The 57,671-nt window shown below is 56.6% G+C and carries 44 protein-coding genes, 1 other RNA gene and 1 pseudogene (2 of these 46 only partly in view); 24 read left to right on the top strand and 22 right to left on the bottom strand.

The genetic code is table 11. The annotated features are described in order from the left end of the window. A protein-coding gene (locus RISK_RS06880; protein WP_047813508.1) for a DUF1588 domain-containing protein crosses the window boundary here: on the bottom strand, window positions 1-447 show its beginning. It extends 1,500 nt beyond the left edge of the window; the window shows 447 of its 1,947 coding nt (coding positions 1-447); the start codon lies at window positions 445-447; the stop codon falls past the left edge of the window. A 219-nt stretch (window positions 448-666) separates the two neighbouring features. Between RISK_RS06880 and RISK_RS06875 the strand changes: the two genes are divergently transcribed. From RISK_RS06875 to RISK_RS06860, 4 genes are all read left to right on the top strand, one after another. Further along, the gene (locus RISK_RS06875) at window positions 667-1,296 is read left to right on the top strand and encodes a PH domain-containing protein (protein ID WP_047813507.1); all 630 of its coding nucleotides are present in this window, start codon (window positions 667-669) and stop codon (window positions 1,294-1,296) included. Then, the gene (locus tag RISK_RS06870; RefSeq protein ID WP_047813506.1) at window positions 1,293-2,921 is read left to right on the top strand and encodes a PH domain-containing protein; all 1,629 of its coding nucleotides are present in this window, start codon (window positions 1,293-1,295) and stop codon (window positions 2,919-2,921) included. The genes RISK_RS06875 and RISK_RS06870 overlap by 4 nt, the downstream gene beginning before the upstream one ends. Window positions 2,922-3,052: 131 nt before the next feature. Then, window positions 3,053-4,072, top strand: coding sequence for an ABC transporter ATP-binding protein (locus tag RISK_RS06865; protein WP_047813505.1), 1,020 nt, complete (start codon window positions 3,053-3,055; stop codon window positions 4,070-4,072). Next, window positions 4,069-5,946: an ATP-binding cassette domain-containing protein gene (locus RISK_RS06860; RefSeq protein ID WP_047813504.1), complete on the top strand. Its 1,878-nt coding sequence runs from the start codon at window positions 4,069-4,071 to the stop codon at window positions 5,944-5,946. The genes RISK_RS06865 and RISK_RS06860 overlap by 4 nt, the downstream gene beginning before the upstream one ends. Window positions 5,947-6,407: 461 nt before the next feature. Here the strand turns inward: RISK_RS06860 and RISK_RS06855 are convergent, their stop codons facing one another. After that, a complete protein-coding gene (locus RISK_RS06855; RefSeq protein ID WP_047813590.1) occupies window positions 6,408-7,328 on the bottom strand; it encodes a sugar phosphate isomerase/epimerase family protein in 921 nt (306 codons plus the stop codon). A gap of 210 nt (window positions 7,329-7,538) precedes the next feature. On the opposite strand from RISK_RS06855, the gene RISK_RS06850 reads away from it, so the two are divergent. Next, window positions 7,539-8,687 (top strand): NAD(P)-binding domain-containing protein, encoded by a 1,149-nt coding sequence (locus RISK_RS06850; protein WP_047813503.1) that lies wholly within the window; start codon window positions 7,539-7,541, stop codon window positions 8,685-8,687. 81 nt (window positions 8,688-8,768) lie between these two features. Here RISK_RS06850 and RISK_RS06845 read toward each other — a convergent pair whose 3' ends face one another. Further along, window positions 8,769-10,382, bottom strand: a complete 1,614-nt coding sequence (locus RISK_RS06845) for an amidophosphoribosyltransferase (RefSeq protein ID WP_047813502.1) — start codon at window positions 10,380-10,382, stop codon at window positions 8,769-8,771. Window positions 10,383-10,517: 135 nt separating this feature from the next. Further along, window positions 10,518-12,020 (bottom strand): sodium/glutamate symporter, encoded by a 1,503-nt coding sequence (locus tag RISK_RS06840; protein ID WP_047813589.1) that lies wholly within the window; start codon window positions 12,018-12,020, stop codon window positions 10,518-10,520. Between the two features lie 260 nt (window positions 12,021-12,280). Here RISK_RS06840 and RISK_RS06835 point away from each other — a divergent pair, with 260 nt between their 5' ends. Further along, window positions 12,281-13,084: an MBL fold metallo-hydrolase gene (locus RISK_RS06835; protein WP_047813588.1), complete on the top strand. Its 804-nt coding sequence runs from the start codon at window positions 12,281-12,283 to the stop codon at window positions 13,082-13,084. 51 nt (window positions 13,085-13,135) lie between these two features. Further along, a complete protein-coding gene (locus RISK_RS06830) occupies window positions 13,136-14,683 on the top strand; it encodes a GMC family oxidoreductase (protein ID WP_236696093.1) in 1,548 nt (515 codons plus the stop codon). A 40-nt stretch (window positions 14,684-14,723) separates the two neighbouring features. Here RISK_RS06830 and RISK_RS06825 read toward each other — a convergent pair whose 3' ends face one another. Next, the gene (locus tag RISK_RS06825; protein ID WP_047813501.1) at window positions 14,724-15,290 is read right to left on the bottom strand and encodes a MaoC family dehydratase; all 567 of its coding nucleotides are present in this window, start codon (window positions 15,288-15,290) and stop codon (window positions 14,724-14,726) included. Window positions 15,291-15,797: 507 nt separating this feature from the next. Here RISK_RS06825 and RISK_RS06815 point away from each other — a divergent pair. Both RISK_RS06815 and RISK_RS06810 read left to right on the top strand, forming a co-directional pair. After that, entirely contained in the window at window positions 15,798-16,574 is a 777-nt protein-coding gene (locus RISK_RS06815; RefSeq protein WP_047813499.1) for a 3-keto-disaccharide hydrolase, read from the top strand. Between the two features lie 208 nt (window positions 16,575-16,782). Next, window positions 16,783-22,242 (top strand): bifunctional serine/threonine-protein kinase/formylglycine-generating enzyme family protein, encoded by a 5,460-nt coding sequence (locus RISK_RS06810; RefSeq protein WP_047813498.1) that lies wholly within the window; start codon window positions 16,783-16,785, stop codon window positions 22,240-22,242. A gap of 79 nt (window positions 22,243-22,321) precedes the next feature. Here RISK_RS06810 and RISK_RS06805 read toward each other — a convergent pair whose 3' ends face one another. Next, entirely contained in the window at window positions 22,322-23,863 is a 1,542-nt protein-coding gene (locus RISK_RS06805) for a C1 family peptidase (protein WP_236696092.1), read from the bottom strand. A gap of 135 nt (window positions 23,864-23,998) precedes the next feature. On the opposite strand from RISK_RS06805, the gene RISK_RS06800 reads away from it, so the two are divergent. The 4 genes from RISK_RS06800 (at window position 23,999) to rimI (ending at window position 27,300) form a co-directional block, all read left to right on the top strand. Beyond that, complete coding sequence (locus RISK_RS06800; protein WP_047813496.1) at window positions 23,999-24,466, top strand: hypothetical protein; 468 nt, start codon at window positions 23,999-24,001, stop codon at window positions 24,464-24,466. A gap of 9 nt (window positions 24,467-24,475) precedes the next feature. Continuing rightward, a complete protein-coding gene (locus RISK_RS06795; RefSeq protein WP_047813495.1) occupies window positions 24,476-25,849 on the top strand; it encodes a glycosyl transferase in 1,374 nt (457 codons plus the stop codon). A gap of 7 nt (window positions 25,850-25,856) precedes the next feature. Beyond that, complete coding sequence (locus tag RISK_RS06790) at window positions 25,857-26,546, top strand: glycosyltransferase family 25 protein (protein WP_047813494.1); 690 nt, start codon at window positions 25,857-25,859, stop codon at window positions 26,544-26,546. A 277-nt stretch (window positions 26,547-26,823) separates the two neighbouring features. Then, the gene (rimI, locus tag RISK_RS06785) at window positions 26,824-27,300 is read left to right on the top strand and encodes a ribosomal protein S18-alanine N-acetyltransferase (RefSeq protein ID WP_102017535.1); all 477 of its coding nucleotides are present in this window, start codon (window positions 26,824-26,826) and stop codon (window positions 27,298-27,300) included. A 154-nt stretch (window positions 27,301-27,454) separates the two neighbouring features. Here the strand turns inward: rimI and RISK_RS06780 are convergent, their stop codons facing one another. From RISK_RS06780 to RISK_RS06760, 5 genes are all read right to left on the bottom strand, one after another. After that, entirely contained in the window at window positions 27,455-28,663 is a 1,209-nt protein-coding gene (locus tag RISK_RS06780; RefSeq protein WP_047813492.1) for a LamG domain-containing protein, read from the bottom strand. A gap of 300 nt (window positions 28,664-28,963) precedes the next feature. Then, window positions 28,964-30,160, bottom strand: a complete 1,197-nt coding sequence (locus RISK_RS06775) for a DUF1559 domain-containing protein (protein ID WP_047813491.1) — start codon at window positions 30,158-30,160, stop codon at window positions 28,964-28,966. A 368-nt stretch (window positions 30,161-30,528) separates the two neighbouring features. Further along, window positions 30,529-31,632, bottom strand: coding sequence for a cellulase family glycosylhydrolase (locus RISK_RS06770; protein ID WP_236696109.1), 1,104 nt, complete (start codon window positions 31,630-31,632; stop codon window positions 30,529-30,531). Between the two features lie 124 nt (window positions 31,633-31,756). Then, complete coding sequence (locus tag RISK_RS06765; RefSeq protein ID WP_007327264.1) at window positions 31,757-32,104, bottom strand: P-II family nitrogen regulator; 348 nt, start codon at window positions 32,102-32,104, stop codon at window positions 31,757-31,759. Between the two features lie 379 nt (window positions 32,105-32,483). Then, a complete protein-coding gene (locus RISK_RS06760; RefSeq protein ID WP_053061087.1) occupies window positions 32,484-33,884 on the bottom strand; it encodes an ammonium transporter in 1,401 nt (466 codons plus the stop codon). 1,570 nt (window positions 33,885-35,454) lie between these two features. Here RISK_RS06760 and rho point away from each other — a divergent pair. The 4 genes from rho to RISK_RS06730 all read left to right on the top strand — a co-directional run bounded on the left by rho (window position 35,455) and on the right by RISK_RS06730 (window position 39,991). Beyond that, window positions 35,455-36,873, top strand: coding sequence for a transcription termination factor Rho (rho, locus tag RISK_RS06745; protein ID WP_047813585.1), 1,419 nt, complete (start codon window positions 35,455-35,457; stop codon window positions 36,871-36,873). A gap of 58 nt (window positions 36,874-36,931) precedes the next feature. Continuing rightward, the gene (gene ribH / locus RISK_RS06740) at window positions 36,932-37,399 is read left to right on the top strand and encodes a 6,7-dimethyl-8-ribityllumazine synthase (RefSeq protein ID WP_047813487.1); all 468 of its coding nucleotides are present in this window, start codon (window positions 36,932-36,934) and stop codon (window positions 37,397-37,399) included. Between the two features lie 85 nt (window positions 37,400-37,484). After that, window positions 37,485-38,804 carry an ATP-binding protein gene (locus RISK_RS06735; protein WP_047813486.1) on the top strand — a complete coding sequence of 440 codons (1,320 nt, stop codon included), beginning with the start codon at window positions 37,485-37,487 and terminating at the stop codon, window positions 38,802-38,804. 89 nt (window positions 38,805-38,893) lie between these two features. Beyond that, entirely contained in the window at window positions 38,894-39,991 is a 1,098-nt protein-coding gene (locus RISK_RS06730; protein WP_047813485.1) for an SGNH/GDSL hydrolase family protein, read from the top strand. On the opposite strand, the gene RISK_RS06725 is transcribed toward RISK_RS06730, so the two are convergent. The 4 genes from RISK_RS06725 to RISK_RS06700 all read right to left on the bottom strand — a co-directional run bounded on the left by RISK_RS06725 (window position 39,925) and on the right by RISK_RS06700 (window position 45,310). Next, entirely contained in the window at window positions 39,925-41,265 is a 1,341-nt protein-coding gene (locus RISK_RS06725; protein ID WP_047813484.1) for a hypothetical protein, read from the bottom strand. The genes RISK_RS06730 and RISK_RS06725 overlap by 67 nt on opposite strands. Window positions 41,266-41,283: 18 nt before the next feature. Further along, window positions 41,284-41,697: a hypothetical protein gene (locus tag RISK_RS06720; protein WP_173442629.1), complete on the bottom strand. Its 414-nt coding sequence runs from the start codon at window positions 41,695-41,697 to the stop codon at window positions 41,284-41,286. Then, window positions 41,694-42,749 (bottom strand): DUF1559 family PulG-like putative transporter, encoded by a 1,056-nt coding sequence (locus RISK_RS06715; RefSeq protein WP_047813482.1) that lies wholly within the window; start codon window positions 42,747-42,749, stop codon window positions 41,694-41,696. The genes RISK_RS06720 and RISK_RS06715 overlap by 4 nt, the downstream gene beginning before the upstream one ends. Window positions 42,750-44,449: 1,700 nt before the next feature. Continuing rightward, a complete protein-coding gene (locus RISK_RS06700; protein ID WP_083434819.1) occupies window positions 44,450-45,310 on the bottom strand; it encodes an SDR family oxidoreductase in 861 nt (286 codons plus the stop codon). Between the two features lie 162 nt (window positions 45,311-45,472). Between RISK_RS06700 and RISK_RS06695 the strand changes: the two genes are divergently transcribed. Continuing rightward, a complete protein-coding gene (locus RISK_RS06695; protein WP_047813478.1) occupies window positions 45,473-45,934 on the top strand; it encodes a MarR family winged helix-turn-helix transcriptional regulator in 462 nt (153 codons plus the stop codon). A 41-nt stretch (window positions 45,935-45,975) separates the two neighbouring features. On the opposite strand, the gene RISK_RS06690 is transcribed toward RISK_RS06695, so the two are convergent. Continuing rightward, window positions 45,976-46,764, bottom strand: a complete 789-nt coding sequence (locus RISK_RS06690; protein ID WP_047813477.1) for an SDR family NAD(P)-dependent oxidoreductase — start codon at window positions 46,762-46,764, stop codon at window positions 45,976-45,978. A gap of 132 nt (window positions 46,765-46,896) precedes the next feature. Here RISK_RS06690 and RISK_RS06685 point away from each other — a divergent pair, with 132 nt between their 5' ends. Then, window positions 46,897-47,106, top strand: a complete 210-nt coding sequence (locus tag RISK_RS06685) for a 4Fe-4S dicluster domain-containing protein (RefSeq protein WP_047813584.1) — start codon at window positions 46,897-46,899, stop codon at window positions 47,104-47,106. A 429-nt stretch (window positions 47,107-47,535) separates the two neighbouring features. On the opposite strand, the gene RISK_RS06680 is transcribed toward RISK_RS06685, so the two are convergent. Next, entirely contained in the window at window positions 47,536-48,588 is a 1,053-nt protein-coding gene (locus RISK_RS06680) for an ADP-ribosylglycohydrolase family protein (RefSeq protein WP_047813583.1), read from the bottom strand. Window positions 48,589-48,819: 231 nt separating this feature from the next. Continuing rightward, a pseudogene (locus RISK_RS06675) lies at window positions 48,820-48,978 on the bottom strand (GTP-binding protein); the annotation flags it as partial. 631 nt (window positions 48,979-49,609) lie between these two features. Between RISK_RS06675 and RISK_RS06665 the strand changes: the two are divergent. From RISK_RS06665 to RISK_RS06655, 3 genes are all read left to right on the top strand, one after another. Further along, the gene (locus tag RISK_RS06665) at window positions 49,610-50,734 is read left to right on the top strand and encodes a helix-turn-helix domain-containing protein (RefSeq protein WP_083434817.1); all 1,125 of its coding nucleotides are present in this window, start codon (window positions 49,610-49,612) and stop codon (window positions 50,732-50,734) included. Beyond that, a complete protein-coding gene (locus RISK_RS06660; RefSeq protein ID WP_047813473.1) occupies window positions 50,706-51,242 on the top strand; it encodes a hypothetical protein in 537 nt (178 codons plus the stop codon). Before RISK_RS06665 ends, RISK_RS06660 begins: the two co-directional genes overlap by 29 nt. A gap of 396 nt (window positions 51,243-51,638) precedes the next feature. Beyond that, the gene (locus RISK_RS06655; RefSeq protein WP_236696090.1) at window positions 51,639-52,871 is read left to right on the top strand and encodes a putative glycoside hydrolase; all 1,233 of its coding nucleotides are present in this window, start codon (window positions 51,639-51,641) and stop codon (window positions 52,869-52,871) included. Between the two features lie 514 nt (window positions 52,872-53,385). On the opposite strand, the gene RISK_RS06645 is transcribed toward RISK_RS06655, so the two are convergent. Beyond that, on the bottom strand, window positions 53,386-54,366 hold the full coding sequence (locus RISK_RS06645; protein ID WP_047813471.1) for an alpha/beta fold hydrolase: 981 nt from the start codon (window positions 54,364-54,366) through the stop codon (window positions 53,386-53,388). Between the two features lie 134 nt (window positions 54,367-54,500). Between RISK_RS06645 and RISK_RS06640 the strand changes: the two genes are divergently transcribed. Next, window positions 54,501-55,226 (top strand): helix-turn-helix transcriptional regulator, encoded by a 726-nt coding sequence (locus RISK_RS06640; RefSeq protein WP_047813581.1) that lies wholly within the window; start codon window positions 54,501-54,503, stop codon window positions 55,224-55,226. A gap of 69 nt (window positions 55,227-55,295) precedes the next feature. Here RISK_RS06640 and ssrA read toward each other — a convergent pair. Both ssrA and RISK_RS06630 read right to left on the bottom strand, forming a co-directional pair. After that, window positions 55,296-55,689: a transfer-messenger RNA gene (ssrA, locus tag RISK_RS28590) on the bottom strand. 146 nt (window positions 55,690-55,835) lie between these two features. Further along, window positions 55,836-56,453: a hypothetical protein gene (locus RISK_RS06630; RefSeq protein ID WP_047813469.1), complete on the bottom strand. Its 618-nt coding sequence runs from the start codon at window positions 56,451-56,453 to the stop codon at window positions 55,836-55,838. A gap of 315 nt (window positions 56,454-56,768) precedes the next feature. Here RISK_RS06630 and RISK_RS06625 point away from each other — a divergent pair, with 315 nt between their 5' ends. Beyond that, window positions 56,769-57,548, top strand: coding sequence for a DUF4332 domain-containing protein (locus tag RISK_RS06625; RefSeq protein ID WP_047813468.1), 780 nt, complete (start codon window positions 56,769-56,771; stop codon window positions 57,546-57,548). Between the two features lie 45 nt (window positions 57,549-57,593). On the opposite strand, the gene RISK_RS06620 is transcribed toward RISK_RS06625, so the two are convergent. Next, a protein-coding gene (locus RISK_RS06620) for a TIGR01212 family radical SAM protein (protein ID WP_053061082.1) crosses the window boundary here: on the bottom strand, window positions 57,594-57,671 show its 3' portion. 1,101 nt of this gene lie beyond the right edge of the window; 78 of the gene's 1,179 nt are visible here — the last part of the coding sequence; its start codon lies off the right edge, out of view; the stop codon is at window positions 57,594-57,596.

Raw genomic sequence — 57,671 nt, 5'->3', positions numbered from 1 at the left:
TTCGGTTCGCGTCAAACGACGGCTCATCACGACGCCGCGGTACCAAGCCTGAGTTTCTTCGTTGGCCAACTTGGCACACTCGTTGTCATCCGGTCGCGAATCAAACCAGCGGTGAACAAGTGCCTTTTGCTGGTCGTTGAGTTGCGGGCTGCCTTCGGGCGGCATCTCATTCAGCCGAACTCGCTTGGCGACTTCTTCCCAAACCGTCGCGTTCTTCTGCAGATCTTTTGCTGCACCGAATTGATCCATGTCAAAACCTTCCGAGTCTGCGCCCCGATGGCACTCGGAACAGGCCTGATCCAAAATCGGATAGATTGCCTCTTGGTAGTGTTTTCGCCATTTGGCGAACGGATCATCGTCCGAGAACGAGAGCGTTGGCACCGAGACGACCGCGAGAAAAACGGCGCAGCACAGTGGAGTACGGAGAAGCGAGATCGCTGGGAACATCAAAGGATGCTCGAACGGCTTGAGGTGGGGAATTGCGCAGGCAAAGTGGAATTGTCCGCAGGTGGGAGCTTCAGTCTACCCAATTTGGTCCCATCCTCCAACTTGAATCAAGCCGGAACCCGCGAGAAACCGCTGAACGTTCGCTTCGACTGCAGGCCACGAAATCAATGCCTCGCATCGCTTTGAATGTGTCGCACCCCCCCGAAAGTGAATAGATTGATGAACACCGAGCCCGCACCGAATGAGAATGAAGAGGCGATCGGGGAGGTCGAACCTGTGCTGATTCCAACCGCGGATCATCAGCCTGCCAGCGAACCCGAGTTGCGATCAGGCGATGAACGGGGGTTTCAATCGTTGCCCATCGAGGCATTGCGTTTGGATCGATTCGTGGGAGGCATTTTCATTGCGATTGTTGTGGTGGTTTGTCTCATCGGGATGGTTTTTCCTTTGTTCGTCGCCGAGGCAACGCTGGAAGTTTTGGGATGGGCTGCGGCTGGTTGTCTGCTGCTTTTAGGTGCGGTCGTCTACGGCGGTTGGTTCTATCCCCAAGCGGCTCACCAGTGTGCATCTTGGCGGATCAACGAACATGGTTTGGAAATTCGCCGAGGCGTTTGGTGGCGACATCGAATCGTGATCCCACATTCGCGAATGCAGCACAGCGACATCGAGCAGGGGCCTCTGCAGAGGATGTATTCGTTGGCGACGCTGGTCATTCACACTGCGGGGACCAAGGACTCATCGATTCAGCTTGAGAATTTGAACTTCGAAACCGCCGAACAATTGCGAGATGCCTTGACGAGTGGTCGCGGGGAAATGAGTGTCGCGTCTGAACGATCGGTGACGGCATGAACTCGGAACCGAAACCGCTGCATCCGATTTCGATCGTCTTCCAAGCCTTTGCGGTTTTGAAACGCACGATCCTTCCAGTCGTCCTGGTGGCTTGGAACGCCGCCCGATCGAGTTGGCTGGGGGGCTGGGGCGCGTTTGGTTTTTTTGCGGTGATGGTCGCAGGGTTCGCGATGATCGGATTGGTTCGCTATTGGTTTTATCGCTACCAACTGGCGGACGGTGAATTGATCGTGACGTCCGGCGTGATCTTCAAGTCCCGGCGAAACGTTCCTGTCGCGCGAATTCAGAATGTGGACTTGGTTCAGAATTTGTTCCACCGGATGCTGGGGGTTGCAGAAGTTCGCGTCGAAACGGCTAGCGGCACGGAACCCGAAGCGATCCTCAAAGTGCTCTCGCTGGGGGAAGTCGAATCGCTGCGTGAGCAAATAGAATCAGCTCGGCAGCAGGAGCCTTCCCTCGGGGCGACTCGCAACCCTGTGGCGGCAGGATCGGAATCCATGGAGGCCACACGGGGTGAGACGCCATCGTTCGTGGATGCTGCCCCGGTTTCGGCGACCACGACGTTGCTGGACATTCCTTTGAAGTGGTTGGTGTTAGCGGGTTTGGCCAGCAATCGCGGTTTTGTGATGGTCGGGATTGTCATTGGGATTCTTTCGCAACTCCTTGGCCGTGGCGATGAGTTGGCTCGCCGGATCACAAAGAGTCTGATTTCAACGGGTGATCTGAGTGTCCGAAGCTCGCAGTCCAGTTGGTGGGAATCATGGCTGGTTTGGATCGGGGCACTGGTGCTCGTGTTGGTGGTGATTCGTTTGCTCGGGATCGCCTGGTACGTGCTGCGGTTTTACGGGTACCGGTTGGAACTGCGTGACCAAAACCTGCAGCTTTCCTGTGGCTTGCTCACTCGCGTGTCGGCCACGGTTCCGCGACGCCGCATTCAATGGATCAGCATTCATCGCTCACCGATGCAGCGGTGGATGAAGCTGGCGTCGATTCGAATCGAAACCGCTGGTGGGGCTGGCAAACAAAACGAGGACGCCGCGACGACGGTCACGCGTCGTTGGTTCGTTCCGATCATTCCCGAGTCACGTTTGGAAGAATTGGTCGAACATCTTCGGCCGGGTCTGGATTGGTCGGAATCGGCGTTGCCTTGGCAGTCTCTGGACAATCGGGCGCGCAAGCGGATGCGACGAAAGGCTGTGATGCGAGCCCAGGGCATCGGTCTCCTCGTCGCTGGAGCGGCTTTCCTGGTATCGGATTCTCCGTATTCCTTGGCTCTGGGATTGCTGGCTGCATTGGTTTTGATCCCATGCAACATTTGGGCCTCGCATCGCTGGCATCACCACTTTGGATTCGCGGAATTGCCTTCGGGCGAGGGGGTCGTCATTCGCGAGGGATTTTGGAACCGAAAGGTCAGTTGCACCTTCTACGACCGGATTCAATCGGTGAGCTGTTCGGAGAGTCCCTTTGATCGTCGTTGGAACATGCAGACGTTGCGAATTGACACCGCCGCGGCGGGCCCCGCCGATCACACCTATCGGCTGCCGATGCTGTCCCGACCTGTTGCCAGCGAGCTGTTTGATCGCTTGGCCAGCAAAACGTCGGGAATCGAGATGGTTTGGGATTGAATCGAGGATTTGAAATCGATTGTTGAAAGCGTGTCCGATCAGGGTGGGTGCCGCCTCGCGGGATTCCAAACTGTCCTTACAATGGACGCTTTTTACGACCGAAATCGCTCGTCTTCCTGCAAGTCCAACCCATGTCGATCATCGAAGTCCGCGATTTGACAAAGAACTACCGCGTTTATCAAAAACGCGAGGGGATCGGCGGCAGCATCCGCGGCTTGTTTCACCGTGAATTTCGCGAGGTCAACGCTGTCCGTGGAATCGATTTGCAAGTCGAGCAAGGGGAGTTTGTTGCCTTCCTCGGCCCCAATGGGGCCGGCAAAACGACGACGCTGAAATTATTGAGTGGGGTCATTCAACCGACTTCCGGCACGGCCAGTGTGATGGGGTATGTCCCCTGGGAACGCAAGGATGGGTACCGTCGCCGGTTCGCTCTGGTGATGGGGCAAAAGAATCAGCTTTGGTGGGATCTGCCCGCCCGCGAATCGTATCTCTTGCATCAACACATTTATGGGATCCCCGAAGGCGAATTCAAAGCGCGCTTGGACGAGATCAGCGATTTGCTCGACGTGACCCGTCTGCTCGATCAACCCGTTCGTGAACTCTCGCTGGGGGAACGGATGAAGATGGAATTGATTGCGGCGTTGCTACACAGCCCCGAGGTGTTGTTTCTGGACGAGCCGACGATAGGTCTGGACGTGATCGCTCAGCACAACATTCAGCAGTTCCTTCGTTACTACCAAGAAAAACGCAAGATCACGATCCTTCTGACCAGCCACTACATGAAGGACGTCGCCGCACTTTGCCGGCGTGTGGTCGTGATCGCTCAGGGCACCATTCAGTACGACGGTTCGCTGTCGGGCATTGTCGACAAATTCAGTGGCTACAAATTGGTCACGTTGCAGTTTGCCGCATCGGAGAACCTGACGCGGCCCGAGCGACTCGGCGATGTCGTGGATGAAAATTGGCCGAAGTTGACGTACCGTGTGCCACGCGCCGACGTGCCCCGATTGTTGGCTGAAACCTTGCGTGACCACGTGATCGAGGATGTGGTCGTGGAAGACCCACCTCTCGAAGACGTGATCGCTGACCTGTTCCGTGAGTCCATGACCGAATCCACCAACGACGTATCCGAAAGCACCGCGACAGTATGATTTCACTGGATGATTTGACCATCGGTTTTCGCGGGCCAGCTTTGCTGGACGGGGTCTCGGCACGCATCGAACGCGGGCAACGCATCGGGTTGCTCGGTCGCAATGGAGCGGGCAAAACAACGTTGCTCAAAATGTTGTCAGGCGATGTCACACCGGACAACGGCCAAGTGATCTTGGACCCGAATGTGCGTTTGGCACGGCTGACTCAGGATGTGCCCCAGAACGTGAGCGGCACGGTCCGCGACATCATCACGCTTCCCGCCGCGGAGTTCTCCAAGATGGGGACCACCGCCGGCTTGGGGACTGCCCTTGGGCCCACCGATCATGGGACCTGGGAAGAGTGGGAGATCGAGCAAAAGATCGAGGAGACGCTCACCCGAATGAACCTCGACCCGGAGACGGAGTTCGAGAGTCTTTCCAGTGGGATGCGACGTCGTGTGTTGTTGGCCCGGGCCATCGCCAGCGAACCGGACATGTTGCTCCTCGACGAGCCAACGAACCACCTGGACATTCAGTCGATCTTGTGGCTGGAGGATTTCCTGAGTCGTTGGTCGGGCACGTTGATGTTCATCACTCACGATCGTTCGTTTCTGCAGTCGCTCGCGAATCGGATTTGGGAAATCGACCGCGGTCGACTCTTCGATTGGACCTGCGACTACCAAACGTTTCTCAAACGCAAGGCCGCGGCATTGGATGCCGAGGAAAAGCAGAACGCGTTGTTTGACAAGCGGCTGGCGGAGGAAGAGGTCTGGATTCGACAGGGCATCAAGGCGCGGCGGACACGGAATGAAGGCCGTGTGCGAGCCCTCAAGACGATGCGCAACGAAGCCAACCAACGACGCAGTCTCGAGGGCAAGGCCAAGCTGAATCTGCAAGTCGCTGAACGTGGTGGGGCCTTGATCACAAAACTCGACAACGTTTCGTTCGCCTACCCGGGAACCGACCGCGTCATCATTCGCGACTTCACGTCGCTGATCATGCGTGGTGACAAGATCGGAATCATTGGTCCCAACGGAGCCGGGAAGTCCACGTTGCTGAAGTTGATTTTGGGCAAACTGCAACCAACCTCCGGGACGGTTCGACTGGGAACCAATCTCAAGATCGCTTACTTCGATCAATTGCGTGACACATTGGATCCAGAACTCACGGTCCAAGAAAACGTTGGCGAAGGAAGCGACAAGATCCAGGTCGGCAATGCCACCAAGCACATCATGGGGTACTTGCAGGACTACTTGTTCACTCCCGAACGAGCCCGAACGCAGGTCAAGTTTCTCTCCGGCGGTGAACGCAACCGTGCCTTGTTGGCCAAGCTGATGACCCAGCCTGCCAACGTCATCGTGCTGGACGAACCGACGAATGACTTGGATGCCGAGACGTTGGAACTGCTCGAAGAGCAACTGGTTGGCTTTGATGGCACGTTGTTGATGGTCAGTCACGACCGAACGTTCTTGAACAATGTGGTGACCAGCACATTGGTGTTCGATGACGACTCGGATCCTGGGATCGTCAACGAATACGTGGGTGGCTACGACGAATGGGAGGCGGTCGCCAAGCGGAGACGCGCTGAACAGGGGACAACCAAAACGAGTGGCAAGAAGGCCACGTCGAAGCCCCCGGCCAGCAACAGTGTTGCTGCGGATCCCTCTGTGAAAGCAGTCAAGCTTTCCTACAACGAACAACGCGAGTTGAAGCTGTTGCCAGGGAAGATTGAAAAGCTCGAAATGGAAATCGCGGCCATCCACGAAGAGATGGCCGCGCCAGAATTCTACCAATCCGGCGGCGACAAAATCGCGATCAAAAGCGATGAACTGAAGGCCAAGGAAACGGAGCTCGCCGAGTCCTACAAACGCTGGGAAGCTCTCGAAGCTCACTGAGTTCCTGCGAATCCTCCGAGCGGGGCAGTATCAGAGTAGAACAGTTGTCCCCAACTGTTCCGCCGGCCACGCTCAACCGCCGGGCCACATCGCGACCGAGTCCAGTTCCAAGCGTTCGTTTCAGGCGGCTCCACAACGCGGCATTGCCCACGACGGCCCCCTCCGGGGCGATGTGACGTGATCGCGAAGTGAGACGGGGCGATTGCAATTTGCATTGTTTAATTTGCACGCGGAAATGAGGGCCGTCAGAGTAGAACAGTTGTCCCCAACTGTTCCGTCGGGCAGCGTTCAACCGCCGGGCCTCATCGCAACCGAGTCCAGTTCCAAGCGTTCGTTTCAGGCGGCTCCACAACGCGGCATTGCCCACGACGGCCCCATCCGGGGCGACCTTTTGTTTTTCGCGATCGGTCTCGGGGTTTCCGCCCCGAGCTACGAACGACGGCCCCATCCGGGGCGACGCGTTACATCCGTGGCAGGAACATCCGCAGGTAGTCATGGCTTTGTTTGAGGGCGCGGATGCGGTTCTCGATCGAGCCTTCGTAAGCCCGGTCTTCGACTTCCACGCAAACCGGTCCGCTGTATCCCGTGTCAGTCAGGATCGAAAAGAACTGGCCCCAGTCGACTTGCCCGAGTCCGGGCAATTTGGGGGTGTGCCATTCGTTTGGGTTGGCAAACACGCCGACCTGATCCAGCATCACTTGATCCACACGAACGTCTTTCGCGTGAATGTGCACCAATCGATCTGCAAACGCACGCATCGGTGTCAGGTAATCCATGTGCATGAACACCGGATGGGACGGGTCGTAGTTCAGTCCAAAGTGTTCGCTCGGAAACGTTTCGAACATCCGCCGCCAGATCGCGGGGCTGGTCGCCAGGTTCTTTCCGCCCGGCCATTCGTCGTCCGTGAAAAGCATGGGGCAGTTTTCGATGCCGATTCGAACATCGGCTTTCTCTGCGGCCTCGATGATCGGGCCCCACACGGTTTCGAAGCGAGGCCAGTTGTCGTCAACGGTTTTGTTCCAGTCGCGTCCCACAAACGTGGTGACTCGGCCGATGCCAAGCTTGGAAGACGCATTGATCAATTGAATCAGGTGTTCCGATGCCAGCTTGGATTCGGCCTCGTCCGGTGAAAGTGGATTGGGGTAGTAGCCGAGGGAGCTGATCGCGACGTCGTATCGTTGGCACAGCGATTGAATCTGGTCGATGCGTTCATCGGACAGGTCCGTGACATCGATGTGAGTCGTGCCGGCGTAGCGACGTTCGGCTTTCCCCGGCGGCCAGCACATGACTTCCACGCATTCATAGCCACACTGGCCAGCGACGGCAAAGACTTCTTCCAGGTTGTACTCTGGCAAGATGGCACTGACAAAACCTAGTTGCATCATGAAATTTGCTCTCGCAGGTGGCTGACGGTTGAAACAAGCGGGAATCCGAAAAATGATTCGAACCAACCCGAATTTTGCTAGACTATAGCGTGTTTGTAGGTCGCTGGATCAGTCGCAATTCAGTCGGTTGCCACCTCGCAAAGATGGCTGAGTTCGCGGATCCGATCCACTTGATCCCATTTCAATCGTTCCACCACAGACTGACTCGTGAAACCAACTGAATCCAGCCTCGCCGTGTCTCATGAGCCCAATCGCGTTTGCGACGTGGTGGTGGTCGGTGGCGGGCCCATTGGGATTGAAACAGCAATTGAACTGCGACGAAATGGCATCGACGCGATCGTGTTCGAAGCCGGTCCACTCGGGCATACCATTTCATGGTGGGCCCCCCAAACGCGATGGTTCAGCAGCAACGATCGAATCTCAATCGCGGGGGTGCCGTTGAACACGGTCGATCAATCCAAAGCGAGTCGCGAAGAGTACCTCAATTATTTGCGTTGCGTTGTGGACCAGTTTTGCGTTCCCGTGGAAACGTTTTCAAAGGTCGACAACATCAAAGCTTGTCCGGACCAGCCTCGTCGTTGGCAGGTGCAAGTCGGTTCGAAGTGCATCGAAGCGTCGGCGGTTGTCTTGGCAATTGGTGGAACGGATCATCCCAATCGACTGAACGTTCCCGGTGAAGACCTGCCGCATGTCGACGGTTACCTGCGTGAGGCTCACCATTACCACGGTCGTCGAGTTTTGATCGTGGGTGGTCGTAACAGCGCGGTCGAAGCCGCAATTCGCCTGCACCGAGTTGGTGCGAAGGTCACGTTGAGTTATCACCGAGACGAATTGCCATCGACCAGCATCAAGTACTGGCTGCGTCCTGAGATCGATGGGCTGATTCGCAGCAAAGCGGTCGAGGCGTTGTTCCAAAGTCGCGTGACTGCGATCACGCCGGAACGAGTTGACTTGGAGCAAACGCTACCGGATGGTCGCCATCACACCTTGCACATGCATTTCGATGACGTGTTGACGTTGATTGGCTACGACCAGGACAAAACGCTGTTCAAGCAACTCGGCATTCCGATGGAAGACCCGGGCCAAAAGCCTGTGTACGACGAAGCCACGATGGAAACCAAGCTGCCTGGGATTTACCTCGCGGGAACGGCCGTGGGTGGAACTCAAAGCAGCAAGTACCAAGTGTTCTTGGAGAACTGCCACGTGCACGCAACGAAAATCACCCAGCACCTGCTGGAAAACGGAATGGGACGGTCGTTGTCCGATGAAGACGGGCAATCCACCCCGGGAATCAAGCCTGGCGGAACTCCCGCAGAAGCACTCACGCGTCAGATCGAGATGAATCCCGAGAGCTGATCACTCTCGAGAAAACTCATGCACTTTCGGGACGCTTGGTGTTCCGGGGCAGTTCAGATACCGTTCGGCAATCGACCTCGCTCATTCACCCGCAACGGCCGCTGCGAGTTGCTCGTAGGTGCGTTGGTTGTTGATTCGACTCCCACGATTATCGCAAGCGATTTGGTACAGGTGCTGGCCGATCGGAGTCGGGTACTTGCCCGTCACGCAGGCCTGGCAGAGGTGATCTTCGGGCAAGTCGATCGCCCGGGCGATGGCCGAAACGGGCAGGTACCGCAGCGAGTCCGCGCCAAGATCATCTGCCATCCGTTGCTGGGACTCTTCGTCCAACTCGCCGGTTAGCGAAAAGTACTTGGGCGCGATCAATTGATCGATGGTGCTCATGTCGATGCCATAGAAACACGGTGCAACGATCGGTGGGCAGGCCACCCGAACGTGAATTTCCTTGGCACCGCCAACATCACGAATTCGGTCGAGCAAGGCATTCATGGTCGTGCTTCGAACAATCGAATCTTCCACCAGGATGACACGTTTGCCCTGCAGGACTTCCCGCAGTGGCGTGTACTTGGCGGCCGCTTTGGCCTTTCGAGCTCGTCCGCCTTCGATGAACGTGCGTCCCGCGTATCGGTTGCGGATCAAACCTTCGCGGCAGGGAATTGACAGCTCATACGCCATCGAATCCGCGGCGGCTTTGCTGGTGTCCGGAACCGGGACGATGATCGTGTCGGGGTCGTCCAATGGGACACGACCGAACTCTCGCTCAGCATCCGCCAGTTCACGACCCAGGTTCGTGCGGGAAAGGTAGACGCTGCGATCGTCCAGCGTGCTGGCGACGTTGGCGAAATAAATCCACTCGAAGAAGCAATGCTTGGGAGCTTCCGGTTCAGCGAACCGCTCCATCCGAAAACCTTCCTCGGGATCGATCAGAATCGCATGGCCAGGTGGCAACGAATGAATTTGGTCCGGTTCAAACCCAAGGTTCAACAACGCCACACTCTCGCTGGCACAGGCAAACAATGGGCCCTCGTGGATGTAGCACATGGGTTTGATACCCAGCGGGTCGCGAGCGACCAACATTTCGCCTTCCGCGGTCAGCAATGCCATCGAGTAGGCACCGTCGAAACCAGCCGTGACTTGCCTCAAAACATCGATCCAGTCGAGTCGTTCCTGCGACTGCGACAGCAGTCGAGCGATCTCGTGAAGAAAGATTTCTGTGTCGGTGTCGAGCGCCAAGTGGTGGTCACCATCGGCGAGCAAGCGTTGTTTCAGCAGCGTGTAATTAGCCAATTGGCCGTTGAAGCAGAAACTGAACCATTTGCGTTTGTGGATGTGACGACGCTCGAACGGTTGAGCGTAATTCCGGTCGTCGGCCCCGCAGGTGGCGTAGCGAACGTGCCCGATTGCGGCTCGCCCGGCCAATGACTTCATCAGCGATTCGGCCTTGGCACGGTGATTCAGACGGAAGACTTCCGTCACCGTTCCAACGTCTCGTCGCGTTTTCAAGAGCGCAGGACGATCGGGGTCAAAGGTCGTCATCCCAGCGGCAAGTTGCCCTCGATTTTGAATGTCGAGCAACATGCGGGGCAACAGACGCGAAATTTGTCGCGGCCCGTCGTCCGTGCACACGGGGCTGCGCCCGCGACCAGAGAGATGGTAAATCGCGGCAACGCCGCATTCGTGATTCAATTCAGCCATGAAATCTGCAATGAGGTGATCGCTGGGGCGAGGAAGCTACAGTCTACCGATGCCAGGCAATAACGCAATTCGCTGAACTACCTGGTTTGCCAAACCCACCGCCATTCGGGCGGGGAAAAGGACGGTTTCGAAGGGTCAATGGGATCGTCTCGATCGAACCCCCAGCACGATCAACACCATCAGCAAAGTCGCCAGCAACAGGGCTGGCCAAGCAATCGAAACTCGTGAAAGCACGACCAAAGGCATCGCAACGGTGATCATGCCACCCCCAATGAACGGTGCTGACAGGGGAGCCGCCAACGCGTAATCCTCTGCCGCCCCCGACTTCAGTTCCGGGTCGACGACCCGTAGCAATACAAACCCCGTCGCCGTGGTGCCAGTTGACATCCCAAAATTGATCAAACCCAGCGGGAACCATTTTTCAGGCGGCAAAATCCTGCGAGATAAAAACAGCAGACAAAATGTGGACCAGATCGATCCGGCCAACAGGAGAATGGCCAAAGGCACCCACAAAGACGCCACCGCCGCCAAATTTAGGGTCGCGACCGCGGCAACGACCAGCAAATCCATCGAGGTTCCCGAAAGTCGATGGATGGTTTGCTCGTCGATCAAGTGGACCTGGCCAATCGCTCGCAGCAGCATTCGCACGATTGCGCCACCGAAAAGCGTGTAAATGAACAACGGGAACGATCCAACGATGCTGGCCAGCGTCAATCGCGATTGCAGTTGGGATTCACCGGCGTCGGGGGATCCAGCATCATCGGACGTTTGGCTGGGCCCCACCGCAGCCACTTCAACGGATTCGGCGCTGGCGTTTGTTCCCATGGCTTCCGCGACCCAGCCCACGCCGCCTTGCATGGCGACGCCGATGCCCATCGCGAGCGCCAACCAGATCGCTTGCAACAACAACGGATCGAGCACGCTTCCGTCCATGCGTGCGCTGCCGAGGGAGGCCGCATTGAAATTTCGTTCCGGTTTCGCTGCTGATTTCGTTGGGGTCGGTTCAGGCTGATCGGACGCCGGATCCTCAGCGGACTCAGTGACCTGAATCCAGTTCCGCCGAAGCGCCAGCTGTATCCAGAGAATGCCGGAGACCAGGCCGTAAACCAATCCACCGGTTGCCATCATGACGCCCAGGTCAAAGCCTTCTTCCCAGCCGATCGAAGCGTGCTTGAAGACGTCTCCCATCGCCGCGGCGGTTCCGTGCCCGCCAGCAAACCCGGTTTCGATCAACATTCCGGCCGAGGAAGGCAATTCGAACTGCGGTCCGATCCACCACCACGTGACCCAGAGCCCAACCACGGTTTGGCCCAGCACGATGATCCAAACCATCAGACCCTGCTGCATGACGTCTCGGACCAAATGCTGGCTCGACGAAGAACGATCTTGTTTGCTTTTGCCCAACAACATGGCCGCGAAAACGACGGCGATCAAAGTCGACGGCCATGGACCGAGGGCGGACACAATCGGTTCCAGCGTGTCGCGTCCGTTCCAGCGAAACCACTGAACCACCGCCAGCCCCAGGAATCCTGCGATCAACGAAGCAGGGATCAACCCCTTTCGAAACCATGCGACTTGTTGACGCAACCCAACGCCAAGCAGCAACAGAGCACAAACAAAAACGATGGCGTGAAGCATGGTCCTCGATCCGGAAGTTTCGGGATCGGCGGTCACCGATGCCACGAGCATTTTTGGGCGCTGCTGGCCTTCCAGCGTGGATGTCGCTGAAGGAGTGCCCCCAGTGTCGCTGGTCACAGGAGCCACGCAAGGTGACGCGAACCGGCAGGGGCTGCGAGATGGGCAGTGACAAAGTTCCAAAAGGAGCCTACAACATTCGCTCCGGAGTCCGCCTCGGCGACTGCTTTTCTCCGTCAGCCTCCGTCTTTTCGCAACCCAATATGCTCGCAAGAAAACCACTGTTTCCCGGCGTGATCGAGTTGAACTTTCAAGCTGGTGAAGTGCTTGGGTGCAACGTCTATTTGATCCACGATTCGAATGAGTGGATCCTGATTGACATTGGGTATGAAGAGACCGTCGATGACTTCATCGAAATCATTCGCGGCTTGGACTTTCCACTTTCACGCTGCAAGACCCTGGTCGCCACCCACGCCGATGTGGACCACATTCAGGGGTTGGCCAAAGCCAAGCAGATTTTGAAGACCACGATTTCGGCTCATCCCAACGCGGTGGAACCACTGACGACGGGCGACACGCTGAAAACCTTGGCGGTCATCGAAGCACAGAATTTGAACATGGCGATGCCTCCCGTTGAGATCGAAAACCAGATCAATGACGGAGACATCATCACGGTCGGCAAAAAACAAATTGAAGTCTGGCACACGCCCGGGCACACCGACAGCCAACTCGCGTTCCGAATCGGCGACGTGCTGTTGTCGGGTGACAACCTCTATCGTGACGGCTGCATCGGTGCGATCGACGCCCACCACGGCAGCGACATTCGATCGTTCGTCCAATCGCTCACCCGCATCCGCGAAAGTGATGTGAAGTGGTTGGCCCCGAGTCACGGTCCGATCTTCGCCAAAGACAATGCGATGCTGGATCGAGTCATCGAACGAGTCCGTGGCTACCTGCACATGGCTGACTTTGGAACACTCGCAGAAGATTGGCCGTTGATGAATGAGTGGGACGAAGAAGTCGAGCAAGGCATTTTGCCCGATGGATGGCAAGCTCCTACGGAGTGATCGTTTCGTGTCCATCGACGTTCGATTCGGCGATCGTGAATCCAACTCAACGTGAACTCTTCCCAACGCACTGTGTCGATTGCCGATTCAATCCCAACGGAGGTTGATCGTCCCGACGAATTCTCAAATGGAATGGTGATTCTGGGAGGTGGTTTGTGCGGCCTGCTCTTGGCTCATGAATTGGCGTCCTTGCTCGGGACCCGATTCGGCGCGGCCGCACCTCGCATTTGGGTGATTGAATCTCCTGGTGGCGAAGTTCCCGCGCGAGACCAACAGCGGCCTGTTCGCTGGCTGAGGTTGTTGGGTGGCGAAGCGGACTACCAATTCCGAACGCAACCTGCCGAAGCGTTGGCGGGGAGATCCATTCCTTGGCCACGCGGGAGAGGCTTGGGTGGCAGCGGGCGAATCAATTCGATGATTTGGTTCCCGCCGACCGCTGCCGATCTCCGATCGTTGGCAACGTCGCTTGTGCCAAAGCCGCAGTCCAATGACAACCGGTTGAGCGGCGACTCGCCGACCGATGCCGAGCAGCAACTTCAGCGAGCGTTTGATCGAGCCCAGGAAATCATTCGTCCCGAGCAAACCCGGTGGCTCAGCCCCACGAGCGAAGCGTTTTTGAAGGCAGTGTCAGGTCGCGTGAGTGGAAACTTCGCTGCCTACGATCGACTCAATCGAAATGGGCGGCGATGGACGGCCGTGGACGCGATCGCGGATTTGTGTCAGAGCAACGCGGTGGCGGCCAATCGGATCCGCGTCGTTCGTGCGGAGGTTTCTTCTTTGGAAATCAAGGACCGCGTGGTAACCGGTATCCGATGGTCGGATGGTCAAACGAGTCGGATTGCGAACGATGCGGAAGTTGTATCGTCACTGGGGGCGATTGCCTCGCCCACCTTGCTACATCGCAGCGGACTGACCAACCCACAGATCGGTGAGAATTTGCATGACCATCTGATCATGCCGGTTGTCCATTCACATGATGGCCAAGCGTTTTCAGATTCAACCCCTGACATGACCGCTTTGGCTCAGTGGCAACATGCAGGCGGGGGTTCGATTGCCTGCAACGTCGCTGAGTGCGGTGGTCTGGACGAAACGCATTGCTGGCAGTTGCATGTGACTCCCACCGATTACCTCCGGTTCCCGAATGACACTCGGCGCCCCGCGATGACCATCGGGGTCAACCTGACGCGTCCTCTTTCGCGCGGCCGAATCGATTGGACGTCGGATGAAACGCTCATTGACGCCGGCTACTGGAACGACGATCGCGACCGACTTGGATTGCTCGAAGGAGTCCGGTGGGTACGGGAGTTGGTGAAGCAATCCGGATTCGATCGGCAGTTGCGATCCGAAATGATTCCGGGTGCCAAGCGACAAACCGATGTTGCGATCACCGCCGCAATGGCTCGCTATTCACAAACGCTGTATCACCCTGCCGGCACGTGTGCGTTGGGGAGCGTCGTGGATTCCAACTTTCGCGTTGCTGGCATCGCGAATTTGCGCGTCGTCGACGCGTCTTTGTTGCCCGAACCAACCACGGGCAACCCGACCGCGACACTGGCGATGTTGGCTTGCTACGCCGCGAAGCAGTTGGTCCGCGAATGAGCGTGTCTTCGTTCCAGGAGCGAGACCAAGTCCGCTTGCCTCAACGAGGCTGGCGGCGATAGCGTTTGTTGGAAGCCACCAATGTAACGAATTTGCCTTGTTGCAACGTCCGGCCATCGTCGCTGACCAGCTGGCGATGCCAAGTGATTTTCGCGGCGCGACGACCGTGGGCCTCGGTTGATTCCACCGACGTGACCACGCGAACTCGTTCATCAAAGAAGACCGGGTTGTCAAAACTCCAGTTGTCCACGGACACCAACGCCAAGGTGGCTGCTCGCGGGAACTCGGTCGACAGCCCCGCCAAGATGCTCAGCCCCAGCAAGCCGTGGGCGACCGGTCGACCAAACGGGGACTTGGGAAAGTCGCTGTCGACGCCACTTTCATCGCCGTGCAACGGGTCGAAGTCGCCCGTCAAATGGGAGAAGGTACGAACATCGTTTGCAGAGATGACCCGCCATGGACTCAACCATTGCTGGCCAACTTGCAGGTCCTCGCAGTACAGCGTGTCGGTAGGCTCTGGAACACCCTTGGTGATGACAACAGGTTCTGGACGAGTCGCGTTTTCGGACGCAATGATTGCGTCATGTGTCGGTATCGAATCGGACATTCACGTCACTCCTTGTAAAAACACCTCATCGTGAACCGCTCGGGTCGAAAAACCCGTGGTTGACTGTGCTATCGCAGCAGCCGATGAAGATCGTTCCGGCCTCGCAACCGTGCGAGTCGAACCCATGGTTCGCCTGCTCGGCACTTTGGCCGAAAGAAATCGCGGAAGCAATTCCGTGTTCAGGCATTCGCATAGAATATGCCAATCCCAGGCAAAGACAATCTGGCTGAGGCGATTACGTAAGCTGTGCAGGCTTCATTTGCCCCGCGAAATCCATTCGATGACACGTGTTTTCGGTGGGTTTGAAACGAATTGGCGACCGCGATCCCTGTTTCCATCCAGTCTGCGTTTCATGGAACCCTGTTTTGAGCTGCCGAAGGGGGCCGCCGCGGAAGTTTTCGGTTGTCAGATTGCCCCAATGGTTGGCGTCGGCGATTCGTTCAACCATACTCTGCGTGGATCAAATCTGATCGATGCTTGCAATTCCCTCCTAAGGATCCCACCTCGATGACAAAACTGTTCACTGCAACCACTTCGAAGACTTCTTGGTCAACGACGCTCGCCCTTGGTTTGGCCGTCGTCTTTTCAAACGTGCTTGTCGTTTCTGCTGATTCCCCCGTGAAGCTGCCTGCCGAGAGCGGCATGACCTCGATTTTCAATGGCAAGGACCTCGCAGGTTGGAGCGGTGATGAGCGATTGTGGTCCGTGCGTGATGGTGTCATTCATGGCGAAACCACCGAGGAAAACAAAGCCAATGGAAACACGTTCCTGATCTGGCAAGACGGAAGCACGAAGAACTTCGAAGTCCGGCTTTCGTTCCGTTGCAATGCGGACAACAACTCGGGCATTCAGTACCGGTCCAAGCACATCACCAACAAATCGGCTCGCAACGAGTGGGTCGTGCGTGGTTACCAGCACGAACTTCGCAACGAAATGAAGTTCCCCAACATCGCCGGTTTCATCTACGACGAAGGTGGCCGTCGTGGACGCATTTGCATGGTTGGTGAGAAAGCGGTCTGGAAGGACGGCAAGAAACAGGTCTTGGAAAACTTCATGGACGAAGCTGAGTTCCAAAAGTTGTTCAAGTTGGATGACTGGAACGAAGTCGTCATCATCGGGAATGGCAACCACATCCAGCACTTCTTGAATGGGAAATTGATTCTCGACTTCACGGATGAGCAACCTGAACTTGCGTTGTTGGATGGGAAGTTGGCTTTGCAACTCCACGCCGGCAAATCGATGTGGGCGGAATTCAAAGACATTCGATTCAAATCGTTGGATTGAAAACGAACTCACGACGGATGCCGCCAATTCCATGTGACAACGAATGAGATCGTCGCGAGTTTCGATTTGGAACTCGGCGATTCGGTGGCAGACAATTTCGTTTGAAGACACAACTTCGTCGATGGATATGGGGTAAGGTGGACACTTGTGGAAGTCGTTGGCGACGTCCTCCACAGGTTTGTTCCGTCCCTTTTAAGAGGATGAAGGTTTGGCTTCCGATTCGGACCTTCCGGGGGAAACTCCGTCGAGTAAAACTCAGCCGGGCTACATCAATCGCCTGTCCGAGACATCGCAAGTGGATGCGACCATCGCGTCTGGACGGGCGGTTCCAAGCATCGAAACCCCGGACTGGATTGGACGCTATCGCGTCATCCGTCGGATCGGGAGCGGAGGCTTTGGTTCGGTGTTTCAAGCCAAAGACGAGTCACTCAACCGTGACGTCGCGATCAAGATTCCACTTCGGTCGCTGCAAGATGTCAGCGATGAATTTCAGTGGACGTCGGAAGCCCGGATGGTCGCCAAACTGGACCATCCCAACATCGTTCCTGTTTATGACGTGGGCCACTCGGACCAGTTTCCCTTCTTCGTCGTCTCGCGATTCATTGAGGGCGTGGATCTTCGCGAACGTTTGCTGGCGTCCAAACCTTCCCTGGACGAAGGGCTGGGGTGGATTCGCTCGATCGCCGAAGCACTGCATCACGCGCACTCCAACGGCTTGGTTCACCGAGACGTCAAACCAAGCAATCTTCTGATCGACACCCAAGACCGAGCTTGGTTGACTGATTTTGGATTGGCGATGAGTGACGATGCTCCTCGTCCGAGCCGGGCGGGATTGCTGATCGGAACCTATTCCTACATGAGCCCCGAACAAGCTCGTGGTGAGGGCCACTTGGTCGACGGTCGAGCAGATATTTTTGCCTTGGGGATCGTGTTGTACGAGCTCTTGGTGGGACGGCGTCCCTTCAGCGGTGGCTCCAGCCAACAGTTGCTGCAAGACATTGTGCGGGCCGAACCGAAGCCGCTGCGGCAATTTGATCCGAATTTGCCGATGGAGCTGGAACGCATCTGTTTGAAGGCGTTGGCCCAGCGAGTTTCGGATCGCTACCCCACTGCCGCTGCCATGGCAGCGGACCTTGGTTCTTACCAAACCGAAGAGTCCACGGTCGATTACAGCGGGGATTTATCGGCAACCTTTGTTCCCGCTGCCAATGCGTTGTCTTCGCCGGGCGAGTTGGCAAACTTGCTTCGCCCCGACGCCGAGCCACGTGTGATTCCGAAAGGATTGCGGGCCTTTGACCAGCATGATCGCAGTTTCTTTTTGCAGTTGGTCCCGGGGGCACGAGACGCTCACGGGATTCCTGAAGTGCTGCGTCAGCTGAAGATCCGGATTGACGCTCGAGACATCGACGAGGCTTTTCGTGTGGCGCTGATTTACGGGCCTTCGGGTTCCGGGAAGTCATCGTTGATGCAGGCGGGCTTGGTGCCGTTGTTGGATGCGTCCGTGGAAGTCGTTTCGTTGGAAGCGAACGCGACGCACACGGAATCCTGCCTGTTGGCGGCACTGCAAAAACTGGACTCGAACATTGCTGCGGAGTCCACGCTGATCGGCGCGATGGCATCGATTCGAAAAAATGGTGTTGGTGGGGGGAAAAAGGTCCTGGTCATTGTGGACCAATTTGAGCAATGGCTGCACATTCACTCGAGGATGCAAGACGAAGTCTTGGTTGACGCGATTCGCCAGTGCGACGGCAAGAACCTGCAATGCTTGTTGTTGATTCGGGACGACTTCTGGATGCCTGCGACTCAGTTCTTTCACGAGCTGGATTTGCGATTGGTTCAAGACGTGAACTGCATCGCGGTGGACCGCTTTGATCGCAGGCACGCTCACTATGTTCTGACGCAGTTCGGTCGGGCCTATGGATGCTTGCCGGAAGACCTGGGGCAGATCACGGCTGAACAGACCAAGTTCATCTCGCGGATCATCGAGGCTGTTCAAGAAAACGGCAGAGTGATCTCGATTCATTTGGCTGTGTTGGCGCAAATGTTGAAGAGTCGCACGTGGGATCTGAAGACGCTGGCCGAGTTTGGTGGCGCCGAAGGGGTCGACATCGTTTACCTCCAGTCAACCTTTGAAGACTCCAATGCTTCGCCGCACCACCGAAGGCTGCGCGACCCTGCCAAAGCCGTGTTGGCCGAGTTGCTGCCCGAGCGAGGGACCAAAATCAAAGGGCAGATGAAAGACCTGGATCGTCTGCAAGAAGTGGCCGGTCTGGATGACGCGACCTTCGGGGAACTGATTGAGGCGCTCGATGGAGAACTTCGCTTGATCACGCCCACCGCAGCATTAATTGGTGTGGAATCCGATGTGTCCCAACGCAGCTATCAGTTGACGCACGACTTTTTGGTGGAGCCCATTCGGGATTGGTTGACTCAAAGTGATCGCCAGACTGCTCGTGGGCGAGCCCGACTGCGTTTGAATGAGTTGACGGAGTATTGGAAACCGAAACGCGAAAATCGGTTTTTGCCAAGTGGTTTGGAATACCTCCGTTTTCTCGCTTTGACCGCATCGGCACAACGCACGGAAGATCAGGCCAAGCTGATGGCCGCCTCAACTCGTTTTCACGGAACACGTTGGGCCATCGCTGCAGTTCTGCTGGTTCTCGCGGGCCTCGCTGTCGCCACCGTCAACCAGAACATTGCCAATCATCTGGCCAAGCAAGAAACGGAGTCGATGGTTTCTCGGTTGCTCGCCGCCGATGTGGCAATGGTGCCTCAGGTGATCGAAACCATGCAGTCAATTCGAGAGGAGGCGGAACCTCGATTGCAATTTGTGGTGGCGGATTCAACCAAGTCGCCTCGAGAGGTCCTGGCGGCCAGGTTGGCTTTGGTGGATCAGGATCCCAGTCAGATTGAACCTCTGGTTGATGCCATTCCGCAATCGAGTCATGACACCCTGGGCGTGATCGCGGAACGTCTCGCCCTGCAATCGGAACTTGCAACGCAAATGCTTTGGTCCCGGTTTAGATCCGACACTCTGGATGAAGACCGGCGACTTCGGTTTGGTTGGGTGCTCGCACAACTTGATCCAGCGAATCCTGATTGGAAACATCATGCTTCCCATCTAGTGCAAGCCATCGTGAACCAGAATCCAACACGAGTCGGTGAGTTGACACCGGGCTTCACACGGATCGCCGAACACATCCTTGAACCCGCTGTTGAGTACTTCGCACCCACATCAGAAGCGAATCAATTTGATTTAGGCAGCGACGTGCGATTGAACGCTGCGTTTCTGATCTCGCATTGTCTGACGCCTGCCGACCCTCTCCTGAAGGACTTGTTGATCGCGGCGGAGAAGGACCAGTTTGAGTTGCTGCTATCGGTTGCGAAAACGGATCCCCGGTCGATCTCGCAATTCCTCAACGAAGAATTGGGTGAGCGAGCGCTGCCCACTTGGACGGACACCGAAGACCTCGAGCGGTTTCCGGAAATCAGCGTTGAGTTGAAAAACGAAATCAGAGGAATGCAAGGTTTGGTCGGAGAGGCGTTCGCAATGGTTCAGTGTTGTCCCTTGGACGACTTTGAATCGCTTGCACGATCGATGCAGCCGTTTGGGTTCCGTCCCGAGTGTGTTCGCGTCTATGCGAAAGGCTTGGATTCGTGTGTCGCGGCTGTTTTCGAAAGGGACGGGCTGGATTGGCGGTTCACAGGTGACGTTGATCGCGAATCCGTGGACGAGATTCAACAAGCGATGCGCGACGATGGGTTTTATCCCTGTGACGTGACGGCGGTTCCGGACGATGTTGTTGATGCGGAATCGGATCCGATGCAAATGTTGCAGAAATACGGCGTGCTCTGGACGGAACGACCTCATGGTGTCATTGATTCCAGGATTTACCTGGGACTATCCGATTCGGAGCATCAATCGAAAGGCTGGGAGCCGCTTCTTCACGGCGGGTTCGTTCCCAAATCGAATTTAAAACGCCGCCATCCCAGTGGGAGCGATCGCTACAGTTCGGTGCGTCATCGGTTGGTTTCACCTCCGATGACGGAGGACGCTTGGAACGAGAGCCCCTACAGCTTTCAGACGCGGGTGACGTTGGGGAAATATCAAACGGACATCCGTATGAACCCTCCAGGCGAGTTCGACGAAGACACGGTGAGCTATTCCGCGATTTGGTGGAACGGTGGCGCGTACGAATCAAAAACATTGGAACGGCTTCCCGCCGAGGACCATTGGCGAGCGTCAAAGGGATTGGCCGCGGAAGGCTATCGCTTGGCCAGTCTGTCTCTGGTGGAAGACGACGAAAGCGTTGCGGCATCGGTTTGGATCCGTCCCGTTGTGACGGATGAACAAAAGGACCATGTTGCGAGTCGGCAAGCGAATGCCATCATCGCATTGACCCGTCTGGGATCTGCGGAGCACCTCTGGGAATCCTTGAAAGACGCCCCTGACCCTCGTTTGCGATCGTTTCTGATGGATCGGCTGGCGTCGCTCAGTGTCCCCTCCTCCATTTTGCTGGAGCAGTTGCGGGTGGAGGACAATGAATCTCGTCGGTTCGCATTGCTCGCTTCGCTGGCGCGATATCGTCCTGAGCAGTTGCCCGCGGATGATCTTCGGGAGCTAGAAACACTGGTGAGCGATTGGGGGACGAACCATCCTCAGGCTTCCATTCATTCGATCTGTCGGTATTTGGCGAATCGTTGGAAGTGGGAAGAGGTCGTGGAGAAGATTGATCAATCCGATCGCCCTTCATCGTCGGCTGACCATGTGTCGGAAGCGGTTTCCGTTTCAGGCTCGGAAGAATTGGCTCCCGTTTGGGACCGAAACGGGCAAGGGCAAACGATGGTGACCATTCAGGGACCAGTGGATTTTGTGATGGGATCTCCCGGCCATGAGTCTTTTCGCGATCACTCGTTGGAGATTCCCATTCGCACCCAGATCCCTCGGACATTCGCGATTTGTGACGCGGAGGTGACCTTGGAGCAATTCCAGCGTTTTGATCCCGATGCGACTTACGCGACCCAGTACGCACTTCAACCCGACTGTCCGATGACTTCCGTTGGATGGTTCGATGCGATCAAGTACTGCCGTTGGCTGAGTGAACAGGAAGGCATTCCTAAATCGCAAATGTGTTACCCGTCAATCCAAGAAATTGAACAGTCCTACCAGTTGCCCGAAGGGATCAAGCGTCCCAAGGACTTTCTGGAACGCACGGGTTACCGACTGCCAACGGAAGCAGAATGGGAATATGCCTGCCGCGGACGAACCCACACGCCTCGTTCCTATGGGAATTCGCCCGAGTTGCTGCCTCAATACGCCTGGACAACGGAAGGGGCTGCCCAGGGCTCGAGAATCCTGTTTCGACCGGTCAGGCAGTTGGTGCCCAACCCGTTCGGTTTGTTTGACACTCTCGGGAACGTGATGGAGTGGTGCGAAACTCATGAAGTCTCACGCCGCGAAAACAAAACGATGCTTGTCGACACGACCAATGGCTTGATCGACAACCAGTCGACTTTTCGAGCCGCACGAGGCAGCGCGGTGTTCTACATTCCGACCACCATGCGTTCGGCCAAACGAGAACAAGAAAAGCTTTACACGCACCACCCTTATCTTGGATTTCGCGTCGCACGCACGTTGCAGGTGGTGGAAGAACCCAATGCGGAATGAGCGGCTGTGATTCAGCCGTGAGGGGGAGTTTTGGGCCGTGATAAAATGCTTTGGCCCTGACAACGAGCCCAGCCAATGATCAAGGGGCAAGCCGTGTCCGTTCTTCCCATTGGCCGTTCGTATTTCGTTGGTAAACCGTTCCCTTGTTCGTGATCACTCGGAGCTTTTGGTTGACTGTCCGCAGGTCGATCGGCTTGCTGGCATTGGGGGAGAGGGAAACGAGGGACCAAGTCGCCGAAGCTGCTTGGAACTGGTAGAGGTTTTGGTCTTCGGTGAGGGCGTGAAGTGGTTGAGAGTCCGCTGCTGCCATCATGCAAACCTTTTTTCCCGCCAGCGGGGCGCGACTGAGATGCGACCAGCTGGCGCCTACGCCGGTGTCCTCCAGTTGGTAAACGGTTTGATCGCGCGCCAGCAGAAACAGGTTTTTGTTGTTGCAAACCAGGTCATCCACTTTCCACGAGGATGGCGAGATGACTTGTCCGTTCTCGTAGACTTTTCGGTCATTCTTCAACAGGAAGTGCCTCCGGATAGGAGGCGGCGGTGGGGCGAATGGATTCACCGGGGCCGCTGAATCGACTTTGACCATCCATGCTTCGTAGGGGGCGTGTTCTTTGATTCGCAACACATGAGCTTCGGCACACCACTGGCTGACGTCGATCGAATCAAAGTTGTCGTACGACGCCCAGCAGAATCCTTGGTCCTTCCATTGCGTTCCCCATGAATTCATCAATCGAAGGGATCGTTTTTGGTCGTCGTAGCCAACCGCGGTGACGGCATGATGGTTCACCTCGGAGGATGAATCGCTGCTCCAGAGGTAGGGGGAGCCGTCGTTTTCGTCGGAGCGGAACTCCGTTTCCATGCGAACAACCAGGATGACGGGGTACCCTTCGTGCAAGTACAGCTTGATCTCATCCAGGTTGCGAGCACGTGTGTTTTCGAGCAGTCGGAAGGTGTTCGCCTCGACCGCTGCTTGTGGTGTGGCTTGTCGGTTCGTTTGATCCAGGTTTGCTCGTGATGCACACCCATTGAGTTTCAAAAAATCGATCGCTCGTTGAACGGTCAACCCTTCTCCATTGCTGGAAATCTGATCGTAGACATATTCGGGACTGAAGTGGTCGCCAGCGAAGGTCGGTTTGCGTCGACGTTCTTGGCTGATTTGGCATGAGTAGGTCGAGTAGGCAACCGCCCAAGCGACGCAATCGTTTTGGGCTTGTTTTCCGGGGGTCGGCAAATGGTCTCGCAGGTCGACTTGCTGTGGCAGGACGACCGAGTCTGTCAGGCCCCAATTCTGATCAATTCCCGGGGCCATGCTGTACGCGGCACTCATCGGCGGGGCGAGATGAGTCTCAGGCTCGGCAGTTCGATCGCTTGCCGGAACGGGAACCCCATTCAGAGTGGCGGTGCCCGGAATCGCCGCACTTGGAACCGACGCAGCGGTGGATGGCGAAAGGTTCGTTCGTGTCGGAATCTGTTCGTAGATTTGTTTCGGCATCAAAATGACGCCGGGGTTGTCGGCGGACTGAGCAGCCACCTTGCTCTGGCAAATGGCAGTCAAAGCGACGCCGACAAGAGCTGTCAAGAAACACAAACGCATGCTGTCCGGCCAAAAAGGAAGATTCAAGGAAGGAATTGGAAATGGTTGGTTCCGAGTCGCTCGCTCCAGTTGGCAAACTTGCGTGGGGCGTGAAAAAGGAATAGCCTTCTTCTCCGTGGGGTGAACAAACCAGCCGCTAGCATTCTATCCGAGGCAAGCATCGTGAGTAAAAGTCCAGAGCAAGTTCGTGCCATGGCATTGTCGGGCACCGTCTCGATACCACCGCGTTTCCCCGAATTGGCGACCATCACTTTCGAAAAGGGGGATGCCGTCGCTGATCCCGCCTATGTGGTGGCGAGTCAGCAGTTGTCGCCGAAGCTCGCGGTCAAACGCAGTTTCTACGCGATGGACGTGAAATGTTTGTTCGTTCCCAACTCCACCGCCGACGTTGATCTGGAAGATGGCGAGTGGTTTGAGGGCGAGAAACTGGCTCAGAAAGCGTATGCGATGATGAACAAGGAAAAGTTGATTGGCATTCTTTACGTTCGAGAGCAGGCCCAGTCGTTGCTCGAAATGGAAGCCGGCATGACGGCTGCGGAGAGTGCGGAGTTCTACCCGCCGCTGCCGGAGGATCGTTCGGTCAACCATTACAACATGGAGCCATCAGGGGTTTCCGCCGGTTGCCACTGAGGTCGTTCGATGAATTTCATGCCAACGATTGATCTGGCGCTGCTCACTCGAGACGATCGCCCCTTGCAGGATTCGGTGCGGGACGCGATTGAGTCGCAAGTCGATGTCCGATTGAATGTTCACCGAGTCATCGGTCAACCTGGTCGGACGGACGCCAGCCGAATGGCGACCATCGTTCGGGCTCGAAACGAAGCGGTTCGTCGTGGGCGCTCGGACCACCTGATGTTCTTGGACGACGACGTGGTGCTTGGCAAAGACTGCATCGCTCGGTTGCACCATGCCTTGATGGCGAGGTCCAACTACGGTGCGTTTGCCGCGGACTACTTGGGTGAGTCATCGTCTCATCGCGATTCCCGGCATGTCGCGATGGGAGCAACGTTGTTCCGTCGATCCGTGTTGGAACGGAATGCGTTTCGTTGGGAACCTTCCAAGTGCGAATGTTTGTGCCAGTGCGAAGACGTGCGCCGAAGTGGAGCCCGCATCGGTTATTTGAGCGGCGCCAAAGCATGGCATCTGTCGCCTCGGCATTCGGCGACCGATTGTGCGACTAGGAATGTTGCGGCAGTGGATCCGCCTCCAATCAGCGTGAACCCGGAGGTCGTGAAGAACGCGAAAATTTTGGTGGCGTTCAATCGTCGTGATGTCAGACGATTCCAAGACGTCTTCTTGCGGACGTTGCGGGCTTCGGGAAACCGTCAGGAAGTCATCGTGGTGGGGTACGGGTTGTATCCCAGCGAGATTCAGAAACTGCAAGCGTTGCCGAACGTCCGTTTCATTCGTCAACCGTACAACGGGCAGCTTCCACCGGTGAGGCGATTGGCCGACTTTCGCGACATCGTCGCGCAGCTGCCAAGCGAAACTTCAGTGGCTTACTGGGATGCGGGGGATGTGTTGTTTCAAGGTCGGCTCGATGCGCTTTGGCAGCAGACGCAGCAACACCCCAGCAAGATTTTGGCGGTCAGCGAACCACTCGGATTCCCCTACAACAACGCGATTCGTGGGTGGACGCGAACGATCGAAGATGCGTCGATGCGTCGGCGTGCGTTTGAGCTCTTCGCATCCAACCCATTCTTGAACAGCGGTTTCAGTGCGGGAACAGCTGAGTCATTGAACCGATACTTCACCGAAGCGATGCGATTGCGAAACAGGGAACTGCGTGGAACGACCGATTGGGGCGACCAGACGGCACTGAATTTTTATTGCCACAGCGATGCAAGTCGTTGGGTGGAAGTCGCAGAGGGTTGGAATTTTTGTGTCCATGATCGCCGACGAGGCGATGTTCGTGTCCTGCCCGATGGGCGGGTGTTGAATCGTCAGGGCGCGGCCATGCCCGTTGTGCATGGGAACGCTCGCTCGTTGACCCAGCTGGCGATCGTTCGATGAGCCCTTCATGAAACACATCGATGAAGACACGCCGACCTTCGTGATCAGCACGCTCGACGAGCAATCAAAGGAACGCGTTGGTCAAATCGAGTGGCAACTGCACCGGGCAGGCTTTCGCAATGCGGAGATCATTCAAGCGAAGACGCCCGAGACCGAAGATTTTGAACGCCTCGGATTGCCGGCGATCCTGCAGGGCAGATGGCGATCCGACCTTCAGCATCTATGGGGGTCTGCTGCATGCACGTTGTCGCATATCCAGTTCTATGATCGGCCCGAAGAGGAACTGCCTGTCATTGTCTTGGAAGACGATGTCACAATTCATCCGGAGTTCTTTCGCTATCTAGAAAAAGTGGATTTCCCGGAAGAAGTCGAGTGGGACCTTTGTCATCTGTCGTATTTCAACCCTCTGGTGGGAAGCCAAGGGAACCCCACGCACCTTGTCGCACCCAATCTGGTTCGGTGCCCAGCGGACCATGTCGCTGGCACGTACAGCTACATCGTCAACCAATCCTTCCTGGAACGTTTCGTTCCATTGGTGGAGGAAGTCGATTGCCAATTGGCTCATCGAACGCACGCGGTTCGCAGTTTTGTGATCGAACATGATCCGAAATTGACGTTGCCAGATTTTAAACTGGACAGCGTGCGGAATTCGCTGGATCGAGTTTCCTGGCAACGAAACAACCCACCATCCGATTGATCGGAAAGTCAATTTTTGGCCTCAATCGACGTCGCCCAATTTGCCTGGTCGCTTTCGCAAAGCCCCTGGGTTGCCAGTTCGTGGAGGGAGAATTCGGATGGGGATTTCATCTTGGTGCGGTCAAAGGGTTCTGCTAATTTCCCTCTCATCGCCGGAGAGCCAGGAAGGCCCCCGCAAACGGCGATGCGATCTTCACAGAACCGGAAGGGAGTCCGACGTGGAAAACACGCAGAAAATTGGCCCAGCTTTGACCGGACAAGCCGCGCATATCCGTTGGATGATTCGACGAGATATGCCGGATGTCTTGGGGATTGAATCCAACTGCTTTGAGTTCGCTTGGTCGGAGGATGACTTCATCCGCTGCCTTCGCCAACGCAATTGCATTGGCATGGTGGCAGAATGCGACGAGCGTGTGGCGGGTTTCATGATCTATGAACTGCACAAGAATCGGTTGCATATCCTGAACTTCGCCGTTCACAGTGATTACCGACGTCACGGCATCGGCAACACGATGATGCGAAAATTGCTGGGCAAGTTGTCTCAGGAACGTCGCAATCGCATCATGCTGGAAGTTCGCGAGACGAACTTGGAAGCTCAGTTGTTCTTCAAGTCGTTGGGTTTCAAGGCCATTTCAGTGCTGCGAGATTTCTATGACGATGCGACGGAAGATGCCTACCTGATGCAGTTTCGCTATCAGCCGACGGCAGAAGAGTTGGCTGCCCCTCACAATCGCATCACGCGGATGGCTGGCTGAATCCAGCAGCAGGTCATTTCATGACCTGACACGCAGGGCGTTGCACTTCATGTTCAACGCCGTGTTTTGTTGCCGTGTTGTTGAGTGCCGCTTGATGACTTCAGGTGGCAAACTGGGGCGGTGGTCTGTGGCGTTCGATTGCGATCGAGCGATTTCAGGTCCGCGGTTGGATGGTCCATGCTCGGACGCTTCTCACCCGAACCTCGTCTCGGCCTTGTTTGATAAGGTCTCGATTTTTGGGCGTGGCGACGTTCCTCCCGTACAGTCCTGCGTCGACCGGGATTTGTTCCCCATCGGCTCGAAGGTTCTGGTGATCGCTGGATTGGCCTGCCCCCGTGTTCGCTTCCCGTGAGATGATCAGGTACATCGGTACTGTTGGTACCAGTTTGGAGTCGCGGACAACTGCTTTGCCGTCGACAAACCAGATCAAAGCCTGTTCGGTCCAGAACAGGCCGATTTTGTGCCAGCCTTGATTGATCCCCGGGACATCGATCGATGTCTTGCCGTCTTCTCGAAGTTCGTTGAAGGTGGATGGTGGATTCGTTTTTCCACCGATGCACTTCATGAGCAGGATGTTGTTGCGGGATTCAGCCTCTGGCGAATCTTGTTCGACGACCATCTCGTGTTCGTAGATGTCAATCTCAAGCCCGTTGGCTGGATCATTGTCATACGCACCGCTTTGTTCCGAAGCTGGCATCAGCCAAAACGAATGGCGGTGAGCGAGTGCTTCCATGCCCTCGAAGTTCACCTCGATTTCAAAGAATGTCCCTGGCTCAAAGGTGATGTTGGGTGAGGCCGTGTCGGTCTTCCCGGGTTGTCCCCAGAATTGATCTTTGGGGACCTGTTGATCGGATCGTTCGACCGGCACTTGTTGGCCGTTCATGCTTTTCAGTGCAAAGGTATCGAACCATGACGTGTGGATTTCAAAGTCGGCAAAGTTGACTTCGCCTCGGGCGGCGTCGTTCGGATCGGGGTCAAGGTAGGCAAAATTGCGAGGCGATTCGCCGGCGTCGCGGCTTGCAAAACCTTCGATGTCTGAATCGGCGACGAAGCCTCGTTGGATCAACACGCCGTCTTCGATCGATGCCGTTTGGTCGTGGTGTTTGTCGTACCAGGCGGCGTGCCGCCGTCCCGGTCCCTGGCGGTGCTGTCCGGCATTGTTGCTGACACCCATGTCTTCGCGACGGAGGAAGCCTGTTTTGGGATCCAGTGTCTCGGGCGAGGAGAAGTCCAAGTCGTAAGTGAGTTGGAACTCAAAGCGTTCGTGCGCGCGTTGATCATTGATGGAAGGAAGGTCCTCCGCGATCACCGGGGATAGAAGTGAGAGGGCGAGGGCAATCACGCCGGTTGGTCGACTGCACATGTTGTGGCTCTCTATCTTTTCGAAGGTTGTTTGGCAGCGTCAGCGGACGACTGTTGGGTGGTTTGCTCGCTTTGGTCAATCATAGCTTGCATTTCGGCAAGTTCCGTGTCGCTGGCGTCTTCAATCACGCTGTGAGCATTGCCGGGGGCGCAACCTACCTGGCACAGAATGCATGAGCACAACAGAAGGGTGCTGAAGGCAACAAGACGGGGCTTTTTCATCGTGACGATCGAATGAAGGGAAGAGTGGTGTGAATTCATCGGGCGGTGGTGGTCGATGCCAATCGTGTTTGCGAGGGCATCAGAACTCGCCGTTGATCACTTCTTTGGACGAACGCGTGCCGAGTGCACCCCACAATCCATAGGGGCTTTGGGCGCCTGGTGTGTTCCATCGCCAGATTGGTTCTGCACCGGAGTTTCCGGCTTCGATGGAATCGGTGATGAATTTCACCGCTCCGTCTCCCATCAGCACGTGCACCCCACCTTGATGGCGGCTGGAAGTCGGGAACGAAGTCAGCAGTGAAGCTGTGTCGGTCGTGCAGAGTTCTCGGTTGGGCGCCAGTGCCGTGTTGCAGGCACTGAAGTTCTGGTAGGCATCGGCCCATCGGAATCCGCGACCGTCCGTGACTGGAACGCGTGGGTCAGCTGCTGGTCCCCAGAACTGAGGCCGTTCGGGATCGATCCAGTTGGGCAATTGGATCGCGCACCACGCAGGATTTTTGGACGGGCCGGCAATCCATGAAGCTTGATCCACCGCGATCGTTCGCTTGTCGTCATCGCCCAGGTCGGTGGCGATTTCACCCGCCGCAATCGTGTTGGACAGGCCGTCCAGAATGTCTCGGAACGCCATGTTTTTGTGCATCACGAAAAAGCCCCGAGCTGAAGCTCGGGTTTCTTCCGAGCGAACGGAATCCGGTTGCAGGTAGTCGTTCAGTCCACCCTCATGAACGTTGTAAACGCTGTCGCCGAAAGAGGCCGCGTAGTTGGTGCGCCCAAACGCAGGGAGTCCCGAACCGGGATCGCTTGGGCAACGGAAGGTCGGCATCTCCGTCACCCAGGGGCCGTAGTCAAGTCGCGTTGGCGAAGGGCCCATCGCTGGCCAGGGCGGTGTCCGGGTTGATTTGTCAGCGTTGAGACCATTCGGGCGACTGATGGCATCCCACATTGCTTGCTGTTCCATGAATGGCAGCAAGCCAACGAGCATGCTGAGCCGGAGGTTGTTGGCTACTTCGCTGCTGGACCACCAAGCCGCTGGGCCGGAGTTGAGTGAATCATAAGTTCCGGCTCCCTGTGCAGGCAGTCGATTGTAGGCCGAATGATAGTTGTGCATCGCCAACCCAATCTGCTTGAAGTTGTTGCTGCAACTCATTCGCCGAGCGGCTTCTCTGGCAGCTTGCACTGCGGGCAACAGCAACCCCACCAGCACGCCGATGATTGCAATCACCACCAGCAGTTCGACGAGGGTGAAGCCTTGTTTCGGTTTCTTCTTTGACGGCATGGTCAGTGGTCCGGTGACGCTAGAAACTGCTGGGGAAGAACGCTGGGAGGGGGCCGTTCGAAAGCCAAGCGATCCTAGTTTGTGTCGGAGGTCTGAAAACCCCTCTCGTAGATGAACATTTGTCAAGCGGCAGCTAGCGGTCCCGCAACGCGCAAGAGCGTGTCTTCAAGTTGCCATGCAGGTGTTTTCTGCGGCATTTTCAGGTGCCGAGTATCAAACGCCGCGGGACCGGATCCTGGTTGTCAGGACGCCCTATCCCGAAACGCAACTTCAAGCTCGCGCATTGAGGCGTTGCGAACACGACAAATGAATGCTTCGCAACCTTACCTATCCGGGCGATCAGGCCGATGGGTCTGCAGTTGCTTGAGTCAACGTTTGGGGGCCACTCCGATTTCCGCTGACAGCTCTTGAAACGCGTCCAGCCATTTCGCGGTGATCGCCTCCGCAATGCCCGCGTCTTTTTTTGCCCGGAGTTCATTCGCGGTGGCGCCCCAGTAGAAGCTGATCCATCCATCGACATGCGATTCAGACTGCAGGACGAAAGTCGACAGTTCGTCGACCCCGCATTTCATTGGGAACATCTCTTCGACGACCAGCGGCTTCCCGACTTCGTAGGCCTGCAGTGACTTCAAAGCGTGGTCAATCTTTCCTTTCTCGGGATAGAAATGAACCGAGGCAAAGTCCAGTCGCTTGCCGATGTCGGGCGAGTGGAAGAGCGGCTTTCCACCACCAAAGACAAACACCCAGGGGATCACACCGACGGTCACCATGGTCTCTGGGTCCTGTTCGCGAATCGCATCGACCATTTGGTTGACCCAGGCTTCCGCAATCTCTTCGCGACTTCTTCCTTTTCGGTCGAGTGCCAGTCGCTGCACGAAGAACTTGCCACCAAGCTCACCGGCCAGCCAGTCCGTCTCGGGGGACTCGCCTGGTAGGATCGGTTCATTCATCAGGTCGTAGCAAAAGATGGCAGGGCTACCAGCGCAGGCCTTCGCGACCGACGACCAAAATCGGGCTTGCACCGCCCATCGCTCTGCCTCGTTGAGTTCATTCAGCCAAGCAGGAATGTTGGCTTTGTGGTAACAGGCCAGCCCGGTGATATCGAGGTACAGGCGTTTGGACTCGGCCAGTTTGATCAGCTGCTTGAGTTGGTTCACCTGCGACGGGGACGCCTGCTCGGGTGATTCCATCCACAAGCCGATCTGCAAGTGAATGCGAACACAGTTGGCACCGAGTTGCTGAATTTCGCCAAAGTCTTCGATGACTTTGTCCCACTCTTCGGTCCAGTACTCATCGAGTAGGCGTCCCGATTCATCGTGATCGTAATTCACGCCCCAAGCCACGAAGGGCTGTTCTGAGCCAGCCTGAATGAACGAGTGCCCGTCGGGGCTGACTCGGATCGCCGGCAGAGGTTCTTGGGCCCGCCCGACGCTGAGGTGGGTCGTTCCGGTGATCCAAAGCAAGCAGAGCATTGCCAAGACGGAGTGCCGCCAGGTGGGGTGCATTTCAGTTCCTTTCAGGTGGAAACGAAATGATACCATCGTTGGTGGCAGGTGGATTGATTGATTGCCAGGCGGTAGCCGGCTGGAGGCGGGGCTAGATCGCTTCTCCGCCGCGTTCGCCCGTTCGGATCCGGACGCAGTCGTCCATTGGCAGGACGAAGATCTTTCCATCGCCGATCTCGCCGCTCTCACCGCTGCGGCCGCCTTCCAGGATGGCGTCGATGGTGGGCTGCACGAATTCTTCGTTCACGCCGATCTGCAGCTGAACTTTGCGGAGCAGGCTGACGCCGTAGTCACGGCCTCGCATCGAGCCCGTTTGGCCTCGTTGGCGGCCAAACCCTTGGCAATCCACCACCGTCAAGCGGTGCACCTCCACTCGGGTCAATGCCTCTTTGATGGCATCCAATTTGGAGGGTTGAACGATTGCGATGATCAATTTCATGGACGGTGCAAGTCTGAAGTTGCGAGCAGGCAAATCGAGCGAGCTATTCGAGCGGGCAAGGAGGCTGCCCTTTCGGCGTTCAGGTCCGCTCCTGATCGCTGAACGAAAGCTGGTGGCGTCGAGGGCCAACCAGGAATTTAGTCGATCGCCAGTTTTTCGCGTAGACCCGGTGATGGCCGGTTTGCTTCGCTTGCGGCGATGAATCACTGACAGCGCAAAAAAAAAGACCCCGATCCGTAACAGGTGAGGCGGACACCTGTCACGGATCATTGGGGCTTCTTCTGGCCCAGGCAAGAGCCGAGAAGTTCAAAGGCACCGCGCTGCGACGCCGCCGAGTGTGGTAACGGCACATTCGGCGGCATCACTGCGGTGGGTAGAACTAGACCACCGATCCGCCGGCGACGGCGTCCGATGGGTAAGCGTGCATACCGTGTTCGCTGATATCCAAACCAGCTTGTTCTTCTTGTGGCGAAACTCGCAGCATGCCCACTGCTTTGAGAACTCCGAAGACGACCGACATGGTGATGAAGGCCCAAGCACAGATCGAAGCGGTTCCGATCAGCTGAATCATGAAGGTGGTCGAGCCAGATTCGAGGTGAGCGTTTGGCAGGATGCCGAGAGCCATGCAGCCCCAAACACCGCAGACGCCGTGGACTGGGAAAGCACCGACGGGATCGTCGATCTTGACTTTGTCCAACACGATGATGCTCAGCACGACCAAGGCACCGGCAACGCCACCAACGACGATCGACATTGAGTTGCTCATTGCGTCACAGCAAGCCGTGATGCCAACCAATCCACCCAACGCACCGTTGAGGCCCATGGTCAAGTCAGGTTTGCCGAACAAGCCCCAGGAAACAGCGGTGGCAACGATCACGCCAGCAGCTGCGGCGAGGGTTGTGTTCACGGCGATGAAAACAGTTGCGTCGATGTCAGCCGACGATTGGAAAGCCAGTTGGCTGCCAGGGTTGAATCCGTACCACCCCACCCACAGGATGAACACACCCAGAGCAGCGAAAGCAACGTTGTGACCTGGCAATGGAACGCTCTTGCCTTCAGCGGTGTAGCGACCCAGGCGAGGGCCGAGGAAAATTGCACCAGCGAGGCCAGCGAAACCGCCGACTGCGTGAACCACTGCTGAACCAGCGAAGTCTTGGAAGCCCATGGCGTACTCGCCGTCGACCAGTTCACCGAACTGCATCAACCATCCGCCGCCCCACTTCCAGTAACCGCTGATCGGGTAGATCAGGCCGGTCAGGAGGGCACTGTAAACCAAGTAAGCGTTGAATTTCATACGGCCAGCAACTGCACCGGAAACGATCGTTGCGGCGGTTGCAGCGAAGACGGCTTGGAAGAACCAATCGACTTGTGGCGAGAATGTTTGATCAGGACTGGAGTCGTAGATTCCGGTGCCACCGAAGGCGAAGAATCCGTTTGTGACATCGCCGTAGCTTCCTGGGTACATGATCCCGAAGCCGACGAAGAAGAACAGAAGTGCCCCAACGGACAAATCCATCAAGTTCTTGGAAAGAATGTTGATCGTGTTCTTGGAGGAGTTCAGCCCAACTTCGACCATCGCGAAGCCAGCTTGCATGAACAGAACCAAGACGGCACAGAGAAACAGGAAGCCATTGTCGAAGGCGTACCCGACTCCCGCATCCGCAGCGGGTTCCTCTGGATCAGCGTCACCCGCGTCGGCGACCTCTGCAGTTTCCATTGCAGCCGAGGGCTCTTCCTGAGCCGAAGCTACCGACGCGAGTGAACCGCCGATCCCCATCATCCCCACAAGGAGAGCCATAGTGAGCCAGGCAAAACGGAACCCTGTCCGTCCGCCGCCAAGCTCGTGTGTTGTAAATGCTGAGATCGAACTCATGTGGTCTTCCTTCTCGTAAGACAGTTGGTTGACCCGACACGTTGCCTTCGGCACCCATTGCCAAAGTGAATCATTCACCATGCCGAATCGTTTCGAACCAAGTGCTGCACCGCCGTCCACCGTCCAACTCCTGCCCGGGCCATCCTGAATCGCTCGTGAGTCGTGCGTTGTCCTTTTGGGAAGCACTTCTTTTCGGAGGATGGCTATTGGCACACTTCGGGCCAAAGGCAAAGTTGTTTCTTTGGAAAGGTTTGTAAGGTACGTGACAGGAAGGACTTAAAAGTTTGTGAAAGCAAGGTGGTTGCGATTGAGGCGGCGTGCCGAAAGTTTTGGTGCCTAATGCATGGGCAGCTTTGTTGGTCGACGCGTAAAAAAGAGGCATCGGGGTTCACTGGCGGAGGGGGGGCAATTCGAAGCTCCATCGTTTCTCGCGAAGACGGACCCCAGGCAGCGTCGGGTGGATCCCTTGGGCGACCTTTTTAGGGCCGCGGCGGATATGCCGGTCACTCATCGCTATCGCAATGCGTTCGCTGTCACAGGCTCAAACCCGTTCTGGCAGGTGCCGTGGTAGACACGCCGCTAAGCAGTTCGGCAGGAATGATCGGAACCACGTGAGCGGTTTGGGTGTTCGCCTGGACCGCAAAATGTTTGATGTTGACGCCCCGATAGCGGATGCAGCTTTTCTTCCAGCTTGCTGTCTTCCTTCATCCCGGTAGCGATGCCAGATGGTAGCCGGGCGGGGCTGCGTAGCAGCGTACCCCCGGAAAACATGTCCGTCGGTGGCGCGATCGCTTACCGACGGCTACCATCTGAAATCCCTGCCGGGACAAAAATTTGCGGAACCACAGTGTGTCACAACGCAAAACATTCAGCAGTCCAGCGTGAGCGCCGGTTGTACGTCGGATCAACAACGCTTGCCCAAACCATTTCAAACGCCGAAAGAATCCTGCCGACCTGCTCAACACCAGCTTTCGGGGGACCGCATGGTCGCCGGGCATATTCTGTTGACGCAAGGTTCCTGGGCACGACCTCCTGACTTTCCGGCGGTGGTCGAGCGAGCCGAGTGCTGGCGTCCGCATCGTCCGATAGCCACCTGGCTCGCGTGGGCGTTGAACCTGGACGACCGCCGCCTCCTGAACCGAAGTGACATTTCAAACGTCTTGTATGACTCGCACGCCAACGCGCGCAATGGGTCGGGGGGCATGCACCGGCCCGCCTAAGGTGCAGAAGCAACCGACACCCGATCTCAGCGGAGTTTGTGACGCCGTCTTCACAGTCCCCTCATAATTACGCCTGACAGGGGGCATGCATTCGTTTAAGCTATTGGATGTGATGTCGGTCATCTGGCATCACTCCCCCACCCGGACGGATCTCGTCCGTACTCCTCATCTTTTCATCCCACCGAATCGGTTCTTTCCTCATGGAACCTTCCTCCACGCCGGGCCCGGCGCGCAACGGTCGCCGCAGCAACCGACGCATGCGCCACCCAGATAAAGACGTCGATAAACGCGTTCGCGAGCTTGATGCGGAACGCGATCCGCTCTCGTTGCCCGAAGAGATTGTCAGTGAAGTGACACGCGCGGGCGGTCGAGTTGGCATTCCCGCGAAGGATCAATCCTCCAAGCAAGCGTTGAATATCAACGACCTGCAGAAGCTTGATCACGATGAGTTGCTGGCTCTGGCCGAAACGGAAGGCTTGCAAGAGATAGCAGCTTTGCCGCGGCAAGATCTTGTCTTTCGCCTGCTGAAGGCGCGGATGAGCGCCAACGGTTTGATGTACGGCGAAGGCACGTTGGAAATCCTCCCCGACGGGTTCGGATTCTTGCGAAGTGCGCAGTACCACTACCTTTCATGCCCCGATGACATTTATGTCTCGCCCAGCCAAATCCGACGGTTTGGTCTGCACACGGGGTCGCACGTTGCCGGCCAAATTCGTCCGCCGAAGGAAAACGAACGTTACTTCGCGCTCCTTCGGATTGAAGCGATCAACCACGCCGACCCGATGCAACGTCAGCGTCAAAAACCCTTTGACGATTTGACTCCCTTGCACCCTCGAGTGCGAATTGTCACTGAATATGACGCACAAGAACTGAGCACTCGTGTTGTTGACCTGTTCACGCCGATTGGATTTGGACAACGCGGATTGATCGTCAGCCCGCCCCGTGCAGGCAAGACGATGTTGATGCAGAGTTTGGCTCGCGGTGTTTTGAACAACTATCCGGACGCGTATGTTGTCGTGCTGCTGATCGATGAGCGGCCCGAAGAAGTCACGGACATGGAACGCGAGATCACTTCGCCCCAATGCGAAGTGATCAGCAGCACGTTTGATGAGCCTCCGGCGCGGCACATTCAAGTCGCTCAGATGGTCGTCGAAAAAGCCAAGCGAATGGTGGAGTCGGGAACCGATGTGGTCATCTTCCTCGATTCAATCACGCGTCTGGCGCGAGCATACAACAGTGACAGTGAATCAGCGACCGGCAAACTCTTGACGGGTGGCCTGGACGCGGGAGCCATGCAGAAACCGAAGTCCTTTTTCGGGTCGGCTCGAAAAGTCGAAGAAGGTGGCTCGCTCACGATCTTGGCGACCGCCTTGGTTGACACGGGCAGTCGCATGGATGATGTGATCTTTGAAGAATTCAAAGGCACTGGCAACTTGGAAATCGTTTTGGACCAGGACTTGGTCGCTCGGCGAGTTTGGCCTGCCATTGATCTGACACGCAGCGGCACGCGACGCGAAGAAATGTTGTTGGATCAAGAAGAGCACCGCCGGATCGAAACGTTGCGACGCGAATTAGCGGATCATTCACCGGTAGACTCCATGACGGAACTCACCAAACGCATGCGGAAGACGCAGAACAACGCGGAGTTTCTGATGAGTGTTCAGCCTCAGGATTGATGGCTTCCCTCTCTTACTGACCAACCTTCCCACCTCCAATTCTTCTTCGAGAATTCGAATGCCCTCCATTGATGGAACCACAGGAAACCTGCCCAGCGGACGTGTCGCGATCATCGCCAGTCGCTACAACGCCAACATCTGCGATTCGATGGTTCAAGCAGCCCTGCAATCACTCACCGATGCTGGGATACCGGTGGAGAAACATTGGTTGATCCGTGTGCCGGGGGCTTGGGAGTTGTGCTGGGCGGTGGAGCAAGCGTTTCAGCATGCCGACGTGATCGGTGCCATCACGCTGGGATGCGTGATCAAAGGCGAGACCACTCACGATGAACACATCAACCGCGCGGTCAGCGACACTCTGATGGAACAATCGGTGCGAAGCGGTCGCCCGATCGGGTTTGGTTTGCTGACCTGCAACACGGTCGAGCAAGCCATCCAGCGCAGCGGTGGAACGGTCGGCAACAAGGGGCACGAAGCCGCGGATGCGATGTTGGAAATGCTGCGTTTGCAAACCAAAATGCGCTAGGGTTCATGACTGAGTCGACGCTTTGCGAAGGGGGCCAAACGGCGTTCGCAAAGAGGAAATTCTTCCGCCGCAACCGGAGCCGCACATGACTCGATTGTTCATCCAGTTCTATTGCGGGGTGCTACTGATCTTGTTCATCGCTTGGGTGATTCAAGCGTATGTGTTTCGCGGCACGACGGAATCGCAGAACATCTCGGTCATCGAAAGTGCGCTCAGTGGTGGAGCGCTGCTGGCTCGCGATGAGATCGTCGCCGGTGGCATGGAGCACTTGGATGACACCGTCGCCAGCATTCAGTCTCGTTTCGCGTACCCGGTTCACGTGGTCGATCGCTCCGAGCGAAGAATGTCACCGACTCTGTTGAAGCGACTCGATGAGGGTGAGGCGGTGCTGTATGGCGACAGCATCGAAGTGGCTCTTCCCGAAACGGAATGGCTGTTTGAGTTGGGCCCGCTGCCTCGGTTCGCTGGTCCACGCCGCAGTGACATCCTACTGGGGTTGGGCAGCGTCTTTGGGCTGGTCGCGATGGCCATTGCGATCTTGATGCGGCCCATTGCCCGGCAGTTTCGCAGTGTCGAGCAAACGGCGTTGGCGATCGCGGAAGGTGACTTTTCCGCTCGGATCAAAGACACGGGGCGTCGTCGCAGCCTGCCGATCGTGGGGGCGTTCAACACGATGGCCGAACGTGTGGAATCACTTCTGCAGTCGCAAAAGGAATTGCTGCAAGCGGTCTCGCACGAGTTTCGAACGCCACTCGCTCGCATCAAATTTGCAACCGAATTGGTGCGTTCCGCGGACACCGAAGAGAAACGCAATCAGCGAGTGGATTCGATCGATGATGCGACCGACAAACTCGATGACTTGGTCGCTGAGCTGCTCCACTACACTCGCACCGACGAGCAATCTCAAGTGGCGCCTCGCGAACGGGTTTCCGCTCAAGCAATCGCCTTGGAAGCGATTGGACAACACGCTCCCTTGCATCCCAACATCCACTTCGACTCGCCCACCGGTTCGGAGACGATCGATTTGGTGACGTATGAAGCCGGGTTGGTTCGGGCCCTCGGCAACTTGGTCGGCAACGCGGGCAAGTACGCCAACTCGCAGGTTCGCGTCACGATCACCGACCAAGCCAATCGCGTTCGGTTTCTGGTCGAAGACGACGGGCCGGGAGTCCCCGCTGCGGATCGTCGGTTTATCTTCGAACCCTTTCATCGCCTTTCCGGCGACTCTCAGCCTGGTACCGGTCTAGGTCTCGCCCTCGTGCGACGCATTTGCCGGAGACTAGGTGGCGCCGTCACGGTGGACGATAGCCCGCTGGGTGGAGCCGCGTTCCAAATCGAACTGCCACAAAGTTTGCTGCCGATGCCGCCTCGTCACTCGGCGCCAGATCAAACCGGAGACCGTTGATCGCGTTAAAATGAAAGTGGAGCGAACGAATTGCGGCGGCCATTTTCGTCTTGCACTGCTATCTGGTCATCTTTTTTTGATGCGAGAATATGAACGCCAAGTTGCCCTCCTCGAGTCGACCAGCGAACTTCCGCAGACGACTCCTGTTTGTCGTCGCGGTCATCGTTTTCATCGGTGTCCCAGCGTACTTGGAATTCAAACTTCGACGCCCCGTCGGTGAGGGACCAGCCGGTTTGCAGATCTCGATCGAACCGTTCGAGACCGTTTGGACGCAGCGACGTGTGCACATGCTCGGGGTGGGAGACAGTGTCACGCGAGGTCTCGGCGCGAAATCCAGTTCGCATTCGTACTTTGAACGCTTGAAGCAAAATCCAAAGGATGAATGGCCGGGCATGCAAGGCAAGCATTTGTCGGCGGTCCTGCCCAACCTGACGGCGTCCAACGTCGCCGTGTCCGGTTCCACTTCGCTGGACCATGAACGCATCATCGAAACGGAGATCGAGCCGTTTGATGAGGACGTGTTTGGATTGGTCGTGATGACCACCGGTGGAAATGATTTGATCCACAGCTACGGTCGCCGCCCGCCAGAAGAAGGCGCCATGTACGGTGCGACCTTGGAACAAGCCCAGCCTTGGATTGAATCGTTTGAATCAAGGTTGGGTGGAATGCTGCAGTCGATCAGCGACCGCTTCTCTGCAGGGTGCATTGTCTTTCTGGGTGACATCTACGATCCGACCGATGGTGTCGGTGATGCACCGAGTATCTTTCTTCCCGATTGGCCCGACGGTTTGGCAATCCATGCGGAATACAACCGCGTCATTCGCCGGGTGGCAAATCAGTTCGGGCATGTTCATGTCGTGCCGCTTCATGAAACGTTCTTAGGGCACGGATCGCATTGTCGCCAATTTTGGCGAAGCACCTACGACTGGGATGATCCCACGTATTGGTTCTACACCAACATCGAAGACCCCAACGATCGCGGCTACGACGCGATTCGTCGCGTCTACTTGCAGGCCATCGTCGATCAACGCCAGGCGTTTGTGTCCCTGTCCGACCGCGAGCCGGACCGGAGCCTCGGAATTGCCCCAGGTCCGGCGTCGCTTGGTCGTTGGCACTCGCCTCAGTCAGAAATGGAAGCCAGGCTCGTTGGCATGCCTTCGCAATCGAATTTTGCTTGGACGGATTGATCGGTCAATGAGATCACCCAGAGGCTTGCATCGCCCGGGTTGGTGATCGCGATCTGACGGCCTCGCGGAAGGAACACCGCGTCGTGATGTCCGAAGTGGCCTTCCATCTGACTCGGTCCCACCGCGATCGGTTCACCCGCTTTGGCGTCGGAGAAATCACCGTTGCCATCGGGATCCAGTTCCACCACGTACAGCTGATCGCTTTCCGGAGCTTCTTTCGATTCCGCAAAGCACAGTGCGATCGGACGTCCGCCGGAGCCTTTGCCGACAATCGGTGTCCGCAGCGACTGGTCGCTGGCGAGTTCCATCTTCATCGATTGAACCTTGGGTTCATGGCTGGAAGCATCGACGAAGCAGAGCAGTGATTGGTCAGCCTTGCCACTTGTGAAGACCACCTTGTCACCGAGAGTCGCGAATGCTCCGGTGCGAAGCGAGTTGCCCTCCGAGTCCGCGCCGATACTAAGCTGATTGACATGCACGGAATCAGCCGCGTCATCGACTTCCAAGTCCGCTTCGACCCAGCAAATGCCTTCGGCCGGAGCGAAGAAGACTTTGCCGCCACAAGACGTCGCGCCGTGCAGGACGCCGGTGGGGCAATCGATGCGATATTCCTTGCCCTTGTTTTCTGCCAACCCGACGACGTCGACGCGTCCCGCATTCTCACCTTTGCCGTGAATCCAAGTGCTGTAGGCGACCTTTCCATCGGCCACCGCCAGCGTGATGTGTCCTCCTCCGCCTTCGTGGAACTGCCCCGCTTCGGTCGGCGTCGTGGCTTGTCGAACACCTTTCGCGTTCATCACCGTGAAGCCATTGCGTTGATCGTTTGCCATCACAAACGATTGCCCATAGCGATACAGGTGAGCTGGGTTGCCTTGGCCGTCGTCAATCAATTTCGAGTGCACCGAGGGTGGCTCTGGAAAACGCCAGTGGAAGTGATCGCCATGGGCTTCTTGCGTGGCTCCCGACTCAATCGCAATCCAGCCGCTGCCGATGTCGCCGTTTGCTTCGTCACGCACGCCAACGACGAGCAGTCCGTCATCGATTTGCATCTGAACCAGCGTTTGGTCGTCGACATCCAGTTCGGGGAAGCCTTCGACGGGGTGCTCTTTCAGCGAGTAACCCTCCTTCGATTTTTGCAGGTCGCCCCATTTCAAACTGGCTGTGGAATGGTCTTGCCAGAACAGTCGGGCGATGGTGCGCCCTTCTGCGTGGAGGTTGGAATTGCCCAAAAATGAGAGGGCAGCCAAGGTCAAAAGGAATGTTCGAATGGTCATGGTTGGTTGTGTTCGATGTCAATGAATGGATGAAAGGGAATGAACGGCGCGTCGTGGCAGCTCAATCGTCTGTTGAGGGGTTTCGGAGAACGGTTTCAATCGGAGCGAGTCGCAGAACTTGTCCACCACGGATGCTTTCAGCATCCAGCCGCCATCGCTGATCGATTCCATTGCGACGACATAGCTCTCCGGTTCAGGGGATGGCAAGGCGTGGAAGTGGGCGACTCCATGTTCATTGGTGACTGACTGATCGAGCGTGATGCCATCGGCAGACTGCTTCAGTCGCACCTGCACGTTGGCGAGTGGGGTGCCGTCGTAGGCGAGCGTCACGAATGTGGTGGATTTCGCAGCCGTCTTCGACGACGTTCCATCACACCCGATGACAGCCACAGCAGCACCGGCCAGCAGCAATGCCCCGTAGTGCTTGGTCACGGCCACTGGACCACCTCTTTGCCGTCGCGTGAAAACAAGGCGTGGTACAGCGTTCGATCGATTGAATCGGTCATGAAGTGGACGCTGCCATCCAACATCGCGTGCATCGATCCGCCGGTGTGATAGGACCGCGAGGAATAAAACCCGCGACCGTGCATGCCCACATCGGGGATCGCCGCGTTCGGCGTCATGTAGCCGTTGATCACCGTGGAGTAGGGCACGCCTCGGATCCAGCTTGCCCCGCGATTGCCGGTGTAAGAATTGATTTTCGCGGGAAAAACCGTTTCCAAATCGGGGTTCAAAATCAGCGTTCCACCATCCAGGAAACCTGGATTCGGGGCGGTGTTGGCCGTCGTGCCACTCCAGTTCGCGATCCGGCGATGTGGCCCAGCGGGCGTGGGCTCGGTCAGGCCGCTGGTTTGATCGCCCATGACGGTTTCGGCCAGCAACACGGTTTGGCTGGTGCCGTCCAAGCAGTCACGAAATTTGGCCCAGGAGTTCTCCCAGACCATTCCGTCGGTTCGATATCGATCATCGTAGTGTGTGTCAGTTCCGCTCCCGTAGCTGAACATGTAGCTCAGGCCGCCAGAATAGCCGTCGGTTCCGTCCGCAAACGTGGTGCTGAATTTAGGATCACCAACATCGCTGGGGCAGAGAAAAGTCGGGACCACTTTCTCAACCGCTTCGCGAAGAGCCGGGTTGAAACTCGATGCCCAGGGAGGGCCGGTCAGCAACGGCTGTTCAAAGTTGATCAGCTCACTCAGGCCAGCCTGTTCGATGTAAGGCAGCACGCGAGCTTGAGCGGAGAAGCTGCTGGATCCCGTCATTGCTGGGATGTATTTGAACGAGCTCTCGTAGTTGTGAGTCGACAACGCGATTTGTTTCAAGTTGTTGCTGCACGACATACGGCGAGCCGCCTCGCGAGCCGCCTGAACAGCCGGCAACAGCAACGCGACTAAGATCCCGATGATGGCAATGACCACCAGGAGTTCAACCAACGTGAACGCATCGCGAGATCGGTCGCGACGTGTTGGAGGTGGAATGGATTTCATGAGATTTGGAGTGGGTGAGTGCGCAGAAAAATGGTAGATGCCCCGCGTGGCGCGCACGTCGATCGACACAGGTATGGTCGGACCGCGCGCCGCTCGTGCGTGAACGCACAGGCGAGGCAATGGATGAAGTCGAATCGCGAATTGAGTGCACCGCCGTTTCCCGCTCGCTCATCCGTCATCGGATGGCGTGGCGTTCCTGCGCATGCCGATCAGTGAATCGTTGCCAGCTCGACGGTGGCAAGGAACGATCGACTGGCACCGCCCGCGCAAACGCAGGCGAATTCAGCAAGAACGAAGTGACGGTGACTCAGACTCGAATCGCAGGCGGGCCACGAAGAGGTGGCCAAGAGATAGACCGTCCGACGTCCGCGGAATCGCGAGTCGGCCAATCAGTGAACTCAATCCATTTGCTGTTGATCGGCGTTTGGGGCTGATCAACCAAGCCTGTTGGGGTCGCGAGCGATTGGCAAATCCAACACGAATGAGAATCGTGCGGGGATTGGGATTCGTCGGCGAATTCGCTTGAATTCGCGAGCGAGTCTTGTGGGGAAGCGATCGGTGTCGCTGTTTCGCAAGCATCCGAATCACAGCAGTGATCGTGCGTGTGAATTCCCAGGGAAGCAAGCAGTTGGACCGCGTTTCCAAGTGGACCGCTCTCGCGATCACAGTTCCCGTGTTCATGGGAATGGTTCGCAGAATGCCCATGATCGCAACCACCTGAACGACAGACGACATGGTTGCACGTGGCAACATGCAACCAAGCCGGTGCATGGCCAAGCAACAGCGTGACGCTGAGCAAGAAAGTCGTGAATGGACGGATCGACGGAGCCACGGTTCGCCCAAGCGGGAGATCACGGAATTGAAATTGGAACTGCAGGTCCGACCAAAGACTTGCACCAACATACGCAATCGTTGTGCGTTTGGTTTAGCCCCCTTTTCGAAAATTTGTGCACCTTGGAATCAATGTGTGCCCAATCATCCCTCCAAACTGCCTCGTGGTCTGTTCCACCTCAATTTTGGGACGCGGGAATCGTCAAGAGTTTCGTTGGTTGTGGAAAGACCGAGTGTCTTGACGAATGCCGCTACGGTCGGATCCAAGTTTGTGGGCGAAACAGACCGCTAGAAAGGTCGGCAGGAGTCATTCGGGATTTGAACCGATTTGGCAAGCGTTGTTGATCCAAGTTCAATCGGGGCCAGCGCTGGACCGCGAAATGTTTGATGTTGACGCCCCGATAGCGGATGCAATTTTTCTTCCGGCTTGCTGTCTTCCTTCATCCCGGTAGGGATGTCAGATGGTAGCCGGGGGGCGCTGCATAGCAGCGCACCCCCGGAAAACGAGCGTCCCCCAAAATACTCTCCATCCCGCCGTGGCCATCGGCCACGGCGGGATGGAGAGTGGCAACGCGGGCGACAGGTCCGTCGGTGGCGCGATCGCTTACCGACGGCTACCATCTGACATCCCTACCGGGATGACAACGTGCGCAAACGAACGCGTTCCATGACACCAAACATTTCGCAGTCCAGGCCAACGTCCAAACGGCTCACACGACTGTGTCCGATCATTCGCTCCAAGCAACTTCAAAGCAGATTTCGCTCAGCTGAAAGGCTGGTTCTGCTTGGCGGAGTGGTTTTGTCGGTGCGGTGCGAACCATCCGGTGAGCAAACCGAGGGCCCGCGTCCTGGCGCTCGTCATCGGACGATCATGCAAGCGAGTGCGACTTCAAGGAATCGAAATACGATTCCCAGCTCTGGTGCTCGCGACCGGCTGCCTTAACAAAGTGGCTTTCGTTGTCGACCGCACCGGTGCGAATGCCTTCGTAGATGCCAGCGATGATGTTGCCCAGGAATTCGCCAAGTTCTTGCGTGCGGTCGTCGCGATATTCTTCGACGGACATGGAACGAAATGTGAGTTGGGTTCCAAACGCGTCGTTCAAGTGGTCCGTCAATTGCTGCTGAGTGATCGCTTCGCCGTGCAGGTTGTAGGTTTGCCCGTTGTGTTTTGATTCCGTCAACATTTTCGCATAGGCAAACGCGAGTTCGGGACGCGTTGTGTACCCGCATTTTCTATCCCCGGCGCAGTTCGCGATCTCGCCTCGTTGTTTGTAGTTGTCGATGTATTCCACGTCGGGTTCGATGTAGATGCCGTTGCGGCCGATCACCCAATCCAGACCACTTTCACGGATGTCCGTTTCGGTTTGCCGGTTGCTTTGCACCACGGGTGAGAACGCAGTGCCGTCCTCCGCACCTTGGATGCTGGTGTAAACGATCTTGCGGGCACCCGCCTGCTTGGCCGCTTCGATGACGTTGCGATGTTGTTCGATGCGTTTCTCCGGAGCATCCATTCCGGACACCAGCAAGACGTGGTCGATGCCTTCGAGCGAGCTTGCAAGGTCGGATCGCGAGTTGTAATCGCCCGGTCGGATTTCAATCCCGAGCGAGCTGGCTTTGCTGGGAGTCCGAGCCAGTCCGATGACGTTTTCCTGGCCCACGATTGGAAGCACAGCGTTGACAACTTCGCCACCCAGGTGGCCGCTGGCGGAAGTGATTGCGACTTTCATGATCGAATTCCTTGTCGGTGGGGGATGGCGAATTGCATCGTCGTGCGACTGGCGAAAACTTGTCCCGTGCCGCTAGTAAGTGTAGGATGCACACAAAGGCGATTCAACCGCCGCCGAAGTGCGGCGTTTCGTTGCTTTTCAGTGCGACCACCTACGAGAGCATTCATGTCAAAACCTGAGCGACCTGGCTTTTTGATCAGTCGACTCGCCTACCTCTTCCGCGCGCGAATCGAATCGGTGCTGGCGGAAAATGGTTCCACATTGTCCCCGGAAGAATCCGCCTTGCTGATGGTCTTGGTGGAGTCAGAGCAACCGCTGCGCCGTGGAGAATTCGCGGAGATCATGTTGCGAGACAAAACCACCATCACGCGACAGCTCGATGGGCTGGAGGCGAAGGGGCTGGTGCGAAGAAAACCGGATCCATCCGACGCTCGTGCGGTTCTGATATCACCGAGTCCGAAGGGAACTCGCCAGATCAAGAAGCTGCTGCCGCACTTTCAAACGCTTCGAGAGAGCCTTCAGGACGGGCTGACGGCGGAAGAGTGGGGGGCCGGGATGAAGGTCATGCGTCAGATGAAAGACAACCTGATCGCGATCGAATCGAAAGGCTCGCGCGAATCCAGGTGACCCCGGATTCGCGATTTTATTCTCGCTGCGATTCGCGTGGATCAAGCGATCGTGGGGACGATGCCGCCGTCGCTTCGCAGCGCAGCGCCATTGATCGCTGAGGACAGTGGGCTGGCGACAAACGCGACCAGGTTCGCAATCTCTTCCGGTTCGATCAGACGTTGGATCAAGGAAGTTGGCCGGTTTTCTTCCATGAACCGTTTTTCCGCGGCTTCGAATGGTAGCTCGGGGAACAGTTTGCCCACAAACTCGCGCACGCCCGGCGTTGCAGTGGAACCGGGCAACACCGAGTTGACGGTCACCTGGGTGCCTTGAGTCAACTGGGCCAGGCTTCGCGAAAGTGCGAGTTGAGCGGTCTTGGTCATCGCGTAGTGAGGCATTTCTGGTGATGGAACCAGCCCCGACTCGCTGCTGATGAACACGATCCGTCCCGAGTTTTGGTCGAGCATTTGTTTGAGGTAGTGACGGGCTAATCGCACGCCGCTCATCACATTGATCTCAAAGATTTCGTTCCATTGATCGTCTGTCAGATCGAAAAAATCGACCGCTTCAAAGATTCCGAGGTTGTTGATCAAAATGTCGACCTGCGGATGCTCTTCGATCGTCTTGGCGATCCCATCGGTGGTGCCGTTGTCGGCGACCAAGCTCACGAGTTTTGCGTCCGGCAGTTCTTGGCGAATTTCACCGATCGCCTTTTCAACGCTCGCTTCGCTACGGGCGTTGATGATGGTGGTCGCGCCGTCTGCTGCGATCCGTTTCGCGATTGCCATCCCGATTCCGCCCGACGAAGCGGTGATCAGTGCTGTTTTTTCGTTGAGTCGTAAGTCCATGAGTCTGCTTCTTTTCGTTCAATTGCTTCGATGAGGTGACTCGAGTCACCGGTCAACGTGAGATGTTCGTTCAGCATGGACGTCCGCACGGTGAATACCAGATGGCTCATGTGCCGTCTGGCTCCTGCCAAAATGCGATCGTCTCTCGCGGTGATCGAATGCTTTCACGAAGACGACAGGATGGTTTACATCGACCCCGACGAGTGCATCGACTGCGGAGCCTGCGTGCCTGAATGCCCCACCGAGGCAATCTTCTACGAAGACGACGTGCCGGACCAGTGGAAGGGATTCATCGAGCGAAACGCAACGAAATCGCAAGAATGCCCGTCAGCACACGAGTGAAGTCGTTCACCCAAGCAATCGCCACATGGCAAGACGGTAGCCGGGTTCGCCAAGAATTCGGAGGCTCACCACTCGCGCCTCTGAATTCTGGCGAATCCAGCTACCAAGTTCTGTAGGCCAGGTCTCACCTGGCACCGCGCCGATGCTTGGGAACCAAGCGAGGCGTCCAGACAACCTTCCGTGACGATGGCGATGTTCTCCGGCATAGCACCCTCGCCAGGTGGGACCTGGCCTACACAACAACGGGTCCATCACAACCCGCCGCATGGCAAGACGGTAGCCGGGTTCGCCAAGAATTCGGAGGCTCACCACTCGCGCTTCTGAATTCTGGCGAATCCAGCTACCAAGTTCTGTAGGCCAGGTTCCACCTGGCACCGCGCCGATGCTTGACTGCCCACTTCAATCCTGTTCTCACCAGTACGCCAGCAATCAGTAGGGTGGAGCAAGTCGGCGGAAGCCGTGAAAGAGAACAACGACTAGAAAAAACAGATTGCGAAGCAGGACAGCGATCGGATTGACGGTCGGCGTGCGAGCGGATGCGTCTCCGGCGAGGCAGCCAGAGAGCGAGGCACCGAGTCGCTCCATCCATACTGTGCTGCGAGGCCATTCGCAAATGCCGTGGATCCATTCCGCTGGAATCCCTTCGCGACCAACCCCGGTACCCACAATGCCTCCCACGATTGCGGCGGTTGTGTCAGCGTCGCCTCCGCAGCGAATCATTTCGGTCACGGCTTGTCGAAGATCCTTCGGGTGTGAAAGCCACGCATAAATCGCAACCGGAACGGTGTGATACGTGTAGCCGGTGATGCCTTTACCGAGCCCCAGTGAATCGGCAAACGTGTTCGTGGACTCTCTCTCACCGACGCTGTCGATTGCTTTTTGAAGCAGTTCAATGAGCTCGGTGCCGGCTTCTCCGACCGCATCGACGACTTGATCGAGCCATTGGTTTGCATTGATCGTTGGGTGTTGGCGCGAATGTTTCGCGGCCAACGCCACCGCGATCGCTCCGTATTCGGCTTTGGGATCGCTGTGTGTCAGTCGTGAGGAGGCTCGCACCATTTCCAGCATGGGCGACATCTCATCGATCGCGGCACCGAAGATCGCAGCTCGCATTGCCGGCCCGTTTCCGGCTGAGAACACACCCGCGTTTTCTGGCTTGGCGCCCAACCACAATTTGATCCCCGACCGAGCCGTTGCTTTGCCAACTCCCGCTGGCAAGGCCAAGATCCACCAACGCAGCCGACTTGCAAAACGGTTGGTGAACACATCGACATCGCCGCGCGCTTCGATCAGAGACTGGGCCACCATGCACGTGTGTTCGGTGTCGTCCGAGACCATCCCGCAACCCAGCAAGAACCGATAACGATCCGGTGGCCCGAGCAAGCGTTCTGCCCTCATCGGCGACACGCCTTCGTAGGGCAGCCCCAACGCATCGCCAACCGCGGTTCCCAAGATGCATCCCACTATGGCGTCGCCGGTCATTGCGTCTTGATGCCGCAGAACAAGGCTGAGGAACTTGCTGGTCGAGATGAGTGTTTGGCTGGTTTTCATAGCACCAATGTAGTGGATGAGGGCACGAATGGATTGCAGCGGGACTCGTTGCCTCATCCACTACGAACGAAAAACGCCCGCGACAGAAGGATCCGTCGCGGGCGTTTGTCATTGGTTGCGTCAAACGACGACACGAGTCACAACACCCGAGCCGACTGTTTTGCCGCCTTTCGCAATCGACTCGTACGATTTGTACTTCGCCAGCCCTTTCTCAGCTTGAACACGCAAGATCGCCGATGTCAGCGTTGTTTTACCGTGGTCGATATGACCGATGGTGCCAACGTTGACGGAGACCTTTTGCGTCATTTCGGTTTGAACCATAGCTCGTGAACTCCCTTTTCAAAGGAAACATTTCGCACCGTTCGCCAGCCGTTGAGGTGAGCAGCCTCGGCAGCCTTTTCGCTCGCGTGAGCGCCAGAGGAACGGAAACGAAGAAACAAAAAGTGGGCCAGGCTTCTGACCCGTCGATTCACAAAACGCAGGCTGGCAGCCTACGCCACACACAAAAAAGGCCCGCCGTGTGAATCACGAGGCGGGCTTGGTGGATCGGATTGAATTGCTTTGGAAATCATCCACGACGCACCCAACCAGCCTCTGCGTTCAATGACGAGGCGGATTCGGAGATGAAGGATGTGAATGTCGTGAACGTGTACATTTCAAATTCCAGAGAGTTTGCACCGAAGCAGAGACACGAGTGTGGCGTCAAGGTTCACAATCTCTTTCGGTCCAGCCGAGTGGACCGTGGCCGCGGCGTTCTTCGCGATCTCCGGGACGCGATTGATCCTCCGTGTCATCGACGTACACGTTCTCGTGACGGTCCTGGCGGCGTCTCGACGCTCTGGCCTCTCGACGGCAACTTGCACCGCCAAGTTCTGGATTCCAGAAGATTGCACGTTGCCTATGTCGATATTGAGATGTAAGATGCGGGAAAACAGAAAGAGAAAGGCGTCGTATGAGTTTTGGCACGCGACTGAAGTGGGCTCGAGAAGCGGCTGGGATGACCCAAAAACAACTCTCGGAAGCCACGGATATAGGAGTTTCCACGATATGCGAGCTAGAGAGCGATGGTCGTGAACGCGGTCCGTCAGCTCTGCAGATGGTCAAGATCGCCGACGCTGTTCGTCGACGACCTGATTTCTTCTTCGAAGCAGGGGAGCCTCAGCAGGAGGTGGTGCTTTGGCGGGAGAAGCCTGCCGACAGCGGTGGTCAGATCGAGCTCCAGTTGATTGAGCTGGCGGGGCAGTATCAACGGTTGGAACAGTGTGCTGGCAATCCAACACTTTGCGAACTGCCCTTGGCTTCGAGCGGCAGTCGGCCCTTTGGCTACGCCGACGCAGAGCGTTTGGCGCATGATTTTCGTAAGAGCCATTCGCTTGGTGAACGCCCCGGTGGCACGCTCCTTCGAGTTCTGGAAGAAGTCTGCCGTGTGAAAGTGTTTCACCTTCCGTTTGAGCCTTCAGGAACGGCAGCATGCACGCTCGACGAACGCTACGGTGCGGCAATCTTGTTGAACAGCAACAACATTCGTTGGCGTCGTAACTTCGATTTAGCGCATGAACTTTTTCATCTACTGACGTGGAAGATCTTCCGGGTTGGAGAGAGTGCTTCTGTCGCGAGTGATGATGAAGAGAAATTGGCGAACTGTTTTGCGGGAAGTCTCCTGGTTCCGCCCGAACCACTCAAGCTATCCGTCGCTTCCCAGCAAAACGGAAAAAGGGTTTTGGACTTCGATGACCTTTTTGAAGTTGCTCGACAGTTCGATGTTTCTGTGCAGGCTTTGGTTTGGCAGATGGTGTCAAGCAAACTAATCGAAAAACCGAAGGCAGTGGAGATGCTCGCAAAGATAGAGGGCAAGGTTGAGCAGTGGGAACGCCGTCGGGACGAAGCCCCACCGACCCGACCTATTCGATTTGAAGCTCTTGCACGAGAGGCCGTTGGGAAAGGGATGATCGGCACGGGAGTGTTCGCCAAATACATGGGGATCTCTCGCCGGGCTGCGATGAAAATCGTCGAAACGGAAATCTATGCTGGCATGGAGCACGAGGCGAATGCCGAAGTTGAAATTGCTGATTCTTGATGCGGGTGTGGTGATCAAGCTTCACGAACTCGGGCTTTGGTCCGCTATCGTTGACCGATGTGATGTGCACTTATCGGAAATTGTCGCCAGACGAGAATGCAAATACCACGAAGCACAGGAAGACGATTGGGGACGCGACATCGATCTGTCTCATGACATCGCCAACGAAACCATCAAGATTTTCGATGTTGATCAGGTTGATGTCGAGTCTTTCAAGTCTCTGTTCGATCCAAACTACTTTGCGGATTTGGACGCCGGCGAGGCTGAGTCATTGGCGTTTCTTGTCAATCAGAAAGGTAGCTATCGAATATCGTCAGGGGACGCCATCGTCTACAAAGTCCTTGGGAACCTGAACCGAAGTGATCAGGGGATTTCGCTGGAGGAGATTCTTGCGGCTTGTGGGCTCGGTCGCACTATCCAAGGGTATCAGTACAGCAAAGCCTTTCGTTTGCAACTGACGCAATTGGGGGCGACCGATATGGTCCAAGGACGCGGCAGGAAGCGGTAAACAGGTCGAAAGGAGTCTTTCGGCATTTGAACCGTTGTTGCAATCGCCACTGTTCCCACGTGCAACCGTGGCGAACGCACAGACGGCTCATATGATTCTGCCCAATCATCCTGAATCGTTGCTACGATAGAGATAACTGCTCTTGCGAACGGCTGTCGCAGTTCCATTGGAAGACACATTTTCAGATCTCGAGCCATGCAGCGAGTCCGCGTGCCTCTGCTTTCCTGAATGGCAACTGGCAATTCAGTCAGCCAACGATTTCAAGTTCAATGGTGGAGACTGCGAGTTCGGATGACGCGACGTTTGTGTTTTCGGTTTCGCCCATCAACGAGCTTGGTGGGTGAGTTCCGACAGAATTCAAAACAACGGATGAAACTCTCAAGAGGAAGATCCAGGATGAGAAGAAGTCAATTCATCGTGCCAGCAATGGTTTTCGTCTTCACGTGTTGGCTCATCGGTTGTTGCGCTGCGAATGCCGACGGCACGCTTGCTGCCCCCGGCGAAGGCAGCGAAACGGTCCATGACAGCACCGCTTCGCCTCGGCCTCCATTCAGTTGGGATCGAGTCCCTTTGTACATGCACATCCGAAAGGCGACCGATTTCACGCCCGAAGAGTTGGACTATTTAGGCGGGTTCCCGTTGATCACCCTGGAGAAGACCACGGGCAGCCGGACCCATGGCTCCACCGAGGCTGGGTCTCTTGCCGCAGCCAAAGCGATCAAGTCCGTCAATGAGGACGCGTGTGTTCTGTACTACCGAAATGTCATGTGCAACTATTCCGGCTACAAGACCAATGACGGGTTGAGGGACATCCCCGGAGCATTCTTGCAGGGTAAAGACGGCAACCGAAAGCTGCATCGTGGTGTTCGGGAAATCTACGACCTGTCCAATCCGGATGTGCGTCGATGGTGGGTCGATCACTGCGTGGAAATGGCAAATCACGATGAGATCGACGGGATCTTTTTGGATGGCAACATCAAAGCGTTTGAGCCAGCCTTCCTTCGTGCGGAGATCGGAGCCGAGCGAAAGCAGGAAGTGGCCGACGGCTACTTCCTGATGATGCAAGACCTGAAGGACAGGATTCCAGCCAACAAGATGCTGTTGGCCAATGTCATCCGAGCAAGGTTGACAGATTCTGGCTTGGACACCATGCGGTACTTTGACGGATCCTACTTGGAAGGCATCGAGAGCCAGGCCAATGGCCTGACACGAGTGGAGTATTTGGCGAAAGGGGTCGACGCCGTTCAGAAAGCCGCACGTCAGGGAAAGATCATCGCGATGTCGATTGGCCTGGGCGACGCAGCGCTCACAGGGCTCAAGATTGATGACAGTCGCAAGAAAGTGGTTCGGGGAGCCAACATTCAGCCACGCCTGGAGTATTGCTTGGCGCTGTTCTTGATCTGCGCTGAAAAGTACAGCTACTTCCTTCCTCATGATGGTTACAGCGTGAACAACAAGGACAGCGCCGTGTGGCTCACCAAGTTTCCAGAATACGACAAGCCATTGGGGCCGCCCAAGGGACCTGCGGTGAAGGATGGCACCACCTACACGCGCGAGTTTGAATCAGCGAGCGTCTTTCTGGATATCGAAACGCAAACCGCAAAGATCACTTGGAAGGAAACGAGATGAACTTACGGTCGCAAAGACATTCGCTTGACTGATTCACCTCGCTGGCAATCCCGCGTGTCAAATCCTTCGTTCGTTGGAGGTGCATCGAAGAGACCCTGAACAGGGAGCGGATCACGGAGGGTGGGTTGGTCAGAAAATGTGAGGTGCAAGGTGATCGTGTCAGGTGATAGGCGTTGGAGCATTTTTTAACGCTCCCTGTTCAAACCGCGGAGCGGTGACACTTGACAGCCTCGGGTTTCAACCCGAGGCCCCTGTGCGACCGCACCGCAACAAAGCCGCAGAGTGGCGACAGGTGGTTCGCACACGTTGTCAATTGCGGTCGCTTCGCCGCCTCCCATGTCCGCGCCCTCACCCACGCGTACGCCTGAACGGCGTCGCTCGACCTAGTGTATCGCTGTCGCTCTCCCAAAACTTCGTTTCGGGAGAGGTGCGCCGTGTGGAGAGCGGCCCAGGCGAACGTTCGAACGACTCATACACTCGATGACACTTGCATGCGTGTTTAGCGTGTTTCGATTCATGCGGTTTCGCCGCATGGCTTCTGCTCACCTGCTGCTTGGGCATCTTGCCGAGACAGCCATTCCAAGATTGCTTGATTGGTTTGCTCTGGTTGTTCTTGCTGGATCCAGTGGCCGCAGTCCAGGTTGACCACGTCCGCGTTGGGTACAAACTCGGTCAGTCTTTCAAACTTGGGAATGATGTCTCGGTCGCCGTAAATCATCAATGTGGGCTGCTTAATAATTGGATCGACGTCGGCCAGCAATCGCCAGTTGCGATCGAGGTTTCGATACCAGTTGATGCTGCCGGTGAAGCCGGTCGATTCAAAGGAGGAGAGGAAGACGGCCAGTTCATCGTCACTCATCAGCGGTTCGCCTCGCAGCGTTTCTGCTTGGGCCAGGTTGATCATCATCATGCCTGGTTCAGGCGGTGCCGGCGGCACGTTTTTGCGGAACAGGTTTCGAAGGAACCGGGACGTGTTTTCGTTCAGCACTGCATCCGCGACGCCGGGATGCCGGTTGAAATGAACGAAGTAGTGGTCGCTGCCGAAGATCTCTTCCAAAAACTCAATCCAAGGCTTTTCGCCACGCTCTTGGTACGGCAAGGCAAGGTTGATCACTCGATTGACTCGGCGAGGATGCAACAGTGTCAGCCCCCAAACCACCATCGCGCCCCAGTCGTGACCGACAAAGGTGGCGTCGTCGTAGCCGAAGTGATCGAGAAGTGCGACCAGATCACCGGCCAGATGTTCGATGTCGTAGTCGGTGACTTGGGCAGGGCAAGACGAGTTCCCATAGCCTCGTTGGTTGGGGACGATGACGTGGTATCCCGCTGCGGCAAGAGCAGGGATTTGATGACGCCAAGAGAACGCATGTTCTGGCCAACCGTGACAAAGCACGATCGGATTCCCTGCGTTTTCTTGACCAGCCTGAAAGACTTCGAGGTCCACACCATTGACTGAAATCAGAGTGGGTTTGGGAAATTCGGTTGAGATGGACACTGCGATTCCTGTTGGTTTCTGGGGCGGTCAATCAGATGTGTGTCGCAACTTCGAAACTTGCTTGCGACCATGAGCACGCGTAGCGTAGAACCTAACGGTGCCAAAACGTGTCACCATTCAATGTGGTTTGTGAATTGAGTTCTCGCTCCCGTCAAGATGCGATCGTGCGTCTTCTTCGCCGCAATGGGACCATGACAATCGCTGAGTTGGCGACGGAGGTGGAGGCGTCCCGACGCACGGTGTTGCGTGACATTGGCGTTCTGCGAGACCAAGGCTTTGTCATTCATTCGGAACCAGGACGCGGGGGCGGACTGCAACTCGATCCGCAATCCGTTTTGACCACCGCGAGGCTGTCCGTGTCGGAGGTCTTTGCGCTGATCATCAGCGTATCGGCGATGCGTGCCACCGGGAGTTTTCCGTTTCTGGGGCTCGCGGACGCGGGGCTCGCCAAGATCGAGAAGGCTCTGCCCAGGGACAAGATCCGCGATTTACGCCGCCTGTTGAAGTGCCTGTACGTCGGGGAACTTGCCCCGCAAGTGAACATCTCGGACATGGGAACGATGACGCCGGCGCTGTTGCCGGCATTCGAGACCGCTTTTCTTCGTCGACTGCATCTGCGGTTTCAGTACCGAGATGCCAAAGGCGTTGAAACGCGTCGAGAGGTTGAACCGCAAGCCATGCTGATCTTGCCACCGCTGTGGTACTTGGTGGCCTGGGATTCTTCCCGCGACGACTTCCGGCATTTTCGAATGGACCGAATCAGCCGACCGACATGCGTTGAAGGCGAAACTTTTCGGCGACGTCACGTCCCATTTGAGGCTCATGTGCATCCCGTTCGCGACCCAACGTCGCGTCCATGACAGACTGGAAGCCGATCCCACAGGTCCAAAAAAAAAGCCGAGTTGCGATTGCTCACAACTCGGCTTTTGAAGTGGAGGCGGGGAGGATTGAACTCCCGTCCCGCGATGCATCCACGATGCCGTCTACATGTGTAGTCAAGCTATTTGTAGGGATGTCGCAACCGAAATCACGCACCCCCTTTTCGCTTCATCGGGCGCTACCTGACAGGCTCCCGAATCCACTAACTCAAATCTTGTTTAGCGACCCGCGTCTTGAGTAAGACGGGTTGCGATCCGACATTGTGACGGACATTCAGGCGACATCGGCGATCCCCATCAGTCCGGGCTACCTGTAATTAGGCGGCCAGTGCAAAGTTTTCTTCTGCAACTAAAAGTTTTTGATCAGCTTTTTACGTGGCCAACTGATCAACCACGACACGCAGGCATACGCTTCTTGACATCCGGTCGATTCCAAGTCGCCCCCTTGCTTCTTCATCAGACGTTCATTGTACCCGATTGGTTCACTGTTCGCTGCACGGTTTGTCGACGAATTTTGATCGGTGTTCTCGCAAGTCCTTTCCTCGCTGGTACTTCGCAAGGAATGCCAAACTTGGCTGCGGCACTGGTTGCTCAACGCTGCAGGGCCATGTCGACCAATGACGACAGCCCACCAAACTGGCCCTCTCGGACGACCAACCGGTCTCCCGCTCGCAGGGCGTAGTCGGATTCGGGGCGGACGTCGCCCGCACCATGGTCGGCGAACATGACTTCCATGCGAAGCCCTTCCACGGAATCAGATGAATGCCGATAGAGCACGGCTTCCAATCGACCAAAACGTTTGTCCACGCCGGTTTGCTTGAGCAATGTGCTGACGAAAACGGATTGACCTTGAGGGTTGGACCCCGAGGCGGGCGGCAATGGCAAGACTCGCACAGGTGTCCGGTCGCCGACGACCTGCAGCACGATGGAATCGTTTGCTTTGGCCTCTCGCACCTTGTGATAGACCTCTTCATTGAAGGTGCCCGATGACAGGGTGGCTCCCGAGCCAACGGTGTCGAATCGTGATTCTGGATCCGTTCCACCTGCTGCCATGCCACTCAGTTCGCTGAGTTTGGGTGGTTTCATGCTGGGCATCTTCAATGCACTCAGCTGCAGCGGCGCACAGCCTCCAGACAACAAGCACAGGGCTCCCACGACACAGGTGAGAAACAGCGTTCCGCTCAGTTTTCGTTCGGTGAGGCGTGTCATGGTGGGGGGCTTCGTCAGGCGAAGAATGACCCTGCGGGTCGCGGAAATTAGATCGTCTGGGAAGTTAATCGGCCCACCGCTGAAGTTTCTTGAGCAATCTTTGGATATTTCCTCAACTCAATCCGTTGGAGCTTACTTCTCGAAAGGGTCGATTGAGTCCGCGAAAGCCGGTCAAGGCGGGAGATGTCGGGCGGTTTGAGTCCCATCTCGGTTGGAAGAGGGATTCCCTCCCGACTCGAACTGGGGTGGCAGACCAACCGAGGGCGCTGTTATCGAAAAATCTCTCGAATCGCTTCCTCCCAGGAGTCTTCTCTTATGTTCGAGTTTTTGAAACGTTTTCCTCTGCGTCGTCGGTCCCCTGTCTCACCGACCCACCTGACTCGCGACACTCAAATGAATGGGCAGCAGGCTTCTGCTGGTCATGAATTGTCCGGGAGCGTGAAGCTGAAGTTGCAGCTTCCGCCGGCCGCTGCGGATCTTCGCTCGATCGCCCAGCCAAAAGTGGCTCCGGTTGCAATGGCGATGCAAAGCACCGAGGCAATGGGAAGTTCCGTCGCTTCATCTTCCATCCCAACGCCTTCCACTTCGGTGGCGTCTGCTGTTGGTCGTCCGTCGCGACTTCGCAGCAGCCATCGTGAACGCATCTTTGCGATGCGGATCGAGCACCTGCAAATCTGCAATGAGAAGCGTTGCCGTTTGCTGGCAAAGGTTGGAGTGGTCACCGCGGGTGATTTGGCGTGTTGCAACCCGGACCTGATTTCGCGTCAATACAAATCGCCTCAACGTGCCCTGCGTTCGATCAAACGTTTGCGTGCGGCAGTGCGATTGGCGGTTGCGATTGATGGCATGATGCCTCGCGATGCACTGATTCTGGTCGCGATTCATCGCCGCAGCGTGGCTTCGTTGGCGCGTGAATCAGCCGCTGTGTTGCATCGCGATTTGGAGCGGTTCTCGCTCAGCAGTCGCGGTCAGCGATTGGTGGGGCATCGAGGGGTTCCGAGCTTGCGACGCGTCAAAAGCTGGGTGGGCCAATGCGAACAATTGGTCGCTCACTGGATTCAAACGCACCCTGCCGAAACGCAGGTTGCGGCGTAGCGAGGATCGGTCCGCGGGTGGATGGTTCACGGTCGTGGCAGGTCGTCACTGCATCTTCAGCACCGGCAGTCGACCACGTGTATCGATGCGATTGCGAATCGATTCTGGTGTGGCATCGTCTGG

Source organism: Rhodopirellula islandica (assembly GCF_001027925.1).
In the GTDB taxonomy this organism is placed as follows: Bacteria; Planctomycetota; Planctomycetia; order Pirellulales; family Pirellulaceae; genus Rhodopirellula; species Rhodopirellula islandica.
The sequence above is the reverse complement of the archived record's forward strand: the minus strand, read 5'-3'. Positions and strand labels throughout refer to the sequence as shown.

Coding starts and splice junctions, on each gene's coding strand:
- RISK_RS06730 (WP_047813485.1), top strand. CDS start 38,894: ATGAACGCCAAGTTGCCCTCCTCGAGTCGACCAGCGAACTTCCGCAGA.
- RISK_RS06725 (WP_047813484.1), bottom strand. CDS start 41,265: ATGACCATTCGAACATTCCTTTTGACCTTGGCTGCCCTCTCATTTTTG.
- RISK_RS06685 (WP_047813584.1), top strand. CDS start 46,897: ATGCGATCGTCTCTCGCGGTGATCGAATGCTTTCACGAAGACGACAGG.
- RISK_RS06665 (WP_083434817.1), top strand. CDS start 49,610: ATGAGTTTTGGCACGCGACTGAAGTGGGCTCGAGAAGCGGCTGGGATG.
- RISK_RS06765 (WP_007327264.1), bottom strand. CDS start 32,104: ATGAAATTGATCATCGCAATCGTTCAACCCTCCAAATTGGATGCCATC.
- RISK_RS06865 (WP_047813505.1), top strand. CDS start 3,053: ATGTCGATCATCGAAGTCCGCGATTTGACAAAGAACTACCGCGTTTAT.
- RISK_RS06715 (WP_047813482.1), bottom strand. CDS start 42,749: ATGAAATCCATTCCACCTCCAACACGTCGCGACCGATCTCGCGATGCG.
- RISK_RS06790 (WP_047813494.1), top strand. CDS start 25,857: ATGAAACACATCGATGAAGACACGCCGACCTTCGTGATCAGCACGCTC.
- RISK_RS06760 (WP_053061087.1), bottom strand. CDS start 33,884: ATGATGGGGATCGGCGGTTCACTCGCGTCGGTAGCTTCGGCTCAGGAA.
- RISK_RS06630 (WP_047813469.1), bottom strand. CDS start 56,453: ATGACACGCCTCACCGAACGAAAACTGAGCGGAACGCTGTTTCTCACC.
- RISK_RS06855 (WP_047813590.1), bottom strand. CDS start 7,328: ATGCAACTAGGTTTTGTCAGTGCCATCTTGCCAGAGTACAACCTGGAA.
- RISK_RS06625 (WP_047813468.1), top strand. CDS start 56,769: ATGTTCGAGTTTTTGAAACGTTTTCCTCTGCGTCGTCGGTCCCCTGTC.
- RISK_RS06845 (WP_047813502.1), bottom strand. CDS start 10,382: ATGGCTGAATTGAATCACGAATGCGGCGTTGCCGCGATTTACCATCTC.
- RISK_RS06795 (WP_047813495.1), top strand. CDS start 24,476: ATGAATTTCATGCCAACGATTGATCTGGCGCTGCTCACTCGAGACGAT.
- RISK_RS06815 (WP_047813499.1), top strand. CDS start 15,798: ATGACAAAACTGTTCACTGCAACCACTTCGAAGACTTCTTGGTCAACG.
- RISK_RS06660 (WP_047813473.1), top strand. CDS start 50,706: ATGCCGAAGTTGAAATTGCTGATTCTTGATGCGGGTGTGGTGATCAAG.
- RISK_RS06840 (WP_047813589.1), bottom strand. CDS start 12,020: ATGCTTCACGCCATCGTTTTTGTTTGTGCTCTGTTGCTGCTTGGCGTT.
- RISK_RS06875 (WP_047813507.1), top strand. CDS start 667: ATGAACACCGAGCCCGCACCGAATGAGAATGAAGAGGCGATCGGGGAG.
- RISK_RS06690 (WP_047813477.1), bottom strand. CDS start 46,764: ATGGACTTACGACTCAACGAAAAAACAGCACTGATCACCGCTTCGTCG.
- RISK_RS06695 (WP_047813478.1), top strand. CDS start 45,473: ATGTCAAAACCTGAGCGACCTGGCTTTTTGATCAGTCGACTCGCCTAC.
- RISK_RS06680 (WP_047813583.1), bottom strand. CDS start 48,588: ATGACCGGCGACGCCATAGTGGGATGCATCTTGGGAACCGCGGTTGGC.
- rimI (WP_102017535.1), top strand. CDS start 26,824: ATGATTCGACGAGATATGCCGGATGTCTTGGGGATTGAATCCAACTGC.
- RISK_RS06735 (WP_047813486.1), top strand. CDS start 37,485: ATGACTCGATTGTTCATCCAGTTCTATTGCGGGGTGCTACTGATCTTG.
- RISK_RS06775 (WP_047813491.1), bottom strand. CDS start 30,160: ATGCCGTCAAAGAAGAAACCGAAACAAGGCTTCACCCTCGTCGAACTG.
- ribH (WP_047813487.1), top strand. CDS start 36,932: ATGCCCTCCATTGATGGAACCACAGGAAACCTGCCCAGCGGACGTGTC.
- RISK_RS06835 (WP_047813588.1), top strand. CDS start 12,281: ATGCTCGCAAGAAAACCACTGTTTCCCGGCGTGATCGAGTTGAACTTT.
- RISK_RS06860 (WP_047813504.1), top strand. CDS start 4,069: ATGATTTCACTGGATGATTTGACCATCGGTTTTCGCGGGCCAGCTTTG.
- RISK_RS06870 (WP_047813506.1), top strand. CDS start 1,293: ATGAACTCGGAACCGAAACCGCTGCATCCGATTTCGATCGTCTTCCAA.
- RISK_RS06780 (WP_047813492.1), bottom strand. CDS start 28,663: ATGTGCAGTCGACCAACCGGCGTGATTGCCCTCGCCCTCTCACTTCTA.
- rho (WP_047813585.1), top strand. CDS start 35,455: ATGCGCCACCCAGATAAAGACGTCGATAAACGCGTTCGCGAGCTTGAT.
- RISK_RS06770 (WP_236696109.1), bottom strand. CDS start 31,632: ATGCTCTGCTTGCTTTGGATCACCGGAACGACCCACCTCAGCGTCGGG.
- RISK_RS06825 (WP_047813501.1), bottom strand. CDS start 15,290: ATGTCCGATTCGATACCGACACATGACGCAATCATTGCGTCCGAAAAC.
- RISK_RS06655 (WP_236696090.1), top strand. CDS start 51,639: ATGAGAAGAAGTCAATTCATCGTGCCAGCAATGGTTTTCGTCTTCACG.